We start from the raw sequence: 57,671 nt of genomic DNA, 5'->3' as shown, positions 1-57,671 counted from the left end.
TGGCGGCTGTTCATCCAGGAGAACCTGGCGGCCTATCCCGTGAAACTCCGGGCTCTGGTGGGCGCGGGCGAGCCCTTGAATCCCGAAGTCATCACCCAGGTCGAAAAGGCCTGGGGTCTGACCATCCGGGACGGCTATGGGCAGACCGAGACGACCGCCATCGTGGGCAACTCCCCGGGCCAGAAGGTCAAGGCCGGCTCCATGGGCCGCCCCCTGCCGGGCTTCGAGGTGGCCCTGTTGGATGCCGAGGGGAACGAGGCTGAGGAGGGTGAGATCGCCATCAAGTTGAAGCCCCGTCCCACGAGCCTCATGGCCGGATACAAGGATGACCCGTCGAAGATGCAGAAGGCCGAGGCTGAGGGCTACTACCGGACCGGAGACGTGGCCACGCGCGACGAGGACGGCTACCTGTGCTTCGTGGGCCGGGCCGATGATGTCTTCAAGAGTTCCGACTACCGCATCAGCCCCTTCGAGCTGGAGTCGTTCCTCATCGAGCACGCCTCTGTGGCGGAGGCGGCGGTGGTGCCCAGCCCGGATCCTCTGAAGCTGGCGGTGCCCAAGGCTTACATCATTCTGCGTGCGGGCTTCGAGCCCGACCGCGAGACGGCCCTGGCGCTGTTCCGCTTCATCCGCGAGCGGCTCTCGCCCTACAAGCGCATCAGGATCCTTGAGTTCGGCGACCTGCCCAAGACCATCTCCGGCAAGATCCGTCGGGTGGAGCTCCGCAAGCGGGCCGCGGAACAGACCCATTCGGCCATGGAATTCCGGGAAGAGCAGTTCCCGGAACTGAAGTAGCCATCGCCCTGGAAAGCCCGGCGCAACTTACCTGAGGACAGGTATTGGTGGGGCGGGGTGTCTGGGCGAAGAATGAAGGAAAGCCCTCGTCCCTTGGAATCCATCCCGCTCTCTCCACCTGGAGGCTCCCATGAAGTACCTCGACGATATCCGTGACGTCCGCTTCAACCTCCTCGAGTGGCTGGATCTGGATGCGGTCCTGAAGTCCGAGCACTACCAGGAGGTCGACCGCGAGCAGCTGGCCATGGTGCTGGACGAGGCGCTGAAGGTGGCCAAGGGCAGCGTGGCCGCCTGCAACGAGACGGGCGACCGGGTCGGCGCCCAGTGGGAGAACGGCAAGGTCCGCCTGCCGGACGGGTTCGCCGAAGCCTTCCAGGACCTGGCCTCGGGCGGCTGGATCAGCGCCACCATGAGCCCCGAGTTCGGCGGCATGGGGTTGCCGGAATCCGTGGGCACGGGCATCAGCGAGTTCCTCATGGGAGCGAACACGGCGCTGGGCCTCAAGGTGCTGCTCACCCGCGGCGCCGCCCACCTCATCGAGACCTTCGGGAGCGACGAACTGAAGGCGGTCTACTGCGAGAAGATGTACACCGGGGAGTGGACCGGCACCATGTGCCTCACGGAGGCCGGCGCCGGCAGCGACCTGGGCGCGCTCACCACCAAGGCCGTGAAGCAGGCGGATGGCTCGTACCTCATCACCGGCGAGAAGATCTTCATCACCAGCGGCGACCATGAACTCACGCCGAACATCATCCATGCCGTACTGGCCCGCACCCCGGACGCCCCCGCGGGTCCGAAGGGGCTCAGCCTCTTCGTGGTGCCCAAGGTCCGCGTGAACGCCGACGGCAGCCTCGGCGCGCCCAACGACGTGGCCTGCGCCGGCATCGAGCACAAGCTGGGCATCCACGGCTCGCCCACCTGCAGCCTCGTGTTCGGCACCAACAACGGCAGCCAGGGCTTCCTGCTGGGGCAGGAAGGGCAGGGGCTCGCCCACATGTTCCAGATGATGAACGCCGCCCGCTACGAGGTCGGCGTCCAGGGCCTGGGGAATGCCTCCGCCGCCCATCAGGCCGCGGTGGCCTATGCGAAGGAGCGCCTGCAGGGGCGCGCCCCCAGCGCGGGCAAGGGGGCCGGGCAGTCCCTCATCGTCGAGCACCCCGACGTGCGCCGGATGCTCCTCATGCAGGCGGCCTACGTCCAGGCCATGCGGGCGCTCGTGACCTACACCGCCTGGTGCATGGACATGGCCCATGTCTCCTCCGGGGAGGAGCGCGATCGCTGGCAGGGCCTGGTCGAGTTGTTCACCCCCGTCTGCAAGGCCTGGAGTTCCGACTGGGGCTTCCGGGTGACGGAGTGGGCGCTGCAGACCTTCGGCGGCTACGGCTACACCATGGAGTACCCGGCCGAACAGTACCTCCGCGACTGCAAGATCGCCTCGATCTACGAGGGCACCAACGGCATCCAGGCCCTGGACCTGGTGGGCCGCAAGTTCCGCATGCAGGATGGCCGCCCCGTGAAGGCGCTGATGGGCCTCGTGGGGGCGACGGTCGCGTCCCTGGCCGCCGATCCGATGCTGGGCCCCTCCGCCCGTCAGCTGGGCGAGGCCGCGAAGGCCCTGGGCGCTGTGCTCCAGGACATCCCCGGGCGCGAGAACGCCGCCCTGCTCACGGGCCTGAATGCGGTGCCCATGCTGGACATGGTCGGCCATGTGGTCGCCGGCCATCTCCTGCTCCAGCAGGCCGCGCTGGCCCAGGGCAAGCTGGCCGCCCTCCTGCAGGAGCGGAGCGTGGACGCCGGGAATGCGTCCACCGTCCGGGCGCTCCTGGCCGAGAGCCGCGAAGCGGCCTTCTATCACAACAAGGTGCAGGTCGCGATCCACTTCGCCCACCGGGGTCTGCCCCTGGTGGCCGCCCAGGCCGTGGCCCTTCACGCGGGCGAAACCGCCCCCATGGAGGCGATGTTCTAGTTCAAGCCACCACCCTGGTGGAGAATCGGGCCCCGGTCGAATGCCTCGACCTGGGGCCCGATCACTGTCTGGGGGCGGAAGGCGCCGGAAGGCCCGCGGTGCCGGCCGGCCGGCCGCCGACCAGGGTGCCGCGGAGGATGGCGCCTTCGAGCGAGAGCCTGCCGGCCGCCCCAGGCCGGTAGAGGAGCACGGGCCCCTCGTAGCCGGGGCGCGCCACCGCGGGGGTTCCGAGGGCGCGGACCGCGGCGAGGAGCGCGGCCTCTTCCACCTCGGCCAGACCCTGTGCCTGGAGCGAAGCCTTGAGGGAGGGCCAGTCTCCGGCCGGCGGGTTTGGCCAGGGCACGGCGAACAGTTCGGTCGCGTCGACTTCCGTGAGGCCGTGGGCATGGGCGAGGTCACCCACGTCCACCACGGCCGGCTCCCGGCGATGGTGGCTGTCGCCGGCAAAGGGGCCCGGGACGACGAAGGCCAGGTCGGCCGTGAAGGGGGGCAGCCCCCGCCCGCCCGCCAGGCGGGCATGGCGCAGGACGAGGGTGAAGAGGGCCTCCCGCACGTTCATGGGGATCCGGGCGTAGTCCTCGGAGGGAACCGCTTCGAGCGAGCCGTCCGCGATGGCCGAGAGCGACCCGATCAGCGCCACGAAGTTCAGCCGGACGAGCCGCTCCGCCTCGCCGGGGCCGGCCCAGCCGCCGGTCTCGATCAGGAGCGTCGCCGTTCCCCAGCGGGTCATGGAGTCGCCGAAGGCCCGGGCCGTGTAGTCCATGTCGTACCGGGAGATCCGCCCGGCGGCAAAGGGGGCGAGGAGCCGCTGCACGGTGACCGCGAGCCGCTTGGTGGCCCGCGTCCCCTCCGTCTCCGTGAGGGCCGCATCGCCGGGAACCGACAGGAGCGCGATCGCCACCTGGCCGCCCATCTGGCCGGCCAGGAGATTGGGGTTCTGGTTGTGGAGGTTGTAGCCGATCACCGGTTTCACCCGGTCCCGCACGGCCTTCAGGAAGCGCCCCTCGGGTGACGAAAGCCGCAGCGCATCGCGGTTGATGTCGATCTCCTGGGCGTTCCGGCGCTGGGTCCGCTCGGCCCCGTCCGGGTTCAGCATCGGGATGATCCACAGGGTCAGGTTCGACAGGAGCTCCCGCACCGCCGGGTCCGAGCGGTTCGCGCCGAACCAGTTCAGGACGTCCAGGAGGGCCGCGGTGGCGGTCGGCTCGTCGCCATGCATCTGGGACCAGAGCAGGACACCCTTCGGTCCGTTCCCGACCCGCAGGAGCGGGATCTTCCGCCCTTCGGAGGAGACTCCTTCCTCCACGATCGTGAAGAGCCCCGGGTGCCGGGTCTGGAGGTCGTCCACGGCCGCGCGGAGGCCGGCGTGCTTGAGGGCCCAGGGATCGGGCGGGGAGACCCGGGCGCGGGGCCAGGCGTCCCAGAGCGCCTGGGCCCTGGGGGTGGCCGGCGCAGGGACCCCTCCCAGAGCGGCGCCGGCCTGGAGGACCAGGGCGAGAACAGGGGAGAGCAGGGCTCGCTTCAAGGCAACCGTCCTACAGCACAGCGGGTTCAAGCATGGTGATCGTTCCGCGCCCGGCATCGATCTGCGCCCGGATCCCGACCGGAACCGTGAACTTGTTGTCGATGTGGCCGATCATCGCCCCGTACCACGCGGGGATCTTCAGAGGCTTGAGGTGGTCGTTCAGGACCTCTTCCAGGGTCAGCGAGCCGTGGCCCTCGCCGGGGCTGCACTTGGTGCATTTCCCGAACACGCACCCCGCGATCTTGTCCAGCACGCCGGCGAGTTTCAGCTGGGTCATCATGCGGTCGATGCGGTAGATGTTCTCGTTGGTGTCCTCGAGGAACAGGATGGCGCCCTGCCAGTCCGGCAGGTAGTCCGAGCCGAGCATGGCGGTCAGGACGGTCAGATTCCCGCCGAGCAGCCGGCCCGAGGCGGTGCCGGGCGTGATGGTCTGGACCCTGTCCTGGGTCACCGCCAGGTTGTCGCCCTTGTTCTTCGGGTTGTCCATGACGACGGCCTCCGCGTCGAAGAGGACGCGACGGGCGTAGGCCAGGGAGTAGGCGTTCCAGGTCGAGGCGCCCACCGGGCCGTGGAAGGTCACGAGACCCGTCTTGGCGTGGATGGCGGTCAACAGGGAGGTGATGTCGCTGTAGCCGAGCAGGACCTTGGGGTGGGCGGCGATGGTCTTGTAGTCGAGCAGCGGCAGGAGGCGATTGCAGCCCCAGCCGCCGCGGACGCAGAGGATGGCATCCACCGAGTCATCCGCGAACATCTCGTTGAGGTCGGCAGCGCGGTCCGCATCCTTCCCGGCCAGGTACCCGTAGCGGTCGAGGACGTGCTTCCCGAGCCGGGCCTTCAGGCCGAGGGCCTCGACCGTCTCCTGCACGATGGCGAGCTCTTCCGTGACCCAGGTGGCACTGGCGGGGCTGACCAGGCCCACGGTCGCACCCGCCTTGAGACGACGGGGCTTGACGGCAGTCCGGGAGGAGCCGGTTCCGGGGGACCGGCCTCCGGGGGCGTCTCCGGCCATGAGCGCGGGTGCGGCATGGGCCGACAGGGCGGCGATCAGGGCCGTCTGGAGAAACGAACGTCGATCCTGGTTCACGGAGATCCCCATGAGGTGAGGGTGGAGCGGTGGATGTCTGGGCATGACTAGGGCGAAGGTTCGAAAAGGATCATGAACCTTCGCCCTGGGTTGACTGAACGACTTGCATGGCCTTGTCTTCAGGTCCTGGTCCGCCCGGATGGTGGGGGCGTCAGGGTGATGCGTGAAGGCCTCAGAACATGAACCGGACGCCGAACTGGGCCCGGCGGGGGAGCCAGAAGGTCTGTTCCAGGCCAGGGTTGGTCGAGTGCACGCTGCTCTGGACGTTGTAGCCGGTCTGCTTGTTGAAGACGTTGTAGATGTCCACCGTGCCTTCAAGCCGGTTCTTCTTGCTCGCCCAGAAGATCTGGGTGTAGGTCAGGTCCACCTGGTAGTGGGCCGAGGTGACGTGGGAGCCCGCGGGCTCGGCATAGCGGTTCGTATCGCTGGTGCTCGAGCTGCCCTGGGTGGTGCGGTCCGCCAGGTAGGCGGTGTAGTCCTGGTACTGCCAGGGCTGGCCGGACTGGTAGACGAAGTAGGCGCCGACGGTCGCCCGCCAGGGCAGCGTGTAGGTGCCATAGACCTTCAGCTTGTGCCGACGGTCGCCGGAGAGGTTGCCGTACTTGTTGTTCCAGAGCTGGCGGCCGAAGTCGTCGGCGATGTTGGAGGAGCCGATGAAGACATTCGAGTCGTTGGCCAGGGTGGTGGTGGAGTTGTCCTGGTCGAAGTTGCCGTAGTAGTGGCTCCAGGCGTAGGACATGTTCAGGTAGGTCTTCTCGCCCTTGTATTCCAGTTCGAGACCCGTCTCGTAGTACTTGGTGAAGGCGTTGTCCAGCTGGGCGATGACGAACACGTTCTTGGCCGCGAGGTCATTGGCGTACGTGGTCCCGGTCAGCTGATTCATCATCAGGTAGAGGTTCGGGATGTAGTAGGTCTGGGGGATGCCTGCCGGGGGGTTGAACATGACCCGGGCGCCGTTGTCGGTGTCCTCCCAGAAGTTGACGCTCTTGCGATAGCGGGCGTAGAGCCGGCCGCTCAGGCCACTGCCCAGGTCCTTGGTGGTGCCGATGAGGAACTCATCCGTGTGGCGAGGCTTCATGCCCGGCGTGTAGAGCTTGCCGGTGGAGGATGAGTCCGTCTGGTGGTCCACCTGGTTGCCCGCGGGGTCGAAGTAGACGTTGACGGTGGCGGCCAGGTTGCGGTCCCAGGAGGAGGCGCGAGGGAGGGAGGACACGGCCGGCACGAAGCGGGCGTAGTTGGCGTAGACCGTGTCTTCCTTCTGGTAGTTCCAGATGACGCCCAGGCGGGGCTGGAGGGTGTCGGCGAACTTGACTTCGTGCTCCAGGTACCTATTGCCCCGGGCCTGCACATAGCCGGAGACCGTGGAGGGATCCTCGCGGAGACCGGAGCCGTAGAGCTTGTCGTTGCTGATGACGAAGCCCACGTTGAAGGTGAACTGGTTCCACTTGATCTTGTCGTTGACCTCGTAGTTGAGGGCCACGTACTCCGAGTGGATGGCGGGCACGCCCGAGATCCCCTGCTGGTTCACGGCCGCCACGAAGTTGTAGGGCAGGTGGAGAATGGGAGAGAGCGGGGGATACACGGCCGTGGAGCCGCTGCCCTGGGGTGCGCCCATGGAGATGGCGCCCCACCCGTTGGAGATCCGGTAGAGGTCCTCCATCTCCTTCCACCACTGGACGCCCGCATGGAAGGTGTGGGTGACGTTGGTGCCCCACACGGCGTCGTAGGCCAGCTCGTAGTTGCGGCGGAAGAAGTTCTGGTTGTTGATTTCCTGGTAGCCGCCGACATAGCCGCCGCCGCCCGTGGCGCCGGTGGGGTCGGCCGTGTAGCCGTACTTGGTGATGAAGGGCTGGACGAAGGCGTTGTAGGCCGCCTGGGCGGTCGTGAGCGTCCCGGTGAACAGCTTCGGCACCTGGAACCGGCCCTGCGTGTCGAGCGCATTGACATTCAGGGTGGTGCTGCCGAAGGCGGGCACGACGGAGGACCGGTAGTCCGGATGATCTCCGCTCTTGAAGATGAAGTTGGTGGTCTTGAAATTGATGAAGCTGTTGGGGGTCACGTTCCAGGTGGCCTCCAGCGTGCCAATCTTCATCTTGGTCTCGGAGCCCTGGCCCGTGGTGGCGGCGAAGGCCGAGCCGCCGTAGCCCGAATGCTGGGCGGTGTCATCCGAATTGCGGTAGCTCCCGTGGATCAGCAGGTTCTGGGTGGGAGCATAGGTCAGCTTGCCGAAGTACTCATTCCGGGTCTCAGAGTAGTTGGGGGTGGCGCCATAGAGGTTGGCGCTGTTCTGCTGGCTGACCGTGGGGCGATACAGGGAGATGAAGTAGTAGAGCTTGTCCGTGAGGAGGGGGCCGCCGACATTCGCGCTCGCGTAGGTCTTCTCCTGCTCGAAGACCGCCGCCGTGGCGTTCTTGCGCCGGGCCACCAGGTTGTCGGGGAGGATCTGGTAGGACAGCTCGCCCGAGAAGGTGTTGGTGCCGGACTTGCTGATGGAGTTGATGCTGTAGCCGGCCGAGCGGTTGAAGCCGGTGGCATCCGAACCGCCTTTGCTGATGGTGATCTGGTCGATGTCGTGGCCCGAAGGCTGGGAGGACATGGTTCCATACATCGGCAGGTTGACGTTCACGCCGTCGAACTGGTGGACGTTGTCCTGGCCGCTGCCGCCGGCGCTGGGGCCGCGCACCGCATCCTGGGTGTACATGACGCCCGGAATGAGCTTGACCAGGTCGCGGTAGTCCTGGCCCACCGGCAGCGCGTTCATCACATCCGAGCTGATGGAGGTCTTGAGATCGGCGGAGGTGGCGTCGACCATGGTGGCCTGGGCCATCACTTCGACCGTCGCACCCGCGGTCGCCGCGTCGGCCATGGCCACGTTGACGGTGCTGTTCTGCTGGAGGGACACGACCGTGCTGCGCTTCTCGGTCGCCTTCGCAGGATGGGTGAAGGTGAGCACATACTCGCCGGGAGGCAGGAACGGCATCCGGTAATCGCCGTTTTCACCGGTGACCGCGCGCCGCGGCTGGGGGAGCGTGTTGCCCGTGGCTTCGATGCGGACGCCCGACAGCGGTTTCCCATCCTTGCCGAGCACCTTTCCCATGATGGCGCCGGATTGCTGGGCCACCGCAGGAAGAGCGACCAGGGTCAGCGCCAACGCGCTCCAATGCCGTTTGTGCATGTTTTTCTCCTGAAAGGGGCGACGGCCCGGATCCTTCATTGTTTAGAGGATTTGGATGGCTGATCACCTGTATACAGCAAACCGTGTGAGGCAGGATAGACAATTCGGCCGGCTTGACGATTGGTTAAATATCGATTGCGTTGATCAACGGTCAGGCCCGCCATGATCGGGAATAGCCAATGGGTCTTATCAAGATGTAAAGACAATGACGATAGGGACGACTTGAGATAACGCCCGATGCCCGGACATCGAATGGGGACAAATCTGCATATTAGTAAAAACAATAATTGTATTAATATTTGTTATCAGTGTGCCTGGTGGTGGGAGGACCGCCGAAGCCTCCGCGCAGCAGACAGCTGCCGTTCCCCAGCAGGATCGTCACCGCGCAGCCGATCAGGGTGTGCCAGGTGAAGTCGATTCTCGTGAAGGCGAGAACGGCCACCATGGCCAGCAGCCCGCCGGTGAACCCGATCATCGCGTCCCGCTGAGAGGTCCGGCTGAAGAACAGCCCGAGGAAGAACGTCCCGAGCAGTCCGCCGTAGGTCAGCGAGGCGATCTTCAGGCCCAGCTCGACGACCGGGTTCTTCGTATCGGTGAAGAGCATCGCGCCGGCCATGAGCAGGACGCCCCACACCAGCGTGAAGATCCGCGACCAGCGGATCTCGCCCCGTTCGTCCAGGGTGCGCCCGCGCGGCGTGAGCTTGAAGAGGTCCAGGTAGGTCGAGGAGGCCAGCGAACTGATCGAAGAAGAGAGGGTTCCCATGGCGGAGGCGAGCACGCCCGCGACCACCAGACCCGCCATCCCGGTCGGCAGGTTCTCGACGATGAACTTCGGAAAGACCTCGTCCGAGGTGGCGAGCCCGAGCTGCTGGGTGGTCACGCCACCGTAGAAGGCATACAGGCACAGACCCAGCACGAGGAAGAAACCGAACTGGAGCAGGATGAACGAGGCGTCGAGCATGAGGGCCCGCTGGCTGTCCCAGCGGGTCCGGCAGCCCAGGAGCCGCTGCACGAGCAGCTGGTCCGTGCCGTGGGAGGCCATGGTGAGGAAGGTCCCTCCGATCAGGCCGCCCAGCAGGGTGTAGGGCGCCGCGAGGAAGGCGTAGAGGGAGCCGCCGGTGTGGCCATGGATGAAGGCGAACTTGTCCTGGCCATTCGAGGTGGCGAAGGCGACCACGTCGGCCCACCCATGGGGCAGGCGGTGGAGGATGAGCACCATCGACGCCACGGCACCCCCGAGGTAGATGAAGAGCTGGACCACGTCCATGGCGACGACGGCCTTCAGGCCGCCGAGGTAGGTGTAGGCGAGGGTGAACCCGCCGATGAGCAGGATGCTTGCCGGATAGTCGAGCCCGGTGATGAGGTGCACCGGGATCGCGGTGGCGAACAGGCGGACCCCGGAGGCGAGCACGCGGGTGACGATGAACACGGTGGACGTGAAGCGCCGCATGGGGAGCCCGAAGCGCTTCCCGAGGAAGTCGTAGGCCGTCTCCAGGTCGCCACGGTAGTACGCGGGGATGAACACGATGCTCACGATCAGGCGGCCGATGAAGTAGCCCACGACCAGCTGGAGGAAGGTCATGTTCCCCTTGAAGGCCAGCCCGGGAATGCTGATGAAGGTCAAGGTGCTCGTTTCGCTGGCCACGATGGAGAAGCCGACGGCCCACCAGGACATCTCCTTCCCGCCCAGGAAGTAGTCCCGCGAGGATCGCTGGCGGCCCGAGATGAGGATGCCTGCCACGGTCACGCCCAGGAGGTACACGATGACGATCGCAAGGTCCAGAGGCGCAAAACCCATGAGGAGCATCCTTGTGGCAATGGATGGATGGTGGCACAGGGGGCTGGGCCAGGGTCAAGGAGCCTCGGCCTTGCGGGCCTTCCAGCTGCCGACTTGTTCCCCGCAAGTCATCCGGATCCCCGTGCGAGGGGAGTGGATGAGGCCAGGAGAAGGATCGCCGCATACGCCGCGAGAATCTGGAATGCCGCTCGCCAAAGGGTTGGAACGCCGGTAAGGTTTTTTCAAATGTTCTCCGCCCTCGCCCCATCCATTTCCGCTATGACCGGGGCCGTCCTCCGCGCCCGAGGGCAGCGGGAACCCCAGCCGCGGGACGACCAGCCCCAGAGGCCGGCGTGATGCGCCTCGAAGGTGTGGTGCTCACGCCCCAGGGCTTCCGGTCAGGGGCGCTGGAGATCGGTCCGGACGGCCGGATCATCCAGGTGGTGGGTGCGCCCGTCGAGGAAGCGGCCGCGAGGAAGGGAGCGCTTCCCATCATCCTTCCGGGCTTCATCGACCTGCACGTGCACGGCGGCGGCGGGCACGACGTGATGGATGGCGGGGGCGCCGCCGCCCGGGTGGCGCAGTTCCACGCCGGTCACGGCACCACGGCCATCGCCGCCACCACCATGACGGCGCCCTGGGAGGATCTGGAGGCCGCCTTCCGGGGGCTGGCTCCCCATGTCCAGGTCCGGCCCTCGAACGGCGCACGCATCCTGGGCGTCCACCTGGAAGGCCCCTACATCAACCGGGAACGCCTCGGGGCGCAGCCGGACCATGCCCGCCCCATCGACCTGGCTGAGCTTCGGCGCCTCCACGCCCTCGCGCCGATCCGCCTCGTCACCCTCGCGCCGGAGATCCCGGCCAACCTGCGGGCCTTCCGCGAGCTGCTGGCCGAGGGCATCCGCGTCCAGATCGGCCATACGGAGGGCTCCTACGAGGAGGCCGTCGAAGCCCTCCATCATGGCGCCAGCAGCTTCACGCACCTGTTCAATGCCATGCCCGGCCTGCACCACCGCAACCCGGGCGTGGTGGGGGCCGCCCTCGCGTGGGCGGAGTACGCGGAGATCATCCCGGACCTGCTGCACGTCCATCCCGGAGCGATCCTCGCCGCGAAGCGCGCCATCCCCCGTCTGTACTGCGTGACCGACTCGACCTCGGCCGCGGGCATGCCCGATGGCGAGTACCGGCTGGGCCGCCACAAGGTGGTGAAGTGCCTCGGCGGTGTCCGCCTGCCGGACGGCACGCTGGCGGGGTCGGCGCTCACCATGGATCAGGCCCTGCGCAACCTGGTGGACGGCCTCGGCCTGAGCCTGGCCGAAGCCGCGCGGTGCCTCTCCACGAACGCCGCGGATCACCTCGGCCTGTCGGATCGCGGACGTCTGGTCCCAGGCGCCATGGCCGACGCCGTGGTGCTGGACGGCGACCTGTCGCTCCAGGGCGTTCTCCTGGAAGGAGTCTGGCGTGACCCGGATGCTCGATGAAACGCGCGAGGCGCCCGCCGCGGTGGCGCGCCTCCTGGCCTCCGGGTTGGAGGAGTACCGGACCTTCGGCGATTTCCTCCGGCTGAACCCCCCGACGGGGATCCTCACCCTCGCGCGGGGCAGCTCGGACCACGCGGCCCAGCATACGGGCTACCTCATCATGGCGCGCCTCGGGAAGCTCGTGACCTCGCTGCCCATGTCGCTCGTGACGCTCTACCACGCGAACCTGGCCCGGCCCGGCCTGCTCGTGATGGCCTTCTCCCAATCCGGGCAGAGCCCGGATCTGGTCGACCCCATGCGCTACTTCACCAAGAACGGGGCAACCACGGTGGCCCTGGTGAATGCCGCCGATTCGCCCCTGGCCCGGGAAGCCTCGCGGGTCTTCCCCCTGCATGCTGGCGAGGAGCGGAGCGTGGCCGCCACGAAGTCGTTCATCGGCCAGCTCGTGGCCGGGGCCCGGATCGTGGCCGCCTGGGAGCAGGATCCGGAGTTCACGGAGGGCCTCGCCCAACTGCCCCGGGCCCTCGAACACGCCGCCTCGGCCGACTGGACAGCGGGTGTCCAGGCGCTGACCCCTGTGGACCGGCTGTTCATCCTGGGGAGGGGCACCGGCCTGGCCATTGCCCAGGAGGCGGCCCTCAAGCTAAAGGAGACCTGTGGGATCCAGGCGGAGGCCTTCTCGGGCGCCGAGGTCCGGCACGGCCCCATGGCCATCGTGGAGGCAGGGTTTCCGCTCCTGATCTTCGCTCCGCGGGGGCCGGCCCAGGCCGGCCTGATCGCCCTGGCCGACGATTTCCGGGCCAAGGGCGCGCGCGTGCTGCTCGCCGCCCCGCCCGACACGCCCGGGACCATGCTCCCGCTGGTGCCCGCCCCGCATCCGGAACTCGACACGGTGACCGCGATCCAGAGCTTCTACCCCATGGTCGAGGCCCTCTCCCGGGCCCGGGGCTTCGACCCAGACCATCCGCAGCACCTCTCGAAAGTCACAAGGACACGATGAACGCCATGCTGCCCCCTCGCACCGAACAGCCCTTCCCAGGGCATGAGCACCTGGATGAATACGAGACCGGTCGGCTCGTCGAGGTGCTCGTCGACGACCAGGCCGTGGCGGCCCGCGCGGTCCGGAACGCCGCCGCGCAGCTCACGCAGGCGGTGGACGCCGCGGTCCCCCGGCTCGAGCAGGGCGGCCGTCTCATCTACGTGGGGGCGGGGACTTCCGGCCGACTGGGCCTGCTCGACAGCGTGGAGCTGAACCCGACCTTCTCCTGGCCCCACGACCGCTCCATCGCGATCCTGGCAGGCGGCCCGCCGGCCATCTACCAGGCCGTCGAAGGGGCCGAGGATGACCAGGAGTGGGGCGCGCAGGACCTTCTGGCCCTCAAGCCCGGGCCGCACGACGTGGTGATCCTGCTCGCAGCTTCCGGGGCCACCCCGTACACCCTGGGCGCCCTCGCGGCCGCCCGGTCCGCCGGAGCCCTCACCATCGGCATCGCGAACAATCCGGAGGCCCCCCTGACGGCAGGGGCGGAGGTCGGCATCACCCTCGATACCGGCCCGGAGGTCATCTCCGGCAGCACGCGCCTGAAGGCCGGCACCTCGCAGAAGATCGCCCTGAACACCTTCTCGTCGGCCGTGATGGTGAAGCTGCACAAGGTCTTCGGCAACCTCATGGTCGACGTGCGTCCCACCAACGCGAAGCTGGTGCGCCGCGCGATCCGCCTGGTGGCCTTGGCCACGGGCGCGGACGAGGTCCGGGCCCGGGAAGCCTTCGAGGCCTGTGATGCGCAGGTGAAGCCCGCGATCGTCTCGCTCCTGAAGGGCCTTCCGCCCGACCAGGCCCGGGAGCGTCTCTCGGCCGTCCAGGGCAGCGTGCGCGCCGCGCTGAGGGACTGAGCGTGCCGGACCTGGCCCCGCCACCGGCCGCACAGCGGCCCCAGTCCCCCTGGGCGTGGGTCCCCTCCCTGTACTTTGCCGAGGGGCTCCCCTACGTCACCGTGATGGTCCTGTCGGTGGTGTTCTACAAGAACATGGGCATCCCCAACACGGCCATCGCCCTCTACACGAGCTGGCTGTACCTGCCGTGGGTGATCAAGCCCCTCTGGTCGCCCGTCGTGGACCTGCTGGGCACCAAGCGCGCCTGGATCGTCCTCCTCCAGGGGGCGATGGGCGTGGGGTTCGCCCTGCTGGCCCTCACGATCCCGGCCCCCTCCTTCTTCCGGCTCACCCTCGCCATGTTCTGGATCGTGGCCTTCGCGTCCGCCACCCACGACATCGCGGCGGACGGGTTCTACCTGCTGGCGCTTCCCGAGAAGCAGCAGGCGGCCTTCGTGGGCCTCCGCAGCGCCTTCTATCGGGCCGCGATGATCGCGGGGCAGGGCGGACTGGTCTTCCTCGCCGGCAAGCTGAGTGAACGATCCGGCGACCCCAGGCGCGCCTGGATGACCGTGTTCGCGGCCCTCGGCCTCTTCTTCCTCGGTGCCTTCGCCTGGCATCGCCTGGTGCTTCCGCGGCCGAGTCTGGATGGCCCCAGTGGCGAGAAGACGGGCCTCCTCTCCGGATCCGTGGCCACCTTCCGGAGCTTCTTCGCGCGCCGGGACATCCTCCTCGTGCTGGGGTTCCTGCTCACCTTCCGTCTGGGCGAGGCCCAGGCCATCAAGATGGTGACCCCCTTCCTGCTGGATCCGGCGGCGAAGGGCGGCCTCGGCATGACCACCGCGCAGGTGGGGCTGGCCTACGGGACGGTCGGCGTGGTCTTCCTCACGGCCGGCGGGCTCGTGGGCGGGTATGTCATCTCGCGGATGGGGCTCCGGCGGTGGCTGTGGCCCATGACCGTGGCCGTCCACATCCCCAACCTGGCCTTCGTCTACCTCGCCCTCTTCCGGCCCGGCGGACTGGCCACCGTGGCCACAGCCATCGCCCTCGAGCAGTTCGGCTACGGCTTCGGCTTCACGGCCTACATCATGTTCATGGTCATGATCGCCGAAGGACCCCACCGGACGGCCCACTACGCCATCGCCACCGGCTTCATGGCCATGGGCATGATGCTGCCGGGCATGGCGAGCGGCTGGATCCAGGAGCGGCTGGGCTATCTGAACTTCTTCATCTGGGTGTGCTGCGCGACGCTGCCCTCGATCCTCCTCACGGCCTTTCTGCGCATCGACCCCGCCTTCGGCCGGAGGGAACAGCCATGACCGGCTCCCGGCGACTGGCCTCCCTGGACGCCTTCCGCGGGTTCGCGATCGCCGGCATGGTGCTGGTGAACAACCCCGGCAGCTGGAAGCACGTCTACGGGCCGCTCGAGCACGCCGAGTGGAACGGCTGCACGTTCACCGATCTGATCTTCCCCTTCTTCCTCTTCGCGGCCGGGCTCGCCATGACGATCTCGCTCGGCGCCAAGGCCCGTGCGGGCAGCGACCGCCCCGCGATCTTCCGCGGCATCCTCCGGCGGGCGGCCATCATCTTCGGGATCGGACTGGTGCTCAACCTGATCCCGGCCTTCCATCTGTCCACGCTGCGCGTCCCCGGGGTGCTCCAGCGGATCGCCCTCACCGTCGTGCTGGGCGCGCCCGTCGTCCTCTGGGGCCGGTGGCGGGCCGCCCTGGCCGCGGCCCTCGGCTGCTTCGGGCTGTACCTGGTCCTGATGCTCTGGGTGCCCGTCCGCGGGGCCGATGGCCTCCTCGCCGCCGGCCGCCTCGAACCGGGCCAGGATTTCGGAGCCTGGCTGGACCGCCTGCTGCTCGGGGGCCATCTCTGGGCCAGGGCCCGGACCTGGGATCCGGAGGGCCTCGTGGGGACCCTGACGGCCACGGCCAGCCTGCTCTCCGGGGCCCTGGCGGGGTGGTTCCTCGCCTCGCCGGGGCGGAGGCCCAGGTCCCATGGGCTCCTCCTGGCCGGCTTGGCGCTGCTCGGCCTCGGCGCCGGCCTAGGGGCGTATTTCATTCCGATCAACAAGAACCTCTGGACGCCCTCCTACGTGCTCTACACCTCGGGCTGGGCCTGCCTCTTCCTGGCCGCGTTCCACGCCGCCCTGGACGAGGCTCCGGCCGCGGTGCGCGATGCGGCCAGGCGGGTCTGCCTCCCGCTCACCATCTATGGGATGAATGCCCTGTTCCTGTTCGTCTGCTCGGGGGTGGTCGCCCGGGTGCTGCAGACCGTGACGATTGCCGGCTCCGCCGGGCCGGTGTCCCTGAAGGAGCGGGCCTTCGAGGCCCTCGCCAGGCTGCCGATCTCCCCCGAGAACGCTTCGCTCGCCTTCGCGCTGCTGTTCAACCTGGCGATGTACGGGGTCGCCTGGGGGATGTGGAGGAAGAAGTGGTTCGTCAAAGTCTGAGCCGGCTCCGCGCCCTGGGCCCCTGCGTCCTGCTGCTGTTCGTGGGCTGCCTGACCCGGGTGGTGCCTGATGGACGGCGGTCCCCCGCGAATCCGCCCCCGGCCCCACGGGAGTTCCGCGCGGCCTGGGTGGCCACGGTGGCGAACATCGACTGGCCCAGTCGGCGCCAGGAACCCGTCGAGGCCCAGCAGGCCGAGGTCCGCGACATCATCGCCAAGGCCCGGGCCATCGGGCTCAACGCGCTCATCCTGCAGGTCCGGCCTTCCGCCGATGCCCTCTATGCCTCCCCGCTCGAGCCCTGGTCCGAGTTCCTGACCGGGACCCAGGGCAGGCCCCCCGAGCCCTTCTACGACCCGCTGGCCTTCTGGATCGAGGAAGCCCATCGCGCGGGCCTCGAGCTGCACGCCTGGTTCAACCCCTTCCGGGTGCGGGCCAGCTCAGCCCGATCGGCCTCCGCGCCCAACCACCTGTCCCGCGCCCGCCCCGATCTGGTCCGGAGCTACGGTGACCAGCTCTGGCTGGATCCCGGGGAGCCCGGGGCGGTGGACCATGTCGTCGCCGTCATCCTCGATGTTGTCCATCGCTACGATGTGGACGGCGTGCACATCGACGACTATTTCTATCCGTACCCGGTCAAGAACGACGCGGGGCAGGCGGTGGATTTCCCGGACGACCCCTCGTGGCGCGCCTTCCGGGAGAGCGGCGGGACGATTTCCCGCGCCGACTGGCGGCGGCAGAACGTCGACCGGTTCCTGGAGCGGGTCTACCGCGAGGTCCATCGCGAGAAACCGTACGCGCGGGTCGGCGTGAGCCCCTTCGGCCTCGGCCGGCCCGATCGCCGCCCCCCCGGCGTCAACGGCTTCAGCCAGTACGACGAGCTCTACGCGCATGCCGAAGTGTGGCTCGAGCGGGGGTGGGTGGACTACCTCATGCCCCAGCTCTACTGGAAGCGGGAGGCGGCCGGCCAGCCCTTCGGCACCCTGCTCGACACCTGGCGGGCGCAGAATCCCAAAGGCCGGCCGGTGTGGCCGGGTCTGTTCACGAGCCGCACGGTCGCGCCCGAGCCGTGGCCGGCGGCGGAGATCATCGAGCAGATCCGCCTGACCCGGTCCCGGGGCGGCGTGCCAGGGCATGCCCACTTCAGCATGGCGGCCCTGCGATCGAACGCCGGCGGGATCGCGGACCGCCTCACGGAGCTCTACGCCGGCCCGGCCCTGGTTCCCACGGCGGAATGGCTCGGAGGCAGCACTCCTCCTCCGCCCTCGGTCTGGTTGCAAGGGGCGAAGGCGGGCGCCACGGAAGTCCGGGTGGCCTGGACGGGCGGGGGGGATGCCCGCCTCCTGGCCCTCTGGGGCCGGTACGGCGAGGCCTGGCGGTTCTTCACGCTGCCGGCCGGAGGCGGAGCCCTTCCCGCCCGGTCCGGCGGTCAACCGCTGGAGTCCGTCCGCGCTTTTTCGGTGGGGCCGACGGGCCTGGAAAGCCCGGCCGCGGCCATCATGGATCAGCGGAAGTGAAGGATGAGGACCGGTATGCAACAGGACGCTGAAGCATCGACGGGCTTACTCGTTCTCGGCATCGATGCCGGGGGCACCGAGACCCGCTGGGCGCTCATGGGGCCCTCGGGAGAGGCCGCGGCGGAAGGTCATGTGCGCGGGTTCTCCGCCGTCGACCTCCATGGGCCGGGCCGGACCCAGCTCGTCGAGACCCTGAAGGCCCTTGGGGGCGCAGTCCTGGCCGCGGGCCGGCCCGTCCGGGTGCATGCGGGCCTGACCGGGTCCGGCGACACGAATGAGGAACTCCTCCGGCTCATCGCAGCCGCGCTCGATCTGCCGGACCAGGCCGTCACGGTCGGCAGCGATGTCGAGACGGCCTACCTGGATCTCTTCAGGCCGGACGAGGGCTACATGGTCTATGCCGGCACGGGCTCCATCGCCGCCTTTGTCGATGCCCAGGGCACGCTGCACCGCGCCGGTGGCCACGGCGTCATCATCGACGACGCCGGCGGCGGCTTCTGGATCGCCCGGGAGGCGCTGCGCCACGTCTGGCGCGCCGAGGACGAGCGGCCGGGCACCTGGCGCGATTCGGCCCTGGCCCGGGAGCTGTTCGACCTCGTGGGCGGGACCGACTGGGACCACACCCGGCAGTATGTGTACGGCGGCAGCCGCGGGGATGTGGGTCGCCTCGCCCTGGCCGTGGCGAAGGCCGCCGATCGCGATCCGGAAGCCCGGGCCATCCTGAGCCGGGCGGGACTCGAACTCGCCCGGCTCGCCCGAACCCTGATCACCCGCTTCGGTCCCCGCCCCGTGGCGCTCAGCGGCCGGGCCGCCACGCTGCATCCGCTCATTTCCGAGGCCATGCGTGGGCAGCTGCCGGCCGGAACCCCCTTCGACCTGCGCGCCTCCCGCGGCGAGCACGCCGCTGCGCGCCTGGCCCTCCGCGCCGTGACCCGTCCCGCCATCCCTTTCCCGAAGGATTCCGAATCATGAGACAAGTCCTGCTCGGCCTCGTCACCCTCCTCACCGCCGTGGGCTGCGTCCGGGGCCCCTCCATCGACCACGCCTACCGGGCCAAGAGCCAGGACAGCCGCGCGCAGTTCCTCATCCTGCACTTCACCGGCGGCACCTGGGACGAATCGCTCAAGATCCTCACGGAGGGCCCCGTGAGCAGCCACTACCTCGTGCAGGACAAGCCGGTCCGGGTCTTCCAGCTGGTGGACGAGGGCCAGCGGGCCTACCACGCCGGGCAGAGTTCCTGGAAAGGGCAGACCCAGCTCAACGCAGCCTCCATCGGCATCGAGATCCAGAACCTGGGCGACACCCAGGGCCCGAACGGGATCGAATACCACGAGTATCCGAAGGAACAGATCGACACGGTGATCGCCCTCGTCAAGGACATCGTCGCCCGGCACGCCATCCGCCCCGACCGCGTGCTCGGCCACAGCGACATCGCGCCGATGCGCAAGGTGGATCCGGGGCCGACCTTCCCCTGGAAGCGCCTCGCCGACGAGGGGCTCATCGTCTGGCCTGACGCGGCCAAGGTGGAGGCCGCCCGCAAGGGCTATGAAGCGGCGCTGCCCGATGTGGCCTGGTTCCAGGCGAAGCTGCTCGCGCATGGCTTCGCCCCGCCGCAGGACGGCCAGCTCGATCCGGTCACCCGGCGGATCCTTTCCGTCTTCCAGATGAAGCACCGCCCCGCCCGCTATGACGGGACGCCCGATGCCGAGACGGCTGCGATCCTGGAGGTCCTGACCGCCCCGCCGGCCCAGGCGCCTGAGCTCCGCCCAACTCAGCCTGCTGCCTCCCGGGTGACCTCACCCGCGGTGGACCGCCGATCCTGAAGAAGCCGGCCCACGGGCCAGGGAGTGACCCATGAGATGGATGGAGAGAAGACCGATCGGGCGCCGCGGCATGGCTTCGGGGCTCCTCCGCCGCCCCCTGGCCTGGGCCGCCTCGGCCCTGCTTGCCTTGGGGTCCTTCGCGGCCCCCCGCCTCGGCGCCACCCCGCCTCCCGAGGCGATCCATGTGGCGACCTTCGATTCCGGCTTCGGCGGGTATCTCACGGCCAAGAGCATCGAAGGCACCGCGGCCTCGCTCCTCCGGGACTACGACACCACCATCACCATCCACCATTACGGCGACACCAAGAACCTGCCCTATGGGGAGAAGACCCCCGGGCAGATCGCCACGCTGGGAAGTGCCGGCGTCCTGAAGGCCTTCGAGCAGGGGGCGGACATGGTGTTCATCGCCTGCAACACGGCCTCGACTCAATACGCCCGGATCCGGCGCGCCGTGGAGGAAGCCTACCCCGGCCAGAGCAAGCCGGTCATCTCGATCATCGACGTCTCCGCCGGCGAGGCGAAGCGGCTGCTGGATCAGGCCCTGTCGCACCAGGCGACCGCGACCTTCGTCATCATGGCGACCCCGGCGACCGTGCGGAGCATGGTGTACCCGAGGCAGCTCGCCGCCCTGTATGGCCTCCCCCTGGCCGAAGAGGCACCCAAGGCCTTCACACAGCCGCGCTGGTACCGGACCCACGGCGCCACCATCGACAGCCTGGTCCAGACGAGTGCCATCGCCCTTCCCGACGGCCGCCGCATCGAGATCCACCAGCTGGCGCCGGCCAACTGGGTCGAGCTCATCGAGCATGGCGCGGACCCGAAGGCCAAGCGGGAGGCCGTGCGCCGCGACCTGGGCCTGCTGGTGCCCCGGTTGGCGAAAGCGGGCGGAGCCGATGTGGTGGGCTACTTCTGCACGCACTTCCCGATCTTCGATGCCGACATCCATGCCGAGATGGCGGTCCAGCTGCCTGGCCACCGGGACACGGCCTACATCTCCCAGGGCCAGCTGATGGCCACGATCTTCAGGAGGATGGCCGAAGAACGCCTGAAGGGGCATCGGCGCGAGGTGCCCATCGGGGCCGACCAGCTCCGGGAGCTGGTGGCGTCGGCCCGCGCGACCATCACCATCAGCGGTCGGAACGGGGCGGTCACACGGGAGCTGGCGCACACCATGTTCCCGAATGATCCTGTGCCAGCGGTGACCGAAGAAGACCTAGGCACCCTGGCGCCGCAGGTTTCGGCGCCCAAGTAGGACAGCGGCGCCCGCGGTCGCGGTCGATCGATCGGAATCAGTGGGGCCGGCTCTCCGTGAGCCTGGCGCCGAACCAGGTCCAGATGGCCTTGTTGAATGCCAGGCTCGGGGGTGTTCCCGCGAGGATGGCCTGGTAGCTGATCGGGGTGTCCTCGGGCTTCTGCCGGAACTTGGCTTCCGTGTCGAACAAAAGCATGTGCTCGGGGTGGAACTGGACCCCCAGGACATGGGGGAAGCGCTGGTGTTCGATGGCCTCGACCACTTTGCCGTCCCGCGAGGTGGCGATGGCGATCCACCCGCTCCCGAGCTTGCCCAGAGCCTGGTGGTGGGAACTGAGCACCCGGGGATGATCCGTGCGCTGGAAGCCCATCTCCTGGACGAATTTGCCCTTCCCCTTCAGCTGGAGGGAATGGAAGTTGTAGGGCATGAGCTTGTCGAGCGGATGGAGGCGGCGGTAGGGGTTGTTGTGCCACTGCTCAGGGCCCAGGGCGAGGACATCCTCGACGTTGCCCTTCTTGTAGATGCCGGTCCAGATGTCCTGGATGAGCGTGCCGCCGGTGCCCACATTCAGGCTCTGGAAGCCGAGGCAGATGCCCAGGACGGGGAAGGCCGGCCGGGCGGCGAGGAGGGGCGTGCTGCCCGGGTTCTGGGAGCCCCCCAGCAGGTGGAAGATGGCCGAGAGCTCGAGGTAGTTCCGGAACGGATCCTCCACCTCGGACAGGAGGTTCGTCTTCTGGTGGAAGATGGAGGCCGGGATGTCTGATCCGCCGAAGAAGATCAGGCCATCGGACTTCTGGACGATGGCCTCGAACTCGGGCGTGCAGGCGTTCTTCCGGAAGAGGACCGGTTCGGTGATCTCGGCGGAGACGGCGTGAAGCCGGAACCAATCCAGGTGGTTCTCACGGATGAAGGCCCGGGATGCCTCGAAATCCTCCTTCTGCCGGACGTGGTAGACGCCGATGACCGTGAGATTGGGGACATCCAGGATCCCCTTGCTGCGCAGGGTCGCGAGGCAGCGGATGTTGTAGACCGTCGGATTGAAGACGACGAGGCGGGCGCCATCCCCGGCGGGCCGGGGGCCGTCCAGGAAGCGCTCGAGGGCCTGCGCCGGCAGCGGCAGGCAGAGGGCCAGGCAGAGGAACAGGCGTTTCAGGAAGATTCCCGGAGTCATGCGCATCCCGCTTTCAGAAGGGGGTTCGGGGGCTCAGGCCTTCGTGCCGGCCACGGGACGGATGCCCAGGCCCGGGGCGTCCGGAAGGATGAGTTTCCCCTTCTCGAAGGTGACGCCGGTGAAGGGGTCGTTCGCGATCAGGAGGGGACCGTCGAGATCGGCGTAGTCCACCAGCGGGGACAGGTGCGCCGCAGCGGTGATGGTGCAGGAACTGGACACCATGCAGCCGATCATGGTCTTCATGCCCAGGGCCTTCGCCACGGTGATCTGGCGGTAGGCCTCCAGGATGCCGCCGGCCTTGTCCAGCTTGACGACGATGCCGTCGTAGGCCTCCCGGAGCTTGGGGATCTCGTCGGCCCGGTGGCAGGCTTCGTCGGCGAAGATGGGCATGTGCACGCGGCTGCGGACCCAGCGGGTCTCTTCGAGCATGTGGGCCGGGAGGGGCTGCTCGATGAACTGCACGCCCTGGGTCTCCAGCCAGTTGATCTTGCGGACGGCCTCCTCCTTGCTCGTCCAGCCTTCGTTGGCATCCACCCGCAGGGGCTTCTTGGTGACGCTGCGGACCGCGTCGAGGGTGGCCTCGTCCGAGGTCAGGCCGACCTTGATCTTGAGGAAGGGGAAGGCCTCGGCCTCCCGGATCTTCTGGCGGGTGATCTCCGGCGTGTCGATGCCGATGGACATGGTGGAGATGGCGGCATCCGCCGGGTCCAGGCCGAGGTAGCGGTAGAGCGGGACGCCCAGCCGCTTGCCGATCCAGTCCATCACGGCCAGGTCCACGGCGGCCAGCGCGGCCCGCTGGCCCGGAAGCCGGCGGTCGAGCTCAGACCAGAGCTTCTCGAAGCACCAGGGGTTGGCCGAGGTGATGAGTCCCTGCACCGCCTCCAGCGCCTTCTGGCCATCGGCGGCGCTCTGGTTGTAGCGGACGATGCCCGCGCCTTCCCCGTAGCCGGTGACGCCGTCCCGCACATACTGCGAGTGGAGGGTGTCCCGGTAGGCGCTGGAGGACATGGTGGTGGTCCACTGGTGCTTCAGCTGAAGCCGGCGCACCTGGGTGGTGAAGGTGGTTCCACCCTTGGCGGGCGGAACGGCTCCCGGGCCCTCCTGGGATTCACGGCCCAGCAGGGCGGTGCCCGCGGTGGCCGCGGCCAGGGTCTGCAGCAGTTCCCGTCGATTCATTTCAACCTCCGCATGGCCACCAGGAGTTTGGACCAGTAGGGATCGCCCAAGCCGGAAATCTGGATGCCCGGCCGATCCTTCGGCGTGTCGTGGATGAAGGCCCCCTTGCCCAGGTACATCCCGGTGTGGGTGATGTGGGCGGCGTCCTTCCCGAAGAAGAGCAGGTCGCCGGGCTGGAGCTGGGTCCGGAAGGTCACCGCCACCAGCCCGGGCCATTCCGCCTGGATGTTGGCGTCCCGGGGCATGATCACGCCCCGGCTCCGGAGGATGGTCTGGGTGAAGCCGGAACAATCGAAGCCGAAGGTCGAGCTGCCGCCCCAGGTGTAGGTGATGCCGAGGAAGCGCTTGGCCAGGGCGAGCGAAGCCTCGAGGCTGAGCGGCTGGAGGTCCGTCCGCACGTCGCCGCTCTGGATCCACGCGGCGCGCCGATCCGGCAGCCTCACCTCGAGCCAGCGCTGGGTGTCCTTCCCGCCGTTGATCCGCTCGAGGCGGACACCATAGGGGGCGGTCAGCACGGGTGCGTGCTTCGTCACATCGGGTTCGAGGTAGAGGTTCGCCCCGAGGGCATCGATCTCCACGGCCTTGCCGGGTTCCAGCGAGGCCGGATAGCGCTCGTCCTCCACCAGGGGGCGGAGGGTTGAGGCCTGGACCCAGCCGGGGTAGTCGTCCTCGCCCTTGACCTTGATCCAGCCATCCTGGTGGTCGAGCTCCACCAGCCGGGCGCCGAGCACCGCCTGGGACACCACGTCCCGGTCCTCCTGGGGGCCTGAGTGGAAGTTGATGACGGGCCGGAGGACCACATACGCGGCCGGGGCCTTGCCCCAACCGGGCAGGGCGGCGGCCAGGGCCACCAGGCCGGTGAGCAAGCCACGGAGAAAGACGGAATTCATGGAAGGACCTCAGGGATGCGGGCTGGGGCGGGAGGATCCCATCATCGCAGATGGTTCAGTGGACCAGAAGGGGACCGAGGACCCGGCCCTCGGGCGAGGTGGCCGCATCCATCTCGAAGCAGGCCGCCGCCCGCAGGGCGATGCGTGCGATGGCGGCTTCGCCCTGCCGCTCGTCCCGCAGGTGGGAGGTCATCACCGCGATCAGGAAGGGGCGATCCTTCAGGAGCACGAGACCCACATCGTTCCGGACGCCGGGGAGGACCCCGGGCTTGTTGGCCACCGGCAGAGCCTCCGGCAGGAGGCGGGTCAGGAACCCATCCTTGGGCGTTCGCAGGAGGCGCATCAAGTCGGCCCGGGCCTCCGGTGCCAAATCCGGCCCGCGCTGGATCGCCCCGAGGAGGTCGGCCAACTCCCTGGGCGTGGTGAGGTTCTCCCGGCCCTCGCGGGCCGCCTGGAGGTCCATCATCTTCCGGCGCAGGTGCGTGTTCTTCAGGCCGAGCCTTTCCAGGGTGGCGTTCACGCGCGCCATGCCCAGCCGGTCGATGAGGATGTTGGTGGCACTGTTGTCGCTGACAACCACCGTGAAGAGGGCCAGGTCCCGGTTGGTCAGCCGGGTGCCCGGCGTCAGGTTGCCCAGGATGGCGCTGTCCTCCGCCAGGTCCCTGGGCTGGAGCAGATACTCGTCCGAGAGCCTGGCCCGTGGAACCCGCTCCTGTCCCTCCTCGGGCCGTCGGTACAGTTCCAGCAGCAGCGCAAGCTTGATCGTGCTGGCCGCGGGAAAGACCTCCTCGCCGTGCAGGGAGAAGGTGTCTCCGGTCTCGAGGCTCCGGATGAATACCCCCACGCGTCCGTCTACTTCGTCGGCGATCTTGGTGATGTCCTCGCTCATGCGCGTCCAGAGCCTGGGCTGGAGGCGGGGCTTGGCGGGAGCGGCCTGGGCGCTGGGGGGCTGGGCGGAGAGGCAGACCGGGGCCAGGGCCAGCAGACCGAGGCTGGATGCGCGAAGTCCGATCTTCATGGGCACTCCATCTGGGGGGCGGACCCACCTGGTGTCTGACGGCTTTGGACATCATCACCGGGAGGGGGTCGGCCTGGAAGAGCTCCGGCCGCAAAGCCGGTCGGGATCGGCCTGTCGCTCCCAACCGATTCAGCTATCCTTGCTGTCATGTCTCCCGACAGTTCATCGGTGGCCTCGCCGGCCCAAAGCATTCAGGAGGGGCGGACCCTCACCGCCCACGTGGATCTTCGGCAGCTGGTCCGGAACTTCCAGCACCTGCGCCGCGTGTCCGGAGGCGTGGGGATCCTTCCGGTCGTCAAGGCGAATGCCTATGGCCACGGGGCGGCTCCGGTCGCGCGGGCCCTCGTGTCCGCGGGCGCGGAGGGATTCTGCGTGGCCACCCTCCAGGAGGCGCTTGACCTCAGGGAGGACGGCCTCCTGGCTCCGATCCTCGTGTTCGGCAGCCTCAGGCCGGAGCAGTTTCCGGTGGCGGAGGCGAACCACCTGGACCTGGCGGTGGTCTCCGCGGACTACCTCCGGGAGCTTGCCGCGTGGCAGCCCAGGGCCGCGTTCGGTCTGCACCTCAACCTGGATACCGGCATGGGGAGGTCGGGCATCCTGCTGGACGACCTGGGGGCCTGCCTGGATGCCATCCACCACCTGCAGGGACGGATCCGCGGCGTCATGGGCCACTTCTCAGCCTCGGACGAGCCTGACCTCCGGTTCGCAGGCATCCAGCGCCGGCGTTTCGAGGGGGCGCTCGCCCAGCTTCGGGATGCGGGCCTCACCCCGCCCATGATCCACCACGCCAACAGCGCGGGCTACCTCCGTGGCCTGACGGGTGGCGACACCCACGCGCGGTGCGGGATCGCCCTGTACGGGCTGTCGGACCTCGGAGAAAGCGAGGCGGCCGGTCTGAAGCCGATCCTGGAGCTCACCGCGGAAGTCACCCGGGCCGTGCGCATCCCCGCCGGAACCACCGTGGGGTACGGCAGCACCTATGTGGCACCCCGGCCGCTGGCGCTTGCCACGCTGAACTGCGGGTACGCGGATGGCTATCCCCGCGCCCTGTCCAACCGCGCCGTGGTGGGTTTCCGGGGCCGCACCTACCCCGTGGTGGGCAAGGTCTCCATGGACCAGCTCACGGTGGCCCTTCCCGATACCGTCCTCATCCGTCCCGGCGATCGCATGACCCTCCTGAGCCGGAACCCGGAGGAACCGCATTCCGTCCGGAACACCGCCCGGCTCCTGTCGACGATCCCCTACGAAGTCACTTCCGCCCTGAACCGCCGGGTCCACCACGACCACGCCTCCTCGAGTTGATCTCCATGCCGAAACCGATCCTCACAGGCTTGTTCCTGGCCCTGGCCGCCATCTCGGCCGCCTGGGCCCAGCGTCCTCCGGCCGGGGAGCACGCGGTCCGCCCCCTGGATCAGGTGATCGCGGAAGCCAGGACGGCGGTGCCGCCCGCGTTCCCCCAGGCCCGGTGCGCGCCGGATCTGGTGGAGCTCACCACCCTCGACCCGACGCTCCGCCTGGCCATCGGCTACGCCACCAGGGACAACTTCCTCCACGCCCCGGTGTATGCCGAGGCCCGGGCCTTCCTCCAGCGCCCGGTGGCGGAAGCGCTAGTGCGGGCGAACCGCGCCCTCAGGCCGGCCGGCTATGCGCTGCGGATTCACGATGCCTACCGGCCCTGGTGGGTCACCAAGGTCTTCTGGGAGGTGACGGCCCCTGCGGACCGGGCCTACGTCGCCGACCCGGCCAAGGGCTCCGTCCACAACCGCGGCTGCGCCGTGGATGTGGACCTGGTCGATCTCGCCACCGGGCAGCCGAGCAGCATGCCGAGCGACTATGACGAGATGTCCCAGCGGTCCCACGCCGATTATTCCGGGGGCGATGCGGAGGCCCGGCGCCACCGGGAGGTGCTCCGCGCCGCCATGGAGGCGGAGGGATTCAAGGTCCTGAAGGAGGAGTGGTGGCACTTCGACCATGCCTCCAGCTCCGACTACCCGATCATGAACCTGCCCTTCGAGGCGATCCTCGACCGGTCCGCGGAGATCGCCGGGGCGGGGCAGGTCCTGCTGGTCACCACGCCGGGCTGGGACGGAGCGAGGGGGAGCCTCCAGCGGTTCGAGCGCCGCGGGGGGACCTTCGTGCCCGTGGGCGGTCCCCTGTCCGTGTGGATCGGGCACTCCGGCCTGGCCTGGCGGAGCGACGACGGCGCCCCCCCGCCGCCGGCCCCGGGCCCGGTGAAGCGGGAGGGGGATGGCCGCTCCCCGGCGGGCCTCCTGACCTTCGGCGACATGTGGGGCTACGCTCCGGCGCCTCCCGAAGGTGTGCGGTTCGCCTACCGCATGTCCACCGAATGCGATCGCTGTGTCGATGATTCGGAGGATGTCGAGTACGGCCGCCTGGTGCGCACGGCCTCCCCGGAGGCGCCGGTGACCTGGCGCTCCGCCGAGCACCTCCGCCTCGACACCGAGCACTACCGCTACATGGTGGTGATCCACTACAACGACCTGCGCCCCCGCAAATCGGCTGGCAGCTGCATCTTCCTCCATGTGGCGCCGCCCCCTGGAGGCGGCACCGCCGGTTGCACGGCGCTCGCGGTGGACGACCTGCTGGCCCTGCTCCGCTGGATGGATCCAGCCCGGAATCCCCTGCTCCTCCAGGTGCCGGAGCCGGCCCTCGAGGCGGTGCGGGCCGCCTGGCACCTGCCGCCCGAACTCCGCCCGATCTCCCGCTGAGCCGTCAGGCCCGCCCCTTCCCGTTCCGCCCCCTTCCGGGATCCGTTCCCCCTTCTGCCTGGAGTTCTTCGTGTCCATCCGCCGACTGAGTCTGGCCCTCCTCCTGTCCCTTCCGGGCCTCCATGCCCAGGTCGCCAAGCCCACGCTCCACGAGGCCCTGATGGCCGCGCGGGCGGATCGGGCCGGGGATCCCGGCGTGGCCGGGGCGTTCCATCGGCTGGCCGATGCGTACGGGACTCCCCTCTACGTGTATGACCAGGGCCACATCCTCGGCCAGGTTGCCGCCCTGAAGTCCGCCTTCGCGCCCCGCTTCTCCAAACTGCGGATCCTGTACGCCCTGAAGGCCAACACCAACCCCGCGGTCATCGGGCTGCTCCGCTCCCAGGGGCTCGGCGCCGAGGTCGTGTCCCGGGGCGAGATCGAGACGGCGCTGCGGGTGGGTTATGCCGGCGGCGACATCATGTTCACCTCCTCCTCCAAGGGGCCGGAGGAGATCCGCCGCGCCATCCAGCTGGGCAGTGTCCTGAACGTGGATTCGCTCGACGAGCTGGGCCTGGTCCAGGCCGAGGCGCGCCGCCAGAAGAAACAGGCGCGGATCTCCTTCCGGATCAATCCCGGCGTGGATCCCCACACCATCCACCAGATCAACACCGGCATCGCCGAATCGAAGTTCGGCCTGCACCTCCAGGGCGGCATCGCCTTCAAGGCCTATGAGAAGGCCCTGACCATGCCGGAGATCCGCATCGAAGGCGCCCACTGTCATATCGGCTCCCAGATCACCGAGACGGATGGGTACCTGCTGACCGCCCGCAAGATGCTGGGACTGGTCAAAGACCTGAAGGACAAGCTCGGGATCAAGCTCGGGTTCGTTGATCTGGGCGGCGGGCTGGGCATCCCCTACCAGGACGGCCAGGCGGTGATGTCGCCGGAGGACCTCGCCAAGGCCCTGGAGCCGGTCTGGAAGGAGGGCGTGGCCGCGGCCGGCTACGAGCCGACGCTCTGGCTCGAGCCGGGCCGGTTCTTCGTGGGCGGGTCCGGGTTCCTGGTGATCCGCGTGAACACCGTCAAGGAGACCCCGCTGAAGACCTTCGTGAACGTGGATGCGGGCTTCAACACGCTCATGCGTCCCGCCATGTACCAGGCCTACCACCGGGTGCGCGTGATCGGGAAGACCCAGGACCCCGTCAAGGTGGACATCGCGGGTGATGTCTGCGAGACCGGCGACATCCTCGCCGAGGGGCGCCTCCTGCCCCGGGCGCAGTCCGGAGACCTGCTCGTGATCCTCGATGCCGGCGCCTACGGTTTCTCCATGGCGAGCGAGTACAACGCCCGTCCGCTTCCCGCCGAGCTGATGGTGAATGGCGATGCCGTTCGCGTCATCCGCAAGCGAGGCCGGATCTCCGAGCTCTTCCGGAACACCACCACGGCGCCCGCCACCCGCAAGTAGCCATGGCCATCAGATCCGATCGGACCTCCCTCGGCCGCCTCCTACTAGGGGCGGCCCTGCTCCTGCTGGCCTCCGCCTGCCACCCCCCCCGGAACAGCCTGGCGGAATGGGCCCCTTCGCCCAACTACAATGCGCGCCGCCCCCAGATGGTGGTCATCCACCACACGGTGGAGGACACCTTCGACGGTGCGCTCAAGGTCCTGCAGACCCAGAACAGCGGGGGACCCGTGAGCTCCCACTACCTGATCGGCAAGGACGGGCGGCTGGCCCAGCTGGTGTCGGACGACCACCGGGCCTACCACGCGGGCGGGGGCAGCTGGGGCCCCTACCATGACCTGAACTCGCTCTCCATCGGCATCGAGCTCGTCAACAACGGTTTCGAGCCCTTTCCCCAGCCCCAGATCGACGCGCTGCTGGTGTTGCTGGAGGATCTGACCCGCCGCTACGGCATCCCCCGCACCCAGATCACGGGGCATGCAGACGTGGATCCGGTCCGGAAGCAGGATCCCAACGGCTTCTTCCCCTGGAAGCAGCTGGCGGATCGTGGCTTCGGCCTCTGGCCCGACGAGACTCTGGCGGACCCCCCCGCCGGGTTCGACCCCTGGATGGCCCTGAAGGTGATCGGATACTCGACCAAGGATCCCGTCGCCACGGCCCGGGCCTTCCACCTGCACTACCACCACATCGAGTCAGGTGAGCTGGATGACCTGGACCGGCGGATCCTGTTCAACCTCGAGTCGAAGCTGCTGGGGACGGTACCGCCCCCCTGACCGTTCAGGTGGCCGCAGGCCGGGGCGGGTCGAGGGGGCCGCGGGACTTCCGCAGCAGGAGTTCCGACTGTCCGGGGAGGATGTAGTCGGTCAGCTCTCCGACGACGGTGTAGCCCAGGCGCTCGTAGAGCCTGCGGGCGGCCTGGTTGAAGGACGACACGCACAGGAAGACGTTGGCGTGGTCGCGGAAGATCCGCTCTTCCGCGAAGGCGATCAGGGCGGAGCCGATGCCCGCATTCCGGAAGTCCGGCGCGACGCAGATCGTCTGGAGATAGCCGACGAAGGCCCCTTGGAGGTTGAGGAAGACCAGCCCGGCCAGGCGCCCATCCTGATAGGCGACATAGCGCTCCCGGCTCGGATCCCGGACGAACGGGAGCAGGGTGTCATAGTCCCGACGGAGGGTCACCCAGGGCTCAGAGGAGGCCAGGAGGGCGGCGCAGGCTTCGGCCTCGGCGTCGGAGGCCAGGAGTCGGATGGTCAGGGGGCCCATGGCTCAGGGCTCGTACAGAAGGAACGGCTGGCGGCGCTTCAGGAAGCCGGTCCGGGAGGGTTCCCAGCTGGCCACGATCTCCTTCCAGCCCTTGCCGGACCGGATCAGGCCCAGGGTCGCGTCGTCCTTCAGCAGGTCGTCGAAGCGCTGGAGGTCGAAGGCCTCCCCGTAGAGCCGGTGCAAGGTGAGGGCGATGGCCAGGCCCAGCTCGACCGGCCGCAGGGCCTCGCGATCGACGAGGACGAGGCGGACCCCGCCGCACGCCTCTCCCTTGAAGCGACTGGTGGTGGGGGTGAACCGCTCGGGGATGAACCGCACCCCCGGGAGACCGAGCTTGGTCAGCTCGGATGCGAGGACGCGGTCGTTGATGTAGGGCGCGCCGACGACCTCGAAGGGCGTTCCCGTGCCCCGCCCGACGCTGATGGCCCGTTCCAGCAGCCCGATGCCGGGATACAGCGCGGCGGCATTCAGGGTGCGCATGTTCGGTGAGGGGCTTTCCCAGGGCAGAGCCGTGGCGTCGAACCACTGCCGCCGTCGCCAGCCCTGGAGTTCGATGACGCGCAGGCGGGCGTGGAGGCTGAGCTCGGCATTGAACATCCGGGCGAGCTCGCCCACGGTCATGCCGTGGCGGAGGGCGATGGGATGGCAGGCGGTGAACGACAAGTCCGAGGGCAGGGCCGGTCCCTCGACCAGGGCGCCACCGATGGGGTTGACGCGATCCAGGAGGATGAACGCCTTCCCGGACTTCGCCGCGGCTTCCAGGCAGCCCTTGAGCGTCGCAATGTAGGTGTAGAACCGGCAGCCGATGTCCTGGACGTCGAAGACGAGCGCATCGAGGTCGGCGAGGTCTTCGGACGAAGGAGCGCGCTGGCTGCCCTTGTAGAGGCTGATGACCGGAAGGCCCGTCCGCGTGTCGAGGGCATCCGGGATCCCCTCCTGGTCGAGCTCGCCCCGGATGCCATGTTCGGGGCTGAACAGCCTCACGAGCCGCACTCCGGGAGCCTCCCGGAGCAGGTCGATGGTGGCGTTCCGCTCGTTGTCGATGCCGGTGCGGTTGGTGACCAGGCCCACACGCAGACCCTGAAGGGCCGCGAACTTCTGGCGTTTCAGGACATCAATGCCGTTGAGGACGGTCGGGACCTCCTGCGGGGCCCGGGCGAAGCATCCGGAGTCCTTCCGGGCCGTGAGGCCGATGGCCTTGGCGGTGAGCGTGCCGATTTCGGAATAGAGTGGCTTCGCATCCCCCTTGCCGTCGGGGTGCAAGCGGGTGGTGAGCAGGATGAAGAAGCTGTCGGTGGCAGGATCCATCCAGATCGCGGTGCCGGTGAAGCCCGTGTGCCCGAAGGACCCCAACTCGAACAGGCTCCCCCGGGGCCGGCTGTAGGCCGAGTCGATGTCCCAGCCAAGGCCGCGGCGGTCGTAGACCGTGGCCGGAGTCTGCACGCGCTGCATGGCCTGGAGCGTCTTCCGCTGCAGCACCGGTCCTCCGTGCAGCATGAACCGGGCGTACTTGGCGAGATCCGCGGCCGTGGTGAACAGGCCCGCATGGCCCGCGACTCCACCCATGCGCCGGGCGGTGGGGTCGTGAACCACCCCGCGGAGCATGGTGCCGTCCTGGTCGCGTTCGGTGGGGGCGATGCGGTCCACCCGTCCGGCCTCCGGCCTGAAGCGGGTCGACCGCATGCCGAGCGGCGAGAACACCTCCCGCTCCGCAAACGCGTCCAGGCGATGGCCGCTGACGCGGTGGACGATCTCCCCGAGCAGGATGAAGTTCAGGTCGCTGTAACGGACCACGAGCCCTGGGGGCAGGTCGGGCGCACAGGCGCAGGCCCGGCGGATCCCCTCTTCATACCCGTGCCAGTCCGGATGGACTTCATCCTTGGGGAGGCCCGGGGGCAGCCCGGAGGTATGGGTGAGCAGGTGCTTCACCGTGATCTCCGGATGGTGGAACTCGGGCAGGTAGGTTCGCACCGGAGCGTCGACGTCGACCTTCCCGCGCTCCACCAGCAGCATGACCGAGGGGAGCGTCGCCACCACCTTGGTGAGCGAGGCCACATCGAAGATCGTGTCCTCGGTCATCGGCTCGGCGGCTGGCACGACCGCCCGGTGGCCCTGGGCCCAGTGGCGGTCTTCACTGCCGTGGCCGCACCAGTACACCGCCCCGGGGGTGACCTTGTCCTCGATGGCGCGGGCCAGGGCGGCCCGGATGTCCGCAATCCCCTGGTCGTTGAACGCGCCGGCCTGGAGGACGAGCGCTGAGAGCAGGAGGGCGGCGAGTCGCATGCCTCAGGCTAAACAGGTCCGGAGGTCTTTCCAACACGTCTGCACCCACTGGGGGGATGCTTGTGGCGTACAAGAAAAATCCCCCGGATGGCCCCGGGGGAGGTTGGTGGACCTGATCAGGATCGAACTGACGACCTCTGCATTGCGAATGAGATAGTTAAGTCAGATAACAACACTTGCAAGGCATTAGAAAATAAATAAGACCAATAGAAATAGATTTTGAACGCAATACGCGTTGCCAGGTGGTACCGGGTAGCGAGTGTAGTTTTGCAGACGTGGTACAGATGTGGTAGGCTCCTTGGTGGAGCAATGGCCATGGCACAGACGAGCAGATCGGCTCGGCTAGACACCAAAACGAAGAGGCTGGCTCTTGAACGCGCCAAATATCACACGGCCACCTTGGGCGACGGTTGCTACGTGATCTACAGGCACCCGAAGGATGACCAGGCAGGTACCTTCTCGGCCCGTTGGCGGGTTCCAGATTCCACGTCCTTCCTCAACTCCAAAATTGGCGAGGCTGACGACACCAGGGCGGCAGACGGTGTCACTGTCTTTAGTTGGGATCAGGCTAAAAAAAAGGCGGAGGATTGGTTCGGGCGATGTGCCCGCGAGCAAAATCTGAAAGTTGATGGGGAACCGCTTCCTTCCGGGGACTGGAAAGTCCGTGATGTCATTTCCTATTACATCAGCGAGGCCAGGGCGACCCGGAAGGATCCGCTGACTGCCGACGATTCCGAAGCCTCAGCCAATGCAAATATTCTCCCCATATTGGGCGAAACCTATGTTGCAAAGTTGACGACTACTCGACTCAAGAAATGGCATCGCGACCTGGCAGCACGAGGGAAGCGCAGAACAGGACGGAAGCGGTTACCTGGCGAAGAGATCGAATATTTGGACCTTCCCGACCCCAAAAAGGAACCGGATGCCCACAAGAAAGCCATCAGGGCAAGGAAGTCCTCCGCCAATAGGGAACTCGCCACGTTAAAGGCCGCGCTCAATTTGGCGGTGGATGATGGCATGATTCCCGCTAACCACCGGCCCTGGGATCGAGTGAAACCATTCCCTGGAGTGAAGGGGCAACGGGTGCGATTCCTGACTGTGGATGAACAGCAAGCACTGGTTGCCGCCTGTACGCCAGAATTCCGGAAACTTGTGCAAGGTGGACTTTATACCGGTGCACGGTACGGCGAATTGACCGAAGCCAAAGTAGGTGACTTCAACCCGGAAGTCGGCTCCCTGTGGGTGAATGGCAAGGGTGTGGATTCTCGTCCTCGGTACATTTTTCTGACTGAAGAGGGCGAAGAATTCTTCAAGGAGTTGGTGGCCGGCAGGAAAAATTCAGACACTCTATTTCCTCGACATCTAGTGGCCCGCAAAGTCGATGCGCCGAGGTTGGTGACCTTCCGGGGTGCTCAGATCCGGCTGTCCCGCAGCGAGTTGGATGTGCTCGCCATGTTGATGGGTGGGGCAGGGCGGTGGGTGACCTATTCGGAGATCGAGGCGGAGCTCTGGCCAACTGCTGGCAATGCCCGGAAACGAGTGTCCAACACCCTGGACCAACTGCGGCGAAAACTACTAGCGGTTGGTGTCTCCCCAATAGCCAGGCAACTTGAGGCGGCAAGACTCACCTGTCCGGCCTCTGAGATTGCCATCTCCGAAATCGGAAATGAGTCTGATACAGCCAAGCCGAAATTCAAATGGATTAAGGGTGATGCCAAGGCGCCAATGAAGGCGGCATACACGAAGGCCAAGATCGAGAAACTTACGTTTCATGAACTCAGGCACACATATGCGTCTGGTTTATTGAATGGCGGCATTCTGCCAATGGTGGTCGCCAAGCAGTTGGGGCACGCGGACACACGGATGGTCCAAGAGCACTATGGACACCTCTGCGAGAAGGCAAATCGTATGGCTATTCGCTCCCAATCCCCGGTCTTGGGGATTCGGGGGCTTCAGAGCCAGGAGTAGAATAGGTGTTCTGGAGAGGGATGTGCCCGGCAGGCAATATTGTGAACATGCATCATCTAGTTCCGGTCAGAACTCAGAGGTCTCAACGACTAGTCCATTCGCTTCTGTCAGCAATGATTGGCCGTCTCCTTCATTTGTAGAGATCCATGCATCGGCATACTCCTCAAACAGGCGCACTGATTCTCGGGACGGGTGCCCAAACTGGTTGTCAACTCCAGCGCTCACGATAACGTGAACTGGGCACATCAACGCAATTGCCTCCTCGGTAATACCGTGTTTCGACCCATGATGTGGAGCAGCAAGGACGTCGCACTCGAGGGAGTCAGCGAAGTATTCAACGATGGAATCCCAACGATCACATTCGGTATCACCAGTGACCATGTATGTCGCCTGCGTGGATCTCTCCGTCACCTTGCAAACCAAGGAACAGTTATTGGAAGAGGTCATATCATCGGCGTGTGGCGAAAGTATTTCGAATTTGAACTCGTCGGAGATCTTGTTGTAAAACCGATTTGGATTCGACTTTAAGCAAACCGAGTAGCGTTTGATCGATTTGGCAAAAGCGAAATCTTCAATAACGTCGAAGCATCTGTCGGCTGATATCGTGTTCTTAAAATACTTTGGATACATTAGCCAATCGGGTCGATATTTGTTCAGAACGACTCGTAGGCCGACTTCATTAAAGTGATCTGCATCAAACCCAGTAATCATCAAGCCAATTAGATTCTTATCCCGAAGAACCTCAGTCAGCGCCGCCTTCACGTATTCGACGTCTTGACTTGGATTCATCGGAAGATACGTATCAACAATGAACGCTTCCGTCTCACCAGTCACAACGACGAATTGACCCTGCCCAACATTCAAAGTGTAGATATTCATCTATGACTCCTAATGACAGGCGGTTGCGCAAAGTTCAAGATCGTACCTGAGCTTGCGCGCCGACAAGAGTTTGAATCTGGGCACCGCCGGGCATTTTTGAATCGAGACAAAATCGAGGGAGAGAATCAGACGCCACAAATTTCGACTCACATCTTCAGGCTCATGAACTCGGAGCCTCGAAAAGTATCCTTTACATGGTTGTTCCATTTGGCCGTCTCGTACCCATGCCTTGCTATCAAGTCAAAGTCCGCTTCTCCCAATGCCAGGAGTGTTGTGGGATACCCCTTTGCCCTAGCGATTTCGGCATCACTTAGAAATTCATTCGGGTCTTGCCCAAGGTTCTCTTTCGGAACAAGGCCATTCTTGATCTGTTCATGAACGCTTGACCCAATTTGGTAATACCGCCCGCTCTCGGGACTCGACTGCAAAAAGCGAATAAATGGACGAACGCGAAGGGCTCTGGCTTGGCCCATGACAATGTCAAGGGTACGCAGCAGTCTCTTGGGATGAAGGGGGCCTGGAATCCTGCTTCGTTTGTACGGCGCGCCAGCGTCAGCGATCACGATAAAGTCAGCCCCGCAGTTCTTCTTGATATTGCCCTTTCCGACATCGAAAAAGGGCTCCATCCCGAGGTTGTCATACAGGCCGCCATCATACAGATGCAGCTTCGAGAAGGGAGGATGAATAATTTGAGGGTCCGCTTCGTCATCCCAAACCTCCTTTTTCATCCATTGATATTTGGAGGTATCAAGGGTAAGCGGCCCGATGCCGCCAGGGAAAGCTGCCGATACGGCCAGCGCTTCTGCGAGGAGCATCTTGCCCGCCTTTGCGTAGCCAATCTCGTAGTCCCCAACCGTGTCACCTTTGAACCGGAACCTTCGACCATTCTCTGCGGTCGTGCCATTAATAGACCAAACGGGCGTGGGTGGGAGGTCTTTTAGCTGAGCTGTAATACCCCATTTCTTTCGGATGCTAATGGCGAAGACATTTGCGCGAGATAGGAAGAACCGCCAGTTGAGAGGATTGGCTAACCGAAGGAGGGCATCGATTGACAAAGACGACTGGGTCAAGATGCCCCGAACTTCTGCGTACCCTCGGATCCTGTAGTCTTCGGAGGACGGCCAGCGATTCCCAGCTTGCGCAAAAACGAGGCCCGCAAACAAGCTCCCACCTGAGACGGTCGATAATGCCGTCACACGTTCGAGCCATTGTTCTTCAGCCATCCACCTCAATACCCCGGCATGGAACGCCGCCGCACGGACACCTCCTCCCGAAAGCGCCAGCGCGATTCGCTGATTGTGCAGTAGCATCTTTCCCGTCGACATCACCGTTCCAGAAGGTTGATGGAGATGGCGCCTTCTCCGACAATGACCATCAAGGCCGGCTCGCCATCCTGGCCAAGATCGCTTGAAAGTTGGGCGATCAATGCCTTGTCAAGGGCGCTAGGGAATGGGGGGCAACCTGGTGGGTGGGCGTGCCATTCCCCGATGTTCGTCACAATGCCACGTGTTCTGGCGGTTGCCTCCTCGACCACCTCTCGGAGTCCCTGTACGCCTCGGGTGAATCCGGTACGGCTGGCGTCACTGTCGGGCGGAGCCTCAAGAACATCCACTATGAAGAGTCTCCGAAGAACATGATCGGAGTACCCAAGCACCACACCACCTGTTTCTGACGGAAGATGGGTAGCCCGGATCTCGAAAAGCCGATCTCGAGTGCCTTCGTCCCAGACGACGGTCCAAACTCCTGTCACCGTTTCAATCGGCATCCGAACGGTCCCCAGATGGGACACGCAACCTGCCCGCTCCTCTGTGAACGTGAGAATCTGAATTCGAGCCGCAGTGCTCTCATAGGTCTGCTGGATCTGGACGGCCAGCAGACCCGCATGAGCATAGATCCAGGATTGAGGGATGGGCACTGATGCCTCGCGGCAGCCCGCTCCCACCCATAGAGGCAGATTAAGGCTCTTGAGATGGTTCTTGGCCCAGCCTTCACGAATTAGCATTCTGTAATACTGCGCTTCAATGGCATGCATGCGGACCGAGCGTTCCCGATCCTCTGCAAGGAGAACAGAGGATTCGCCGGAAGGGTTCAGGAATGCGGAAACAACCCTGCACTTCCCTGGACGGATTCCCAAATCTCTGGGGACTTCTAGGGTCGTCGTACAGTCCACCACCAGAGAGGCACCTTCGAGAGCCTCAAACACTTCTTGGATCTGCGGATCGTTCGCGCTGCCAAAGATCTCCTTAAGTGCATAGGAATCCAAAGCGAAGGTGGCTCGGGTCATTGCGCCAACGACTTCTACCTTTTTCTGTCCGATATGGGGATCTTTGGCAATGTGTCTAAGCACATTGTGTGGGGCCACATAATCAGGATCGACGAGCGTCCAGGTGCCCCATCCAGCTTTAACCCAGATGTCGACCAGCAGACTTCCCAAGGCTCCAACTCCAGCCTGGACGCCCTTGAAATCACAACTAATGTCCGATATCCCCGCGTTCTTCCGCGCAAGCTCAAGGGACGATGTGAATTGCACTTCGAATTGAGCGATCCGGATTCCAGACCAAGCATCTTCGGAAGGCAACGGGTGCATTTTCGAAGAGCCCAAGTTACGGTCACGAAACACGTGCGTGGCATTCCCAGGTGGCGCTACGAGCACGCCAAGGCATTCCCCCAGTCTGGTGACATCAAACTCTTTATCAAAAACAAAAGCCTTGCCGACATATGTCTCGGGCCTGCCTTGCGATTTGCGAACCAGAGGAATACTAAGAATGAGCACGCAGAGCTTGGTGGGGTTTCTCTGGAGGCCTGCGTCCCCAGCCAAGTCCCAGATTTGCTGGCGCAACGCGTCCATAAATTGGGCCCCGTTGCGTTCGAGAGCATCATAGAGATGCCCAAGAGTAGTCGGAATCCATCCCGGCGCCTTGTGGAGCATCGGGCTTGTTTCCACTACAAGTGGAACAAACTGATGTGATTGAAAATCCTGGTGTCCCTTTGGCAATAAGGCAGCCCGGAGATACCGAATTTTTGAAATATCCTCTTCTACTCGGCCAATTAGGATGCCCTTTTGGGGATCCTTCGATGTTTCTCCGAAATTGGTCGGCAGCACCAACGTCATTGGAGCCGCTAGGACAGGAAGCTCAAGAGGCTGATCAGCCAGGTGGAGGTTGCCTCTGGACGTTTCAAGTAGCCACCACTGGATTCTTCTAAGGTGCTTCTCTGCTGTCCAACTCCTTCGAGTTGCAGACCAGGGTTCGAAGTACAAGCAAAGAGATGCATCTCCCGGGACTTCCTGGGCGTTGAGGTGGTGAACCGGCGGGAAGTCTGGCCGGAGTGAGAAAACCCCTGGGGGCGTTTCGGGGGAAGGGTAGAAGACGAGAGCCATTGGTTCACGGACTTTGATCCCAACGGGATTATCCGAAGTCACATGGTCGCTGATGCAATCGACCAGGATAATCTCTGCCCGACTTTCGGCTCCCGACCAGACGCGGATCTGGTCAACCTGGAAATTGGGGTGTCTCAGACAGGCCCGTACCGCCGCTCGAGCCGACTCGATTTCCAAGGCGGAACCGTCAAGTGTAGGGACTGCCTCCCCAACGTCCTTCCAGCTACTCATTCCCCGCTCGAGGTGCAGGAGTGGTGATGATCGCGGCGGCGCCCGAGATGATCTCGCCCGTAAGTGTGATCCCCTCGGCATCCACCTTAAAGGTGATCGGCTCCGGCTTCTTTCGGCCCTTGTGCTCCATGGTGACGTGAATTCGCCCACCCTTCACATCCTTGAGGTGGCGGTCATAGGCTTTTTTGGCCTGGATGTGTGGCGGCTGTACCTGAGTGTAGGATGCGGGTTCGTCATCAATTGGAAGACTGGAGCTAATGATCCTTGCTCCCTCTTTGCCCAGCAGAAGGAGCTCTTTCACGAGAGGGATGGGGATGGTTTCCTTCTCACCTTTGTCTTGGCTTAGGGCTAAGTAACTACAATGGTGTGGGACGTTGAAGAGGTCCCACTTCAGCCGATCTTCGCGACCATGTGCCTTAGTGATAGACACAATTTCTGCTAACACTTCGGCCTCGGTGTCACCAACCGCGAGAAAATCCCAGACTCGGTTACTGACGTTGAAACGCACGTTGAAAATCAAAGAGGCTTCGTTTCGAGCGACATCTCCTCCGTCAACGTGCTTGACGAACGGGGAGTGGCAGAAGAACTCCACACCATCAGCGGCAAGAGAGAACCCATTGGCAAGCTGGCCGGCATCCGTGATCAGGTGCCTTCGCTCTTCAAAATCCAAATCATTCTTTTCCATCCAAGCCTTGAGTTTGTCAGGGCGAGAAAAGATACGGATTCCTCTCTTTTCTCGAAGCCGATGTCTGGCTTCCTGACGCCAGATGACGAACTCGGCTTGCTGTTGGTGATTCTCGGCGGTCTCCAGGACCATCGCGGCTGGGACCCACAGTTCCCTGATCTTGATCCGATCCCCCCCCTTGTATTTGTCGGCGTGGGTAAGCTCGAAGAACTCCGTGCTGTTGGCAATGTGGTCATCGTCTCCATGAGTGAAGGCCACCACATCGAAGTAGTCCCGGCCAACGTCCTTGAGTTCCTTGCGCAGCCTCTCCTTGAGGTTGATTTCAGGGGTATCGCCCGCCTCGCTGGCAGTCAGGTGGCGAAAGTCGAAGAGGATCCGCTTTCCATTTGCCAGGACGATTTGGCTGGTATCGCCATTGCCAACGGGGTAGAAGGTGATCGTATGCACGGGGCCTCCAGGTGTGCCTGCCTCAGATAGCCGTTTCACATGGTATGTGGTCGATAAATTCCAGATAAATCGTGAGCATTAGAACGCGCTCTTTCTCTTGAAGGAAGGTGCAGTCTTCAATTACTTGCTCCATGATGCCGTCGAAAGGAAACCTGTTGCGAAAATATCCGGTCTTCAAGTCTCCGCTCGAATCCCTCTTCTATGGGATGTAGATCTTCATGGCATATGTCGGTCCGCTGGTGGAACGGTGGCCCTGGCCCTAGGGTTTGGAGGGCCCTCAATCCCCTAGGTGGGAGGGGGGGCAAGAGAGCCCGGACCCTGACCCGATTCGCGGGGAGACAGGAGGAATCCACGCATGGGAGACCCAGTTCTGGACGCCCTCCGGCACGGGGTGACCAGCCGCGATCAGGATGAGGGCGGCATTAGAGATCTGGCTCCAAAGCTCCCCCAGGCACGTGGGAAGTTCAAAATCCTGGAGCCGCACACCCAATTCAAGAGAGTGCATGACCCCCAACCAGAACCGGACGCCCGGAAGATCCTCCGGGAATTCACTCAAGATGGAAGTCATCTCCAGCGGGACCATAGCGTGAACGCCCAGACCTTCATAGAGGCAGCTTTCACCGTAGGTGCCGCCGAGAAGCCCGAGCGCCGCAAGATGGTCCGGAGAGAATCGGATCTCGTCAGGGTGCTCCTTGGTCGGAGGGAGAAACGTGTTCGGGATCTCGATCGTTTCCAGGGTCTCTCCCAGTTGAAAGGTCATGGCAAAGGGCGGGACAGGGATGTCCTCCAGGCGCTCAGGATGGACAAGAAAGCTGGTCGTGGTGGCGAGATGGAGATCACGCTCTGCCTTGGCCTGGAAGGCTGCCGCTTCCAGGGAGTTGGGGTAAACATTCAACCTTCCGCCTCGTCGAAGAGGAACCTCAATCCGATTCATGCCACTTCCTGCGCAGAGATCTGCCAGCAGGTAGCCGAGGGCGAGAACATCCCGCACATAGTCGTGCGGGCGGATCAGGTGCAGGATCCCGCGAAACCCGTCCGAATTACGGTTCAGCCAGTCTTGGTAGACACACGATCCGGACGTTCTTTTTGGCCTCTTACGCAGCTTCTGCCAAGTCTTGCTGTTCAGTGCCTGGGCTCGATCGCGGAGGTCCTTGATATCAAGCCGGGTATAGGGGAACCCGCGCTTCGCAATGGCTTCCTCGGCCATTCGCGCGAGAAAGGTCATGCTGGCTTCGGGTGCCACGAAGTTCTCGCCGAAGCGGAGCAGACCCTCAGCTTCCAGGCTGGTGTGGATCCAGCCCTCAAGCGCTTCGATGGACTCCCCTGGAGGGAGAAGAACCGCGAAGGCTGCCTCCACAACGAAGTGGAAGATTCGATCCGCCACGCGGTAGGAGACAACCCTGTCTTTGAGGAAGGTGGGGTTCTCCACGAGGCCCACCTTTCCCAGGACGGTGGTCATCTCGCCTTCAGTCCGGCCTACATAGATGACGCCGGGGAGGGTGGGGGATGGGGTTGGGGTGCTGGCCATGCTGGCTCCTATGATGTGAACGTGTGGTTCGAAAGTTCTAAAATCGAACAATGAAATTATGCGAGTTCTAATTTCGAACGCAAGGGTTTTCTGTTAAAAATTTCAAATGCACGACGCCCAGACCCCTGGCGCACGGTTACGCGCCTTCCGGACCGACCGTTCCCTGAGCGGCCAGACGCTGGCCGAGGCCCTCGGGTGCAGCAAGAGCACCATCAGCTACTGGGAATCCGGTAGGACCATCCTTCCTATGACGGCTTGCTTGGCTCTGGAGACTGCCTACGGCGTGTCGGCCCAATGGCTCGCCTCAGGCGAAGGCCCGGTCTGGGTTGTTCCGACCAGCCATGGGAAGTCCCGCAAGACGGATATCGACATCCCATTCCTGAGCCCGGAATGGGCGTTTGATGAGGACGGCCTTCCTGTGAGGCCACATCCGGGAGCACCAGCCATCCGCTTCCCACGAGTGCTTCTGGAGGAGATTTGGCAGGATGGGGTTCCGGCCAAGAATCAGCTAGTCCTCTGGCGGGTTCAGGATGATGCGATGGCTCCCCTCGTTCCGAAGGGATCCTGGGCTCTGATCCAGGTTGGAGAACCGACGCCCGGCACCTTGAAGGACCAGGCCATTTACCTCTTCCGCCCCGGGCCCCGAGAGACACCGAGTCTGCGCCGGGTCGCAAGAGTGCCTTCTCTGGGCGACGGAGAGTTGGCCTACCTGATGGTCGGGGTGGATGCCCCCGGCCAGATACCATTGCGGTTCAGCGAGTCTCAGATCTTTGACGGGCACCGGTTGTTGGGCTTGGTCGCATGGGTGGGGAGGTCCCTGCGCTGAGGCGGCCAGCGGATTTCCTGGCTCCTCTGGGGGAGGAGCACATCGACCGTGTGGAGCGGCCTCCGAGGACAAGAACCGCGCCAGGGACATCTCCTGGCACGGCAAGGGCCTGCTGGCCTTCTTGCCCTCGAATCCGTGGGAGGGCGTGGAGGTCGAGGGGAAAAGCCTGATGGCGGCGCTTCGCGCATCGGCCCCGTCCCACCGCCCCCCGAGTTGCGAGGGGGCGATGGACCGGGACATACCAGCAGTGGGTGAAAAATCGGGGAGAACACCTCCCCGGTTTGAACTGCGAGAGGGTTCAAGGCCGAACACCCAGCAGAGGGGGGGGGCAAGGCCTCGTAATGGCAGAATCATTGGTGAAGGAGGGAGCTAGAGGTTCGCGGCGTCAGCCGGGTGACCGTTGGGAAGCGTTGTTGGCGGGGCGGGTCGAAGCTGAGGCACCAGAAGACGCGGGCAGATCAGCGGGCCGATAGCCTCAGGTTGAGGATCAACTGACAAATCTTGTCCATTGGCGCTGGCTATGCTGGGCTAGGGGCCTGGTTTCGTTGGCACCCTTCGGCTTTACTCTGTCTAACCCCGTGCGAAGATAACCACATGGATCAGGCGCAGCTATCTTGGATCTCGAATTTTATCTGGGGCATCGCGGATGATGTCCTACGGGACGTGTATGTTCGGGGCAAGTACAGGGACGTGATTCTTCCCATGACCGTGATCCGGCGACTGGATGCCCTCCTGGAACCCACTCGTCAGGCCGTCCTGGACATGAAGGAGAACCTGGACAAGGCCAAGATCGTCAACCAGGACGCTGCCCTGCGGACGGCTGCTGGCCAGGACTTCTATAACACCTTCAAATGGGGCCTCAAGGACCTCAAGGCCCGAAGCTCGCAGCAGCAACTCAAGGCCGACTTCGAGGCCTACCTGGATGGGTTTTCAAGCAATGTTCAGGAGATCCTTGAGAAATTCAAGTTCAGGAACCAGATCTCGACCCTGGTGGACGCCAACATCCTCGGCACGATGATCGAGAAGTTCCTCAGCAGCACCGTAAATCTCTCCCCGAATCCGGTCTTGAACAAGGATGGATCGGAGAAGCTGCCCGCCCTCGACAACCACGCCATGGGCACAGTCTTCGAGGAGCTGATACGCAGGTTTAACGAAGAGAACAACGAGGAGGCCGGGGAACACTTCACGCCCCGCGATGTGGTCACCCTCATGGCCGACCTGATCTTCAAGCCCATCGCCGACCAGATTGAATCGGGCACCTACCTGCTCTATGACGGGGCCTGCGGGACGGGAGGCATGCTGACGGTCGCAGAAGAGCGCCTGAAGGCCTTGGCCCTGGACCACCAGAAGGAAGTGGCCGTCCACCTATATGGACAGGAGGTCCAGCCCGAAACCTATGCCATCGCCAAGGCCGACCTGATCATCAAGGGGGAAGGCACCGAGGCAGACCACTTCGCCTATGGCTCCACCCTGTCCCAGGATGGCTTCCTCACCCGCAAGTTCGACTTCATGCTCTCCAACCCACCCTATGGGAAGAGCTGGAAGACGGATATGGAGCGCATGGGAGGGAAGGGGGAGATCAGCGATCCCCGCTTCATCATCCAACACGCGGGCGAATCGGACTACAAGCTCCTGACCCGATCCAGCGATGGCCAGATGCTCTTCCTGGCCAACAAGCTTGCCAAGATGAAGGAGGATTCCAAGCTGGGCAGCCGCATCGCCCAGGTCCACAACGGATCGAGCCTGTTCACGGGCGATGCAGGGCAGGGCGAAAGCAACATCCGGCGCTGGATCCTCGAAAATGACTGGCTCGAAGCCATCGTGGCTCTGCCCTTGAACATGTTCTACAACACCGGGATCGCCACCTACATCTGGGTGCTCACCAACCGGAAGCCTGTGCATCGGAAAGGGAAGGTCCAACTCATCGATGCCACCACCTGGTCAAAGCCCCTTCGCAAGAACCTGGGAAAGAAGAACTGCGAGCTTTCAGGCGAGGATATCCAGCGCATCTGCGATACATTCCTGTCCTTCAAGGAAACAGAGCAATCCAAGCTCTTTCCCAACGAAGCCTTCGGATATTGGAAGGTGACCGTTGAACGGCCACTGCGACTGTCCGTGGACCTGAACGAAGGAAGCCTGCGTCGCTTCCGGCTTACCTGCAAGGAGGCCAAGGAAGAACCCTTTGCCAATCTTCTGGATCAACTCGCAGCCAGGCTAGGTGAAACCTCCTTCAACGACTTCAATGAATTCCGTGCTCTGGTGGAGACCCTGGGCGAGACGGGTGGCGTGAAGTTCACGGCCAAGCGAGAGAAGTTGCTCAGCGGCAGCCTTGCCCGGCGCGATGAGCAGGCCGCCCCCGTGATCAAAAAGATCCACAAGGCCGGAAAGGCTGTGGCCGATCCGCTCTACGGTCGCTACCCGATCAGCCTGAACGGGAAGGCCAGCATCGTTGAATACGAGCCGGACTCGGAGCTTCGCGATACCGAGCAGATTCCCCTCTTGGAGGAGGGCGGCATCGCGGCCTTCACTCAGCGGGAAGTCCTCCCCCATGCCAGTGATGCCTGGGTGGACGCGGATGTGACCAAGATCGGCTACGAGATCAGCTTCAATCGTTACTTTTACAAACCCCAGCCCATGCGGAGCCTGGACGAGATCCGCGCTGACATCCTGGCCCTGGAAAAAGAGACGGAAGGCATGCTGGCCGCGATCATCGGAGGGCCGGTGCAATGAAGCAAATCGACGGCAAAGCCCATTCCATCCGCGAGATCCTCCAGGGCCAGCGCTATTCCGTGGACTATTACCAGCGGGAATACCGGTGGCAGAAGAAGCAGGTCGAGGAGCTGGTGGACGACTTGGCGGCCCAGTTCCTTCAGGACTATGACGTATCCGACGAGCGTGATCGGGTCCAGGAATACGGGCATTACTTCCTGGGCTCCATCATCCTCAGCCAAAAGGATGGCGGGACCTTCATCGTGGATGGCCAGCAGCGGCTCACCACCCTGACCCTCATCCTCGTCCACCTCCACCTTCACCAGGGCAACCGGGAAGACCGGGTCAAGCTCGAAGACCTCATCTATGCCGAGAAATACGGCAAGAAGAAGTTCAACATCTCCGTCCCAGAGCGAGATGCTGTCATGGAAGCCCTGTTCAAGGGCCAGGCCCATGACACGGTGGATGCCTCCGAGAGCGTGGAGAACCTACTTAACCGCTACCAGGATCTGGAAGGGCTCTTCCCCGAGGAAATCGACGATCACGCGCTGCCCTATTTCTGCGACTGGCTGATCGAGAACGTACACCTCGTGGCCATCAGCGCCACCACGGACGAAGATGCCTACACCATCTTCGAGACCATGAACGATCGGGGCCTCTCCCTCACACCCCTGGACATGCTTAAGGGCTACCTGCTCGCCAGCATCACGGATAGCCAGAAACGGGCGCTCGCGGCTCAGACGTGGAAGAAGCAGATGGAAGCCCTTCGCAAGCTGGGTAAGGAAGAAGACTCCGATGCTGTGAAGGCGTGGCTGAGGGCCAGGTACGCCCAGTCTGTGCGCGAGAGAAAGAAGGGGTCTGAAAACCAAGATTTCGAACGCATCGGGACGGAGTTCCACCGCTGGGTCAAGAACCACGAGGAGGCCCTCGGCCTCAAGGAGAGCGACGACTTCTTCCGATTCGTTCACCAGGAAATGCCCTTCTACACCCGCCACTACCTGCACCTGCGGGAGGCTTCCCTGAAACCCGTAGAGGGACTGGAGCCCGTGTATCACGTAGCCTGCTTCCGGTTCACCCTCCAGTACCCGGTGATCCTCGCGGCCCTGAACCCCCAGGACAGTGAAGACACTGCGCGGCGCAAAATCCGCATGGTGGCGACCTTCCTCGACATCCTCCTGGCCCGGCGCGCCGTGAACTACCTCTCCATGAACTTCGCCGCCCTTTCCTACGCCATGTTCCTGGTCATCAAGGAGCTGCGTGGCAAGGACCTGGCCGGGCTCTCCCAGTTCCTTCTGGCGAAGCTGGCCGACCAGAAGCTTGATCTCAACGGCACAGAGGATGGCAGCCGTGCCGGTTTCTCGGATTTCAGACTCAACCACTGGTCCAAGGGCTACATCAAAACCTTGCTGGCCCGCATGACTGTGTTCCTGGAGGAAGAGTCTGACCTCAAGAGCCACTCCCTGTCGGCCTTCTTTGCTGGGGGTAAGGCGCGCTTCGAGATCGAGCACATCTGGTCCAACCACCCCGAGCAGCACCAGGACGAGTTCCCCACAGCGGCGGAGTTCGCGGCGGCCCGCAACCTCATGGGCGGTCTGCTCCTGCTGCACAAGAAGGTGAATGCCAGTTATGGCGACAAGCCCTACACCGAGAAACTGAGCCACTACCACGGCCAGAACCTGCTGGCCCGCTCCCTGCACCCAACCTGCTACCAGAACAATCCCGGATTCCTCCAGTTCGTACAGCGAAGCGGACTGCCCTTCAAGCCCCACGACACGTTCAAGAAGGCGGACCTGGAGGCGCGCCACAAGCTCTACCACCAACTCGCGGAGCGAATCTGGGATCCCGCCCGAATCGCCCAGGAGGTTGGGGCGTGATCCAGGATCTCAAGCCGTATCCGGCCTATCAAGCCTCAGGCCTGCCGTGGCTTGGAGAGATCCCACAGGGATGGACCACCAAACGCGCCAAGTATTTCTTCCGAGAAGTGGACGAACGATCCCAATCGGGACAGGAGGAACTGCTCTCCGTGTCCCATAAGACCGGCGTGACGCCTCGCAGCCAGAAGAACATCACCATGTTCATGGCGGAGTCATACGTGGGCCACAAGCTCTGCCGAGCCGGGGATCTGGTCATCAACACCATGTGGGCTTGGATGGCGGCATTGGGTGTCTCACGCCAGATCGGAATCGTGAGCCCAGCCTATGGTGTATACCGCTTGAAGACCCCTGATTCCTTCGAGTCCAAATATTTGGATCACCTCCTGCGCACCCAGAGTTATGCAGCGGAATACCGATGTCGCTCCACAGGCGTCAACGACTCGCGATTGCGCCTATATCCAGAAAGTTTCTTGGAGATCCCTATCCTTTGTCCCTCCAAGGAAGAACAAGCCGCCATCGTCCGCTTCCTCGACTATGCGGATCGCCAGATCAAGCGTCAAATTCGGGCCAAACGGAAGCTGATCGTGCTACTCAACGAACAAAAGCAGGTGATCACTCACCAAGCACTCACGCGTGGACTAGATTCCAACGTCCGGCTGAAACCATCCGGTACGGAATACTTGGGAGACATACCGGAACATTGGTCACTCAAACGGTTTAAATTCGTAGCAAAAATACCGAGTGGACAAGTTGATCCCAATGATTCCCAGCACATGGTTAAGATTCTGATCGCTCCGAACCATATTCGAAGTGGCTCTGGAGTGATTTCGCACCTGCAAACTGCCATTGAACAGGGAGCAAGCAGCGGGAAATACGAGGTTCGCAAAGGGCAGATTATTTACAGCAAGATTCGTCCTAATCTTGCCAAAGCGGCTATGGCACCATGCGATTGTCTATGTAGTGCTGACATGTATCCAATCTCGCCCGTTGAAACCGAAGTTATTACCCCGTATTTTTTGCAAATTCTGCTTTCAAAGCCATTTACAAAATTTGCAACCGACTGCTCACTTCGTGTGGCAATGCCAAAAATAAATCGAGATGCACTTGGGGAGTGTTGGTTTTGGTTTCCTTGCATTGAAGAGCAAAAACAAATTCTACACTTCATCGATGAGGCCACCAAACCGCTTAATTCTGCATTCGTACTCATTCAATCTGAAATAGATTTGCTTCTTGAACTCCGGGCCCGCCTCATCGCTGATGTCGTGACAGGCAAACAGGATATCCGTGAGGCGGCGGCCCACCTTCCCGTCCTGGCTGATGATGAGGAGGCCGTAGAAGAACTCGAGGAAGACCTGGACGATGTCTCCGAAGTCCCCGATGCCGAAGAGGTGGAGGCATGACCACGATTCGCGCTGTGGATTACCTTACTAGTCTCGTGAACGAACTTCGCAAGCTCCCCAAAGAAACGGAGTGGGTGGAGTTCAAGGTCAACGACGCAGAACCGCAGGAGACCGGAGAATACCTTTCGGCCCTTTCCAACGCGGCGGCCCTCCATGGCAAGGCCTTCGCATACCTCGTATGGGGTGTGGAAGATGGCACCCACGACCTGGTGGGTACGAGCTTTGACCCGGCTACCGCCAAGGTCGGCAACGAGGAGTTGGAGAACTGGCTCCTGCGCTTGCTTTCACCCCGCATCGACTTTCACTTCCACTGCTTCGAAACGGGCGGAAAGCAGGTGGTGCTTCTGGAAATCGGGCAGGCCTTCCGCCATCCCGTGGCCTTCCAGAGCGCGGAATGGATCCGGGTGGGTTCCTACAAGAAGCGGCTTAAGGAATTCCCGGAGAAGGAGAAAATACTCTGGCGCATCTTTGATCACACCCCCTTTGAGCGCCTCATCGCGGCGGAGGGGCTGGCGGCGGATGATGTGCTCAAGCTGCTGGAATACCCAGCCTACTTCGACCTGCTGGGCCTCCCGCTGCCCGACGCCAAGGAAGGCATCCTGAGGGCCCTGGTGGACGACGGGATGATCCTGAAGGCCGACAATGGCACGTGGAGCATCACCAACCTTGGGGCCATCCTGCTGGCCAAGAAGCTGGGCACCTTCAAAGGACTCGAACGGAAGGCCGTGAGGGTGGTCACCTATAAAGGCCGAAGCCGTGTGGAGACACTGCATGAGCAGCCGGGCACCAAGGGCTACGCTGTGGGTTTCGAGGGCCTCATTGCCTACATCATCAGCCAAGTGCCTCCCAACGAGGTGATGGGCAAGGCCCTCCGCAAGGCGGTGCCCATGTATCCCGACCTGGCCGTGCGCGAGCTGGTGGCCAATGCCCTCATCCATCAGGATTTTCTGGTGACTGGTGCAGGCCCCATGGTGGAACTCTTCGAGGACCGCCTTGAGATCACCAATCCAGGCAAGCCCCTGGTGAAGACCGAGCGATTTCTGGACTCCCCGCCGAAATCTCGTAACGAGGCCCTGGCCTCCTTCATGCGCCGGGTAGGCGTATGCGAAGAACGGGGCAGCGGCGTGGACAAGGTCGTCTTTCAGACGGAGTACAACCAGCTTCCCGCCCCTCTCTTCGAGGTTCCCGAGGACAGCACTCGGGCTGTGCTCTTTGCCCACCGAGCGTTGACTCACATGGATAGAGAGGATCGGATTCGGGCCACCTACCTCCACGCCTGTCTTCGCTATGTGGAGCGGGATTTCATGACCAACACCACCCTGCGGGGACGCTTCGGCATTGAGCCCCAGAACAGCGCCATGGCTTCTCGCCTGATCAAGGAAGCCATCCAGGCCGGTGCCATCTGTCCGCACGACCCGGATGCCGCACCCAAAATGAAGAAATACGTGCCTTTCTGGGCCAAACCTCACCCCGAGAGCCCTACTTGATGGGTACTTGACTGGCGGCCCCGGCTAGCCTGGATCTGCCCAAATCTCCGTATCCATTCCTTACTGGATCCATCACTTACAGCCCATGCCTTCCTTGACCGCTACTTGATCGCCTCTCCTGGAGTTTGACCGGATGAGCACCGACACCACAGAGAAAGGCCTGGAAGACATCATCGTAAAGGCGATGACAGGGATGGTGCAGCCGGTCCCTATAGAGCATGCGGCGGGAGCAGTAAGCCCCTATGGGGGAACCGGCTGGATCCTTGGGAGCGCCAAGGACTACAACCGGGACTTTGCCCTGGATCTGGTTCAACTCCGGGCCTTTCTGGAGGACACGCAGCCTGTCCTGGCAAAGGCGCTGGACATTGCCAACGACAGCCCCACCCGCCTGGCCTTCCTGAGTCGCCTCCAGGGTGAGATCACCAAGTACGGCATCATTCATGTGCTGCGCAAGGGAATCAGCCACCAGCAGCACAGCGTCACCTTGTTCTATGCCACCCCGTCGGAGGGCAACATCAAGGCCCAGGCGCTGCACGCCATGAACCGGTTCTCGGTGACCCGGCAGCTTCAGTACAGCAAGGAGAACCCGAACCTGGCGCTGGATCTGGGGTTGTTCATCAATGGGCTGCCCATCGCCACCTTGGAATTGAAAAACAACCTGACCAAGCAGACGGTCGCGGATGCCGTGGAGCAGTACAAGCAGGATCGCGACCCGAAGGATCTGCTGTTCGGCTTCAAGCGCTGCATGGTGCACTTCGCCGTGGACGACCAGGAAGTGCAGATGTGCACGGAGCTGAAGGGGAAGGCCTCCTGGTTCCTGCCCTTCAACAAGGGGTACAACAAGGGGGCAGGGAACCCGGTCAACCCCGCTGGCCTCAAGACGGACTACCTCTGGCTCCAGACGCTGACGCCGGAAGGTGTAACCGAGATCCTAGAGAACTACGCCCAGGTGGTGCTGGAGGAGAACAAAAAGACGGGCAAGAAGAAGGCGAAGCAGATCTTCCCCCGCTACCACCAGTTGGATGTAGTCCGGTCGGTGCTGGCCCATGTCTCCCAGCATGGTGCGGGGCACCGGTACCTGATCCAGCACTCGGCAGGCAGCGGCAAGAGCAACTCCATTGCCTGGCTGGCTCATCAACTGATGGCCCTTCGGAATGCCAAGGGCCCGATCTATGAGTCGATCATCGTCATCACGGATCGGAGGGTGCTCGACAAGCAGATTCGGGACACGGTCAAGGGTTTTGCCCAGGTGGATTCCGTGGTCGGCCACGCGACGGACAGCAGCGCCCTGAAGGGTTTCATCGCCGACGGCAAGAAGATCATCATCTCAACCGTTCAGAAGTTCCCCTTCATCGTGGACGAGATCAGCAGCCAGCACCGGGGCCATGCCTTCGCCATCATCATCGACGAGGCCCACAGCAGCCAGGGCGGCAAGACCGCCGCTGCCATGCATGTGGCCCTCAGCGAAGCTGGCAAGGAGGGGGAAGAGGAATCCACGGAGGACCGGATCAACCGATTCATGGAAGCGAAGAAGATGCTTCCCAATGCGAGCTACTTCGCCTTCACCGCCACACCCAAACCCAAGACCCTGGAATTGTTCGGGGAACCCTTCGTGGATGGTGGCGTGACCCGGTACCGCCCCTTCCACGAATACTCCATGAAACAGGCCATCGAGGAGCGCTTCATTCTGGACGTGCTTCAGTACTACACGCCTGTGAACAGCTTCTACAAACTGAAAAAGGTCATCGAAGACAACCCCCTGTTCGATGAGAAGAAGGCCAAGAAGAAGCTGCGCCACTATGTGGAGGGCAACTTCACGGCCATCGAGCGCAAGGCCCAGGTCATGATCGATCACTTCCTGGACAACGTGGTCAAGCCAAAGCTCATGGGTGGCCAGGCGCGGGCGATGGTCGTGACTGGAGGCATCAAGCGGGCCATCCAGTACTTTCACGCCTTCAACGCCTACCTGCAGGAGATTGGGTGCATCTACAGGCCCATCGTGGCCTTCTCGGGTGAGCACGAGGTGGTAGACGAATCCAGCACCAGCGGTGACCCAACAAAAGCTGAGAAAGTGACCGAGTCCAAGCTCAATGGATTCCCTTCAAGCGATATCGAGGATCGGTTCCAGGAAGAGCCCTATCGGTGGCTCATCTGCGCCGACAAGTTCCAAACCGGCTATGACGAACCGCTGCTGCAAACCATGTACGTGGACAAAACCCTGGAGGGCATCAAGGCTGTCCAGACCCTCTCCCGCCTCAACAGGGCACACCCCCTGAAACAGAATGTGTTCGTTCTGGACTTTCTGAACGAGGTAGAAGGGATCAAGGCAGCCTTCCAGGACTACTACCAGACAACGGTGCTGAGTCAGGCCACCGACCCGAACAAGCTCAATGACCTCAAGGCTGACCTGGATGACGCCCACATCTACACCCAGAAACAAGTCCAGGAACTGTCTGATCTATTCCTGGCGGGGGCTGAGCGTCCCAGGCTCGACCCGATCCTCGACCAGTGCCGCGAGAACTACAAGTCGGAGCTGGACGAGGATGGGCAAGTGAAATTCAAGGGCGATGCCAAGGCATTCGTCCGAACCTATGACTTCCTGTGCACCATCCTGCCCTATACCCAGGAGAGCTGGGAGCGCCTCTCCATCTTCCTGAACTTCCTGATCCCCAAGCTGCCCGCACCCAAGGAAGAGGACCTGGCCAAGGGCATCCTCGATGCCATCAACATGGACAGCTACCGTGCGCAAAAGCAGGTCACCCAGAAGCTCATCCTGGAGAACAAGGATGCTCTGATCGACCCCTCGACTGTGACGGGTGGTGGTGTGTCCCCCGAGCCCGAGTTGAAACCACTCGACGAGATCCTGAAGGAGTGGCACCAGCAGTGGGGCAATATCGATTGGAAGGACAAGGACAAAGTCGAAGCCATCCTGACCAAGGAACTGCCCGCCATGGTGGCTCAGGACAAAGCATTTCAGAACGCTCGGCTGAACAGCGACGAGCAGAATGCACGCATTGAACATGACAAGGCTCTTGCCCGCGCCATGACATCCCTCGTGAACAGCAATCTGGAAATATTCAAGCTGTTCAGCGACAACGATGACTTCAAGAGGTTCGTGACTCAGACCAGCTTCAAGCTCAACTATGACCAGTGGAGTTTTCGGCCCAAAGGTCCCCAACCTGGCTTAGGGGCCTGAGGCAGCCTGCATGTCAGTGGCTGGGCGGCGACTCTGGACACGCGACGAACTGATCGCCGCCTTCCGGCTGTACTGCCTTCTGCCATTTGGGAGATTACACAAGGGCACGGCGGAGATCATCGATCTGGCATCCCTCCTGGGCAGGACCCCTTCCTCGGTCGCTATGAAGCTTGTGAACCTGGCAAGCCTGGATCCGGCCATCAGGGAGAGTGGTCGGAAAGGCCTCGGGAATGCCTCCGATGGGGATCGGGAGGTGTGGCAGGCCTTCCACGCTGATTGGCAAGGCATGGCAGAGGAGAGCACGCGGGTGCTTCAATCCCTTGGCTGGAAAGAGTCCGACTCGGTGGCACCCGGGGAGCCCGAAATGGGCTACGAAGGAGAAACCCGGGAAGCAGTGGTTCTGGCAAGGCTTCGGCAGTCTTTCTTCCGACGCTCAGTCCTATCCAGTTACCGGGGCCGCTGCTGCATGACCGGACTTGGTGACGCCACATTCCTGGTGGCCAGTCACATCATCCCGTGGGCGCAAGACGCTTCCAATCGTTTGAACCCCAGGAATGGTCTATGTCTATCGGCACTTCACGATCGGGCCTACGATCGCGGGCTGCTGACGGTCCTGCCTGACTACACGATCAAGGCATCCCCGAGACTCCGAGCCCTGCGCGGGAACCGCCTGGCGGCAGACTGGCTGCTTGGGCTGGACGGATGCCGGATTCAGATCCCAGAGCGGTTTGTTCCGGAGCCCAGCTTTCTGGCGTTTCACGCGCACGAGATCTTCCAGGGTTGAGGTCATCCTTTGGAATGAAGCAATGACGCCCATGGGTAGGAATCGTGGTCAGGCCGTGAGCATGGGCGGAACAGACAAGAATGAAAAAAGGGTCACAAAGGTGATCGAACTGCTTGGAAGCTCGTATTTTCTGCAATTTACACTGCCGCAGCCACGCAGTGGCGAGGACCCATCCGCCCGGCTGTGACACAGGCGGGCCAGGCGGAATGGGTCGGTTAGCCGATGATAGCTACCCCTTGGTGGGCTTGGCGGGGCTCATCATCAGTTGAGAGGTGGCCTCGGAAGGGGTCTTCGGACGGTCACCCGATTCTACGACCTTTGGATTGCCATCGTTAGATTCGGTGGGCTTCTTGGAGCGTTTCTTTCTCACGTCTGAGTCTGACAAGGCGTATTCCAGTGCCTGACAAAGCACATCGCTGGGTTCTCCATTCACCTGCTGTGCCATAGCCCTGACGGTATCCATCAGGCGAGTGGGAATGGAAAGGCGAACTGTCTCATTCGCCTTCTTCCTGACGGGTGGATGTGGGACGAACATGGATCCTCCTATGGATTGTTCATAGAGAGGATAGATGCATTTTGGTCAAAGCCTGCAACTATGCCCATTTGCTATAAATTAGCCGGTAAATTAAAACTACACCAGTTGGTAAAATTGTTATTGTTGATGTTGTATCAAAGATATGACATCATAGGTATCCAAATTGAACTGACTCACGCTAAGAGGCCGAAATGCGCAAGCGAGGCAGCCATGTTCACACTTCCGCCGCCCCTTCCGGGGCTTGCGTCGGTGACCAGGCCGCTCCTTGCGCACTCGGGGGGGAACTCATGCCATTACCGGTCATCTCCGGGGTGCTTCCGGATCTGGAAACGAATGAAGGGCGAGCCGCCCATTCCAGGCCCGTGGAGGTGTCGAATGTCCTCTGATCCTCATCCCCTGCTGGAACACATCCCGGCGCGGACCAGGAGCCACCGGAAACCGGATGCAAAGCGGAGATCTCGACGAATCTCTGTACCAGTAAGCCCCGAGGAATATGAGGCCATTTGTAACATGGCGGAAGCCCATGGATGTGCCATCACTGAGGTTCTGCGATCCCCCATCGTGGCGATTCCGCCGCCCCTGCAGGAGAGACCGATCATCCTCGCGGTGAGGCGTCACCTTGCGGTGGTGCATTCGTTCCTGGCGGTCATTCGCAAAGAGCGTTCCCTCGATGAAGGTGTGCGCACGAAAGCAGCTTCTGTCGCAGATGCGACGGAATGGCTTAGGAGAAGCCTCGCAGGGGTGGAAGAGAAGGGAGATCCCGAATGATCTCGAAAAAACTGAAGGTCAGATCAATTTTGAATGCGCTCACCTACCTACTTGTCAACCGTAGGGTCGAAATCGTGTCCGCATCCGGCGACATTCTGAGTGTTCTGCCAGACCGAATTAACACACCCGAAGCGGCCAGGATGATCACTGAAGTATTTGAAATGGCTGCTGCTCTTCGCCCTGATGTAGCGTCTCCCTTCCGACACTGGTCGGTCAGTGCACACGAAGTTGAGCGCGTCAGTCCCTACTGGGGTGATATTTCGGACACCCTGTTAGAACGTCATGGCTTGAGCGAGAGTCTCCACACCTTCCTGGTTCTGCGCCATCTGGACCAGCCCCATGACCATATTCATCCGCTCTGGTGTCGGGTAGGCGTGGACGGATCACTGATTCGTGACACCATGCGTGACTGCGGGATCACACAGGTTGTTTGCAGAGAAGTCGAGGCGAAGTACGGACCGATACAGCTACAGAGTAGCGTTCGACCGATGAAGCCAAGAGCGCCTAGGCCCGAAAGAAATACCCCCAAACCCAACAAGGCCAAAGGCGAAATACGGAAGCGGGGTAAAACCCCGGCCATGGATTCTGCGCGATGTTCACTCGATCAGGTGTGGCCTAGGGAAGGAGAGGTGTTGTCGTACGCCGAGTTCTGCGACCGACTCGGCAAGGCTGGAATCGACATCCTGCTTAACAAAGGGGGTCGCACGGTCGGAGTTTCATACGCGATCCATGGTCAGAAGTGGAAGGCATCCAGCCTTGGTGAACACTATCAGTGGGCTTCGATCGCGCCTCACATCAGACGTGATGTAGATGCGGCCTCCATGGCTGCAGCAAGCCGCGTTGGCACAACCGTGGAACAGAAGCCGCCACTCCCGTCACCAAAAGTCGGGGTGTGGTCTAGTCCTCAGAATATCCCGTCAATGCTAGTTGGATTGCGTGGGAAAGCCTTACTCACACTCGTGGAGGACGCGTATGCGCGACAAGAAACCATCTACCAGCGAGAGAGATCTCGAACGAATCGCGAAAAGGCAAAACCCTTCGCTGGACCGAGAGATCGCGGAATGCCCGTACCTGGACGTGGAAATCGAGGGTTGCACAAGCGACCACACCGGTGACCATGCACCAAAAAGGACCAGTCCACCCATCAATGAGGAACCGGTCGCGGCTCCCACGGAGCCTCCGTTGAGGGGTGGGAATCAGAATCGTGCACGACCCAAGGATTCCGATGAAGCCGAGTCTGCTGATATTGGAATTGATGGGATGAGCGATTTGTTCAGGACCATGTCCACCATTCATGACGGTGTGGATCGGAAGTACATCTCCGTGGTCGGAGAGACATGGAGGGTGAATCAGAGGCGTGGGATCTGGCCGACACCAGGGGAGGATGATGAGACCTTCGTCCTCCTACCTCCCCCATGCATCCTGCCACCACATCTCATGCCCTGGAGGCTGACCCTGAACAAATGGGCCGAAACCACGAAGGACGCAAAGGATCGTAGAAAGCTCCCAGATTCACTGAAACGAACCTCGCTGTGGAGTGTGACCGGACCAGTTCTTCCTGCCGACGCCGCAGCATGGATCATCACGCTTGGTATCGATTCCGGCCCAGAGAGGGGCCAAGAGGGATTCACCACACCACTGCTGGTGGCCGCCCCAGGAGAATGGTTTCCGAAGAGCGGTGAAGTGTATTTCTATGGCCCGAGCGGTGAGATCCTTGTGCACCGCTGTGATGGGATCTCGATGCAGATACCGAGGGAATGGTGGGATAAGTGGGCTTATGGTGCCATGGCGGTGGGGGCTCTCTACTTCACTGTCTGATCCGGTGAACGGGACCTCGGGGTAGGGCTGTGGGTACCGGCTTGGCCGTGCTTACTGCCTCCCTTCCGCTCTCCGCGTGTGGGTGAGGACTGCGGCGCTCACATCCAAGATAAGTTCAATCTCGGTGACGGAGAGACGGGAACCGAACCACAGGAGGTTCCCGAGCGCCTGGTCTTTAGGGCTGTCAGTAGCATGCAGTCGGAACAGTTCATGTAGCTCAAGTCCGAGAGACTGAGAGAGGAGCGCCATCATCCCAAGGGAAACGGTTCGCTTCCCCGTTTCTAGGCGACTGATGGTTTCTGGTTGGACGCCGACCTTCTCAGCCAACTCTGCTTGAGTCAGTCCAGCCGCCCTCCGTTGTCTGGCAATCATGTGGCCGAGTCGTTTGGCAATGGTGTTCATACGGGGAGCCCCTGTCGAAGCGGCCACGCTGACCCGACAGGTCAGATTCCCCCGTGGAC

41 protein-coding genes and 1 pseudogene (1 of these 42 running past the window's edge) are annotated in these 57,671 nt (G+C 63.5%); 25 read left to right on the top strand and 17 right to left on the bottom strand.

Annotation, left to right across the window (positions count from 1 at the left end):
- On the top strand, positions 1–795 hold the 3' portion of the coding sequence (locus MLE43_RS04315) for an AMP-binding protein (RefSeq protein ID WP_243302237.1). It extends 882 nt beyond the left edge of the window; 795 of the gene's 1,677 nt are visible here — the last part of the coding sequence; the start codon falls outside the window, past its left edge; the stop codon is at positions 793–795.
- 130 nt (positions 796–925) lie between these two features.
- Positions 926–2,761: an acyl-CoA dehydrogenase gene (locus MLE43_RS04310; protein WP_243302236.1), complete on the top strand. Its 1,836-nt coding sequence runs from the start codon at positions 926–928 to the stop codon at positions 2,759–2,761.
- A gap of 61 nt (positions 2,762–2,822) precedes the next feature.
- Here MLE43_RS04310 and MLE43_RS04305 read toward each other — a convergent pair whose 3' ends face one another.
- The 4 genes from MLE43_RS04305 to MLE43_RS04290 all read right to left on the bottom strand — a co-directional run bounded on the left by MLE43_RS04305 (position 2,823) and on the right by MLE43_RS04290 (position 10,343).
- Positions 2,823–4,286, bottom strand: a complete 1,464-nt coding sequence (locus MLE43_RS04305) for a M14 family zinc carboxypeptidase (RefSeq protein ID WP_243302235.1) — start codon at positions 4,284–4,286, stop codon at positions 2,823–2,825.
- A 10-nt stretch (positions 4,287–4,296) separates the two neighbouring features.
- A complete protein-coding gene (locus MLE43_RS04300; RefSeq protein ID WP_243302234.1) occupies positions 4,297–5,370 on the bottom strand; it encodes a S66 peptidase family protein in 1,074 nt (357 codons plus the stop codon).
- Between the two features lie 172 nt (positions 5,371–5,542).
- A complete protein-coding gene (locus MLE43_RS04295; RefSeq protein WP_243302233.1) occupies positions 5,543–8,545 on the bottom strand; it encodes a TonB-dependent receptor in 3,003 nt (1,000 codons plus the stop codon).
- Between the two features lie 292 nt (positions 8,546–8,837).
- Entirely contained in the window at positions 8,838–10,343 is a 1,506-nt protein-coding gene (locus MLE43_RS04290) for a sodium:solute symporter (RefSeq protein WP_243302232.1), read from the bottom strand.
- Between the two features lie 335 nt (positions 10,344–10,678).
- Here MLE43_RS04290 and nagA point away from each other — a divergent pair, with 335 nt between their 5' ends.
- From nagA to MLE43_RS04245, 9 genes are read left to right on the top strand one after another with little or no spacing between them, the layout of a single operon-like run.
- Positions 10,679–11,803 (top strand): N-acetylglucosamine-6-phosphate deacetylase, encoded by a 1,125-nt coding sequence (gene nagA / locus MLE43_RS04285; protein ID WP_243302329.1) that lies wholly within the window; start codon positions 10,679–10,681, stop codon positions 11,801–11,803.
- Positions 11,793–12,803, top strand: coding sequence for an SIS domain-containing protein (locus MLE43_RS04280; RefSeq protein ID WP_243302328.1), 1,011 nt, complete (start codon positions 11,793–11,795; stop codon positions 12,801–12,803). The genes nagA and MLE43_RS04280 overlap by 11 nt, the downstream gene beginning before the upstream one ends.
- Before the next feature lie 5 nt (positions 12,804–12,808).
- Complete coding sequence (locus MLE43_RS04275; RefSeq protein ID WP_243302231.1) at positions 12,809–13,696, top strand: N-acetylmuramic acid 6-phosphate etherase; 888 nt, start codon at positions 12,809–12,811, stop codon at positions 13,694–13,696.
- The gene (locus tag MLE43_RS04270) at positions 13,693–14,994 is read left to right on the top strand and encodes an MFS transporter (protein WP_420843163.1); all 1,302 of its coding nucleotides are present in this window, start codon (positions 13,693–13,695) and stop codon (positions 14,992–14,994) included. The genes MLE43_RS04275 and MLE43_RS04270 overlap by 4 nt, the downstream gene beginning before the upstream one ends.
- Positions 14,991–16,133 (top strand): acyltransferase family protein, encoded by a 1,143-nt coding sequence (locus MLE43_RS04265; protein ID WP_243302229.1) that lies wholly within the window; start codon positions 14,991–14,993, stop codon positions 16,131–16,133. Before MLE43_RS04270 ends, MLE43_RS04265 begins: the two co-directional genes overlap by 4 nt.
- Entirely contained in the window at positions 16,115–17,647 is a 1,533-nt protein-coding gene (locus tag MLE43_RS04260) for a glycoside hydrolase family 10-like protein (protein WP_243302228.1), read from the top strand. The genes MLE43_RS04265 and MLE43_RS04260 overlap by 19 nt, the downstream gene beginning before the upstream one ends.
- A gap of 15 nt (positions 17,648–17,662) precedes the next feature.
- Positions 17,663–18,619 (top strand): N-acetylglucosamine kinase, encoded by a 957-nt coding sequence (locus MLE43_RS04255; RefSeq protein ID WP_243302227.1) that lies wholly within the window; start codon positions 17,663–17,665, stop codon positions 18,617–18,619.
- Complete coding sequence (locus MLE43_RS04250; RefSeq protein WP_243302226.1) at positions 18,616–19,470, top strand: N-acetylmuramoyl-L-alanine amidase; 855 nt, start codon at positions 18,616–18,618, stop codon at positions 19,468–19,470. The genes MLE43_RS04255 and MLE43_RS04250 overlap by 4 nt, the downstream gene beginning before the upstream one ends.
- A 31-nt stretch (positions 19,471–19,501) precedes the next feature.
- A complete protein-coding gene (locus tag MLE43_RS04245; protein WP_243302225.1) occupies positions 19,502–20,722 on the top strand; it encodes an aspartate/glutamate racemase family protein in 1,221 nt (406 codons plus the stop codon).
- 37 nt (positions 20,723–20,759) lie between these two features.
- On the opposite strand, the gene MLE43_RS04240 is transcribed toward MLE43_RS04245, so the two are convergent.
- From MLE43_RS04240 to MLE43_RS04225, 4 genes are read right to left on the bottom strand one after another with little or no spacing between them, the layout of a single operon-like run.
- On the bottom strand, positions 20,760–21,893 hold the full coding sequence (locus MLE43_RS04240; RefSeq protein WP_243302224.1) for a gamma-glutamyl-gamma-aminobutyrate hydrolase family protein: 1,134 nt from the start codon (positions 21,891–21,893) through the stop codon (positions 20,760–20,762).
- A 33-nt stretch (positions 21,894–21,926) separates the two neighbouring features.
- Positions 21,927–23,069, bottom strand: coding sequence for a dipeptide epimerase (locus MLE43_RS04235; RefSeq protein WP_243302223.1), 1,143 nt, complete (start codon positions 23,067–23,069; stop codon positions 21,927–21,929).
- On the bottom strand, positions 23,066–23,959 hold the full coding sequence (locus MLE43_RS04230; protein ID WP_243302222.1) for a C40 family peptidase: 894 nt from the start codon (positions 23,957–23,959) through the stop codon (positions 23,066–23,068). Before MLE43_RS04230 ends, MLE43_RS04235 begins: the two co-directional genes overlap by 4 nt.
- Before the next feature lie 55 nt (positions 23,960–24,014).
- Complete coding sequence (locus MLE43_RS04225; RefSeq protein WP_243302221.1) at positions 24,015–24,977, bottom strand: serine hydrolase; 963 nt, start codon at positions 24,975–24,977, stop codon at positions 24,015–24,017.
- A 219-nt stretch (positions 24,978–25,196) separates the two neighbouring features.
- Between MLE43_RS04225 and alr the strand changes: the two genes are divergently transcribed.
- From alr to MLE43_RS04205, 4 genes are all read left to right on the top strand, one after another.
- The gene (alr, locus tag MLE43_RS04220; RefSeq protein WP_243302220.1) at positions 25,197–26,279 is read left to right on the top strand and encodes an alanine racemase; all 1,083 of its coding nucleotides are present in this window, start codon (positions 25,197–25,199) and stop codon (positions 26,277–26,279) included.
- A 5-nt stretch (positions 26,280–26,284) separates the two neighbouring features.
- On the top strand, positions 26,285–27,706 hold the full coding sequence (locus MLE43_RS04215; protein ID WP_243302219.1) for a M15 family metallopeptidase: 1,422 nt from the start codon (positions 26,285–26,287) through the stop codon (positions 27,704–27,706).
- A gap of 70 nt (positions 27,707–27,776) precedes the next feature.
- Entirely contained in the window at positions 27,777–29,153 is a 1,377-nt protein-coding gene (gene lysA, locus MLE43_RS04210; RefSeq protein WP_243302218.1) for a diaminopimelate decarboxylase, read from the top strand.
- A gap of 2 nt (positions 29,154–29,155) precedes the next feature.
- Positions 29,156–29,923 carry an N-acetylmuramoyl-L-alanine amidase gene (locus MLE43_RS04205; protein ID WP_243302217.1) on the top strand — a complete coding sequence of 256 codons (768 nt, stop codon included), beginning with the start codon at positions 29,156–29,158 and terminating at the stop codon, positions 29,921–29,923.
- Between the two features lie 4 nt (positions 29,924–29,927).
- On the opposite strand, the gene MLE43_RS04200 is transcribed toward MLE43_RS04205, so the two are convergent.
- Both MLE43_RS04200 and MLE43_RS04195 read right to left on the bottom strand, forming a co-directional pair.
- A complete protein-coding gene (locus MLE43_RS04200) occupies positions 29,928–30,413 on the bottom strand; it encodes a GNAT family N-acetyltransferase (RefSeq protein WP_243302216.1) in 486 nt (161 codons plus the stop codon).
- 3 nt (positions 30,414–30,416) lie between these two features.
- On the bottom strand, positions 30,417–32,696 hold the full coding sequence (locus MLE43_RS04195; protein WP_243302215.1) for an exo-beta-N-acetylmuramidase NamZ domain-containing protein: 2,280 nt from the start codon (positions 32,694–32,696) through the stop codon (positions 30,417–30,419).
- A 315-nt stretch (positions 32,697–33,011) separates the two neighbouring features.
- Here MLE43_RS04195 and MLE43_RS04190 point away from each other — a divergent pair, with 315 nt between their 5' ends.
- Positions 33,012–34,664 carry a tyrosine-type recombinase/integrase gene (locus MLE43_RS04190; RefSeq protein WP_243302214.1) on the top strand — a complete coding sequence of 551 codons (1,653 nt, stop codon included), beginning with the start codon at positions 33,012–33,014 and terminating at the stop codon, positions 34,662–34,664.
- Between the two features lie 66 nt (positions 34,665–34,730).
- Here MLE43_RS04190 and MLE43_RS04185 read toward each other — a convergent pair whose 3' ends face one another.
- From MLE43_RS04185 to MLE43_RS04165, 5 genes are all read right to left on the bottom strand, one after another.
- Entirely contained in the window at positions 34,731–35,543 is an 813-nt protein-coding gene (locus MLE43_RS04185; RefSeq protein WP_243302213.1) for a ComEC/Rec2 family competence protein, read from the bottom strand.
- A 146-nt stretch (positions 35,544–35,689) separates the two neighbouring features.
- Positions 35,690–36,868, bottom strand: a complete 1,179-nt coding sequence (locus MLE43_RS04180; RefSeq protein ID WP_243302212.1) for a patatin-like phospholipase family protein — start codon at positions 36,866–36,868, stop codon at positions 35,690–35,692.
- A complete protein-coding gene (locus MLE43_RS04175) occupies positions 36,868–39,153 on the bottom strand; it encodes a ThiF family adenylyltransferase (RefSeq protein WP_275976005.1) in 2,286 nt (761 codons plus the stop codon). The genes MLE43_RS04180 and MLE43_RS04175 overlap by 1 nt, the downstream gene beginning before the upstream one ends.
- Positions 39,146–40,285, bottom strand: a complete 1,140-nt coding sequence (locus MLE43_RS04170) for a ComEC/Rec2 family competence protein (protein ID WP_243302210.1) — start codon at positions 40,283–40,285, stop codon at positions 39,146–39,148. Before MLE43_RS04170 ends, MLE43_RS04175 begins: the two co-directional genes overlap by 8 nt.
- 277 nt (positions 40,286–40,562) lie before the next feature.
- On the bottom strand, positions 40,563–41,813 hold the full coding sequence (locus tag MLE43_RS04165; protein WP_243302209.1) for a hypothetical protein: 1,251 nt from the start codon (positions 41,811–41,813) through the stop codon (positions 40,563–40,565).
- Positions 41,814–41,919: 106 nt separating this feature from the next.
- Between MLE43_RS04165 and MLE43_RS15065 the strand changes: the two genes are divergently transcribed.
- The 7 genes from MLE43_RS15065 to MLE43_RS15060 all read left to right on the top strand — a co-directional run bounded on the left by MLE43_RS15065 (position 41,920) and on the right by MLE43_RS15060 (position 54,089).
- On the top strand, positions 41,920–42,639 hold the full coding sequence (locus tag MLE43_RS15065) for a helix-turn-helix domain-containing protein (RefSeq protein WP_420843158.1): 720 nt from the start codon (positions 41,920–41,922) through the stop codon (positions 42,637–42,639).
- Between the two features lie 594 nt (positions 42,640–43,233).
- Positions 43,234–45,369, top strand: a complete 2,136-nt coding sequence (locus tag MLE43_RS04160) for a type I restriction-modification system subunit M (protein WP_243302208.1) — start codon at positions 43,234–43,236, stop codon at positions 45,367–45,369.
- Positions 45,366–47,222: a DUF262 domain-containing protein gene (locus MLE43_RS04155; RefSeq protein ID WP_243302207.1), complete on the top strand. Its 1,857-nt coding sequence runs from the start codon at positions 45,366–45,368 to the stop codon at positions 47,220–47,222. The genes MLE43_RS04160 and MLE43_RS04155 overlap by 4 nt, the downstream gene beginning before the upstream one ends.
- Positions 47,219–48,622: a restriction endonuclease subunit S gene (locus MLE43_RS04150; RefSeq protein ID WP_243302206.1), complete on the top strand. Its 1,404-nt coding sequence runs from the start codon at positions 47,219–47,221 to the stop codon at positions 48,620–48,622. The genes MLE43_RS04155 and MLE43_RS04150 overlap by 4 nt, the downstream gene beginning before the upstream one ends.
- Positions 48,619–50,109, top strand: coding sequence for an ATP-binding protein (locus MLE43_RS04145; protein WP_243302205.1), 1,491 nt, complete (start codon positions 48,619–48,621; stop codon positions 50,107–50,109). Before MLE43_RS04150 ends, MLE43_RS04145 begins: the two co-directional genes overlap by 4 nt.
- Positions 50,110–50,242: 133 nt before the next feature.
- A complete protein-coding gene (locus MLE43_RS04140; protein WP_243302204.1) occupies positions 50,243–53,305 on the top strand; it encodes a type I restriction endonuclease subunit R in 3,063 nt (1,020 codons plus the stop codon).
- 10 nt (positions 53,306–53,315) lie between these two features.
- Positions 53,316–54,089 carry an HNH endonuclease gene (locus tag MLE43_RS15060; RefSeq protein ID WP_420843157.1) on the top strand — a complete coding sequence of 258 codons (774 nt, stop codon included), beginning with the start codon at positions 53,316–53,318 and terminating at the stop codon, positions 54,087–54,089.
- Positions 54,090–54,318: 229 nt separating this feature from the next.
- Here MLE43_RS15060 and MLE43_RS04135 read toward each other — a convergent pair whose 3' ends face one another.
- Positions 54,319–54,624 (bottom strand): hypothetical protein, encoded by a 306-nt coding sequence (locus tag MLE43_RS04135; protein ID WP_243302203.1) that lies wholly within the window; start codon positions 54,622–54,624, stop codon positions 54,319–54,321.
- A 764-nt stretch (positions 54,625–55,388) separates the two neighbouring features.
- Between MLE43_RS04135 and MLE43_RS15055 the strand changes: the two are divergent.
- Together MLE43_RS15055 and MLE43_RS04130 are read left to right on the top strand one after the other, a co-directional pair.
- Positions 55,389–55,838: pseudogene (locus MLE43_RS15055) on the top strand (relaxase/mobilization nuclease domain-containing protein); the annotation flags it as partial.
- 526 nt (positions 55,839–56,364) lie between these two features.
- Complete coding sequence (locus MLE43_RS04130; protein WP_243302202.1) at positions 56,365–57,210, top strand: hypothetical protein; 846 nt, start codon at positions 56,365–56,367, stop codon at positions 57,208–57,210.
- Positions 57,211–57,261: 51 nt separating this feature from the next.
- Here MLE43_RS04130 and MLE43_RS15050 read toward each other — a convergent pair whose 3' ends face one another.
- Positions 57,262–57,582 carry a helix-turn-helix transcriptional regulator gene (locus tag MLE43_RS15050; RefSeq protein WP_420843162.1) on the bottom strand — a complete coding sequence of 107 codons (321 nt, stop codon included), beginning with the start codon at positions 57,580–57,582 and terminating at the stop codon, positions 57,262–57,264.
- Positions 57,583–57,671: the final 89 nt, after the last annotated feature.

Source organism: Geothrix oryzisoli (assembly GCF_022808865.1).
GTDB classification, from domain to species: Bacteria; Acidobacteriota; Holophagae; order Holophagales; family Holophagaceae; genus Geothrix; species Geothrix oryzisoli.
This window is presented reverse-complemented; position numbering and strand designations above follow the sequence as displayed.

What these genes read in the sequence shown, in the direction of transcription:
- MLE43_RS04135 (WP_243302203.1), bottom strand. Translation starts at nt 54,624, where the DNA reads ATGTTCGTCCCACATCCACCCGTCAGGAAGAAGGCGAATGAGACAGTT.
- MLE43_RS04195 (WP_243302215.1), bottom strand. Translation starts at nt 32,696, where the DNA reads ATGCGACTCGCCGCCCTCCTGCTCTCAGCGCTCGTCCTCCAGGCCGGC.
- nagA (WP_243302329.1), top strand. Translation starts at nt 10,679, where the DNA reads ATGCGCCTCGAAGGTGTGGTGCTCACGCCCCAGGGCTTCCGGTCAGGG.
- MLE43_RS04200 (WP_243302216.1), bottom strand. Translation starts at nt 30,413, where the DNA reads ATGGGCCCCCTGACCATCCGACTCCTGGCCTCCGACGCCGAGGCCGAA.
- MLE43_RS04235 (WP_243302223.1), bottom strand. Translation starts at nt 23,069, where the DNA reads ATGAATCGACGGGAACTGCTGCAGACCCTGGCCGCGGCCACCGCGGGC.
- MLE43_RS04245 (WP_243302225.1), top strand. Translation starts at nt 19,502, where the DNA reads ATGAGATGGATGGAGAGAAGACCGATCGGGCGCCGCGGCATGGCTTCG.
- MLE43_RS04155 (WP_243302207.1), top strand. Translation starts at nt 45,366, where the DNA reads ATGAAGCAAATCGACGGCAAAGCCCATTCCATCCGCGAGATCCTCCAG.
- MLE43_RS04180 (WP_243302212.1), bottom strand. Translation starts at nt 36,868, where the DNA reads ATGTCGACGGGAAAGATGCTACTGCACAATCAGCGAATCGCGCTGGCG.
- MLE43_RS04140 (WP_243302204.1), top strand. Translation starts at nt 50,243, where the DNA reads ATGAGCACCGACACCACAGAGAAAGGCCTGGAAGACATCATCGTAAAG.
- MLE43_RS04295 (WP_243302233.1), bottom strand. Translation starts at nt 8,545, where the DNA reads ATGCACAAACGGCATTGGAGCGCGTTGGCGCTGACCCTGGTCGCTCTT.
- MLE43_RS04175 (WP_275976005.1), bottom strand. Translation starts at nt 39,153, where the DNA reads ATGAGTAGCTGGAAGGACGTTGGGGAGGCAGTCCCTACACTTGACGGT.
- MLE43_RS04160 (WP_243302208.1), top strand. Translation starts at nt 43,234, where the DNA reads ATGGATCAGGCGCAGCTATCTTGGATCTCGAATTTTATCTGGGGCATC.
- MLE43_RS15060 (WP_420843157.1), top strand. Translation starts at nt 53,316, where the DNA reads ATGTCAGTGGCTGGGCGGCGACTCTGGACACGCGACGAACTGATCGCC.
- MLE43_RS04130 (WP_243302202.1), top strand. Translation starts at nt 56,365, where the DNA reads ATGCGCGACAAGAAACCATCTACCAGCGAGAGAGATCTCGAACGAATC.
- MLE43_RS04240 (WP_243302224.1), bottom strand. Translation starts at nt 21,893, where the DNA reads ATGACTCCGGGAATCTTCCTGAAACGCCTGTTCCTCTGCCTGGCCCTC.
- MLE43_RS04265 (WP_243302229.1), top strand. Translation starts at nt 14,991, where the DNA reads ATGACCGGCTCCCGGCGACTGGCCTCCCTGGACGCCTTCCGCGGGTTC.
- MLE43_RS04250 (WP_243302226.1), top strand. Translation starts at nt 18,616, where the DNA reads ATGAGACAAGTCCTGCTCGGCCTCGTCACCCTCCTCACCGCCGTGGGC.
- MLE43_RS04230 (WP_243302222.1), bottom strand. Translation starts at nt 23,959, where the DNA reads ATGAATTCCGTCTTTCTCCGTGGCTTGCTCACCGGCCTGGTGGCCCTG.
- MLE43_RS04145 (WP_243302205.1), top strand. Translation starts at nt 48,619, where the DNA reads ATGACCACGATTCGCGCTGTGGATTACCTTACTAGTCTCGTGAACGAA.
- MLE43_RS15050 (WP_420843162.1), bottom strand. Translation starts at nt 57,582, where the DNA reads ATGATTGCCAGACAACGGAGGGCGGCTGGACTGACTCAAGCAGAGTTG.
- MLE43_RS04255 (WP_243302227.1), top strand. Translation starts at nt 17,663, where the DNA reads ATGCAACAGGACGCTGAAGCATCGACGGGCTTACTCGTTCTCGGCATC.
- MLE43_RS04275 (WP_243302231.1), top strand. Translation starts at nt 12,809, where the DNA reads ATGCTGCCCCCTCGCACCGAACAGCCCTTCCCAGGGCATGAGCACCTG.
- MLE43_RS04190 (WP_243302214.1), top strand. Translation starts at nt 33,012, where the DNA reads ATGGCACAGACGAGCAGATCGGCTCGGCTAGACACCAAAACGAAGAGG.
- MLE43_RS04165 (WP_243302209.1), bottom strand. Translation starts at nt 41,813, where the DNA reads ATGGCCAGCACCCCAACCCCATCCCCCACCCTCCCCGGCGTCATCTAT.
- MLE43_RS04205 (WP_243302217.1), top strand. Translation starts at nt 29,156, where the DNA reads ATGGCCATCAGATCCGATCGGACCTCCCTCGGCCGCCTCCTACTAGGG.
- MLE43_RS04185 (WP_243302213.1), bottom strand. Translation starts at nt 35,543, where the DNA reads ATGAATATCTACACTTTGAATGTTGGGCAGGGTCAATTCGTCGTTGTG.
- MLE43_RS04280 (WP_243302328.1), top strand. Translation starts at nt 11,793, where the DNA reads ATGCTCGATGAAACGCGCGAGGCGCCCGCCGCGGTGGCGCGCCTCCTG.
- MLE43_RS04290 (WP_243302232.1), bottom strand. Translation starts at nt 10,343, where the DNA reads ATGGGTTTTGCGCCTCTGGACCTTGCGATCGTCATCGTGTACCTCCTG.
- MLE43_RS04310 (WP_243302236.1), top strand. Translation starts at nt 926, where the DNA reads ATGAAGTACCTCGACGATATCCGTGACGTCCGCTTCAACCTCCTCGAG.
- MLE43_RS04225 (WP_243302221.1), bottom strand. Translation starts at nt 24,977, where the DNA reads ATGAAGATCGGACTTCGCGCATCCAGCCTCGGTCTGCTGGCCCTGGCC.
- MLE43_RS04215 (WP_243302219.1), top strand. Translation starts at nt 26,285, where the DNA reads ATGCCGAAACCGATCCTCACAGGCTTGTTCCTGGCCCTGGCCGCCATC.
- MLE43_RS15065 (WP_420843158.1), top strand. Translation starts at nt 41,920, where the DNA reads ATGCACGACGCCCAGACCCCTGGCGCACGGTTACGCGCCTTCCGGACC.